Origin of the sequence: Mesorhizobium sp. B3-2-1 (assembly GCF_006439515.1) — a bacterium.
GTDB lineage: Bacteria > Pseudomonadota > Alphaproteobacteria > Rhizobiales > Rhizobiaceae > Mesorhizobium.
In genome coordinates, this window is the sequence record NZ_VFTI01000005.1 from 108,032 (window position 1) to 164,186 (window position 56,155).

Here is a 56,155-nt window from a genome sequence, read left to right on the forward strand (position 1 = left end):
GCGCAAGCAGCGTCCTTCGCCGCTCACGCCCGCTACCTGAAGGTGCGCGAACGCACCTCCTATGCCTTCGCCGTCGTCTCGGCGGCCGCGGCACTTGTCGTCGATCGCGGCAAGATCCGCGATGCGAGGCTGGCGCTGGGCGGCGTGGCTGCCAAGCCGTGGCGCGCGCGGTCGGCGGAAGCGGTGCTACTCGGCGCCGATGCCGACGAAGCGAGCTTCGTTCGCGCAGCGGACGCCGCGTTGGCCGACGCCAGCCCCTCCGGCGACAACGCGTTCAAGATCGAGCTTGCCCGCCGCATTGTCGTCAGGGCGCTGATGTCCGCCCTTGCCGGAACGCCCGCTGTTATGCCGGCCCTTCCTGCCTCCCCCTTTTCCTCCCTTCCCGGAGTGCGTCATGACGCTTGAACTCGGCCTCAACCAGCAACCCGCCCATACGCGGCAGGGCTCCAGCATCGGCCAGCCGCTGACCCGCCGCGACGGATTCTTGAAAGTCACCGGGACGGCGCGTTACGCCGCCGACAACCACCCGCCCGGCATGCTCTATGCGGTGCTCGCCGTCTCGAGCATCGCGCGCGGCCGGGTCGTTTTGCTGGATATCGAGGCGGCCAAGGCGCATTCGGGCGTCGTCGAGGTGATGACGCCGCTGAACCGGCCGGCGCTCGCCACCGATCCGGATGCCAAGGACCATCCCTTCATGTTCCGGCTCGACCTGCTGCAGAACGACGGGGTTCGCTACCCAAACCAGAGCATTGCCGTGGTGATCGCGGAGACGCTGGAAGCGGCGACCGAAGGCGCGGCGCTGCTGTCGCCGCGCTATGAGGAGTTGCCGGCGCGCGTCGGTCTGGACGGCGCCGAAACCTTCGTGCCGCGCGGTGTCGGCGTCGGCAATCCGGCGGTGCAGCGGAAGGGCGACGTCGAGGCCGGCCTCGGATCGGCAAGGACGCGGATCGAGGCGACCTACGAGACGCCGGCCCAGTACCACAACGCCATGGAGCCTCACGCTATCGTCGCCGCGTGGGATGGCGACCGTCTGTCGATCGACACGCCGAGCCAAGGCCTTGCCATGGCGCAGGGTCGCATCGCCGGCCTGTTCGGCATCGCGCCGCAAAACGTCCATATCCGCAGCCCGTTCCTGGGTGGCGGTTTCGGCTCCAAGGGCATGATTTCCGGTCCGCAAGTGCTGGGCATACTGGCGGCGAAGCTCGTCGGCCGCCCGGTCAAGCTGGTGCTGCGACGAGAGCAGATGTACGGCCCGGTCGGCCATCGCGCCCCGACTCGCCAGACATTGCGCATGGGCATGGATGGCGAAGGGCGACTGACCGCGATCTCCCATCACGCCAGGACCACATCGAGCACGTTCGACGATTTCTTCGAACCGGCGGCCGACGCCTCGCACACGCTCTATGCCAGTCCGGCCATTGCCACCTCGCACGATGCCGTGCGGCTCGACACCGGCACGCCGCTGTTCATGCGCGCGCCGGGCGAGGCCACCGGCTCGATCGCGCTGGAAAGCGCCATCGACGAGGCGGCGCATGCCTGCGGCATGGACCCGCTGGACTTCCGGCTCAGGAATTATGCCGAAGTCGAGCCTATGACGGGCAAGCCGTTCTCCTCCAAGGCGCTGCGCGAATGTTACGACCATGCGGCCGAGGCGTTTGGCTGGGCGAGCCGCCCGCTGCAGCCGCGGCGGATGCGCGACGCGGACGGTTTCCTCACCGGCTGGGGCATGGGCACGGCGACGTTTCCGGCGCTCATGTTCCAGGCCGAGGCACGCGCGGTGCTGAGGGCCGACGGCAGCGGCTTGATGGAGACCGGCGCTCAGGACATGGGGCAAGGCGCCTGGACCGCCTTTGCCCAGATTGCAGCCGACGGGCTCGGGCTCGACATCGACCAGGTCGATTTCAGGGCCGGCAGTTCCGACCTGCCCAATGCGGGCATCGCCGGCGGGTCGGGTCACACGGCGACGGCCGGCATGGCCATTCACAATGCGGGTGCGGCCGTTATCGCCAGGCTTGCCGACCTCGCCACCGGCAATGAAGCGTCGCCGCTGTTCGGCGCCGGCAATGAAGGTGTCCTGGCGCGCGGCGGACGCCTCTACCGGCGCGATGACGAAAGCCGCAGCGAAAGCTATGCCGAGATCCTCGCCCGCGCGGGCCTTGCCGAGATCGAAGGCCATGGCAAGGGTGCACCGGATCCGGCGTCGCAGGAGGCCTACGCCAAGCACGCGCATGGTGCCGTCTTTGCCGAGGTCAAGGTCGACCCGGATTTAGGCCAGATCCGCGTCACCCGGCTGGTCGGCGCATTCGCTGCCGGACAGGTCATCAATCCGCGGCTGGTGCGCAGCCAGTATTATGGCGGGATGATCTGGGGCGTTTCCTTTGCGCTGCATGAGGAAGCCGTCACCGACCGGCGCTCCGGCCGGATCCAAAATGCCAACCTCGCCGAATACCATGTCCCGGTGAATGCCGACGTGCCGTCGGTCGAGGCGCTGCTGGTTCACGAGGACGACCCTCACGTAAACGCCCTCGGCATCAAGGGCGTCGGTGAAATCGGCATCACCGGTACCGCCGGCGCCGTCGCCAATGCGGTTTGGCATGCGACCGGCGTGCGCCCGCGGCGCTTTCCGATCCGGATCGAGGACCTGCTGGGGTGAGGAGCGGTCCGCCCGAAGCAACGGTTGGACCCTCCCTACCCCCTAACTCCAATTCATCCCCCAAGCGTCAAGCAACTGGAGCCAGACGCCCATGACCAGCAAGACCACTATTCCCGTCCATCTCGATATCAACGGCCAGCATCACACGCTGGAACTCGAACCGCGTGTCACACTGCTCGACGCCCTGCGTGACCGGCTCGGCCTGACCGGCACAAAGAAGGGTTGCGACCATGGCCAATGCGGTGCCTGCACCGTCCATGTCGACGGCGAGCGCGTGCTGGCCTGCCTGACACTGGCCGCGCAAGCCGAGGGCCGCACCATCACCACCATAGAGGGGCTTGCACGGGAGGGCGAACTGCATCCCGTGCAGGCTGCCTTCCTCGAACAGGACGCCTTCCAGTGCGGCTATTGCACGCCAGGCCAGATCATGTCGGCGGTCGCCTGCATCCGCGAGGGCCATGCCGGATCGGACGAAGAGATCCGCGAATACATGGCCGGCAATCTCTGCCGCTGCGGCGCCTACCCGCACATTGTCGCCGCCGTGCGCCAGGCAGCGCTGGAGGCCGCGTCATGAGGGACTTTTCCTATCTTCGCGCCACCTCGGCCGACGCCGCCCGCCAGGCGGCCGCTCTCCCCGGCGCCATGCTGCTTGCCGGCGGCACCACGTTGATCGACCTCGCCAAATGCGGCGTCGCCGAGCCCGACACGCTGGTCGACATCACCCATATCGAGGGGCTGGACCGGATCGAGATCAACGAGCGTGGCGCCATCATCGGTGCGCTTGCCAGGATGGGCCATGTCGCCGACCACGCGGACATCAAGAACCGCTTTCCCGCCATCTCGGAGGCGCTTTGGCAAGCAGCCTCGGCGCAGATCCGCAACATGGCAACCATTGGCGGCAATCTCATGCAGCGCACGCGTTGCCCCTATTTCCGCGATCCCTCGAATTTCTCCGCCTGCAACAAGCGTGTATCAGGCAGCGGCTGTTCGGCGATCGGCGGCGTCACCAGGGGCCATGCCGTGCTTGGCACCAGCGAAGCCTGCATCGCCATGTATCCCGGCGACCTCGCCACAGCGCTCGTCGCCTTCGACGCGACGGTATATCTCGGCGATCGGCGCATCCTCGTCGATGACTTTTTCCTGTCGCCCAGCACGACGCCGGACAAGGAACACGCGATCGAGCCCGGCGAGATGATCACCGCCATCGAAATCCCATCCTCCGCGGCCGCGCGGCGTTCGACCTACCTCAAGATCCGCGACCGGCAATCCTACGAGTTCGCCGCGGCCAGCGCCGCCGTCGGGCTCGAACTGGAATCCGACGGACGCACCATCCGCGACCTGCGCGTGGCGCTCGGTGGCGTCGCCACCAAACCGTGGCGGGCGCGCGCCGTCGAAGACGCGCTGAAAGGCAAGGCGCTGGAGCCGGGAGCTGTTCGCGCCGCCAGCCTGCTCGCCGTCGAAGGCGCTGTCGACCATGGCGCCAACCACTACAAGATCGAGCTCGCGCCGCGCGTCGTCGCACGGGCTATTCTCAAGATGGGAGAAACGGCATGACCGTTCACAACATCAGAGTTGGTGAATTGAAACGGGGCGATGCTTCCGACGGCGGCGCGGAAGCCGTCGGAGGCCGGCTGTCGCGCGTCGACGGCCCGGCCAAGATCACGGGTGCGGCCAAATACGCCGTCGAGCAGCAGCTCGAAGGGCTCGCCTACGCCGTGCTGGTCGAAAGCACGATTGCATCCGGCAAGGTGCGCGCCATCGACAGCAAGGCGGCCGAGGCAGCACCGGGCGTACTCAAGGTGCTGACACCGGACACGATCATCAGCCTGAAAACCGCCTCGGACTGGTTCGGCACCCCGCCGCCCGACAAACCCTACTGCCCGCTGGCGCGCGACATCACCTTCTCGGGCCAGCATGTGGCCGCCGTCGTTGCCGAGACCTTCGAGCAGGCGGTCGCCGCGGCGGCCCTCGTCGAGGTCAGCTATGACGAGACGCCGGCAATCGTCGACCTCAGCGATGGCAAGGCCGGTGACGGCATTCCGGTCGACGCCATGACCAAGGAATGGGGCGACGCGTCCGCCGCCTTCGCCTCCGCCCCGGTGCGCATCTGCGCCGCCTACAACACGCCGCGCGAATACCAGGCGCCGATGGAACCGCATGGCCTTATCGCCCGCTGGGAAGGCGACTACCTCACCGTGTGGGAGCCGAGCCAGTGGCTGGACGGCATGGCGCGCACCTATGCCGAATGGTTCGGCGTCCCGTTCGAGAATGTGCGGCTGGTGTCGCCCTATATCGGCGGCGGCTTCGGTTCCAAGGCGCTGGCGCTCAGCCATGGCGCGATTGCCGCGAGTGCCGCGAAAATGCTCGGTCGGCCGGTCCGGCTGGTGATGACGCGGCCGCAGACCTTCACCGGTTATGGCGGCCGCGCCGCGACCCGCCAGACGGTGACGATCGGCGCCGACCATGACGGAAAGATCCAGTCGATCGTGCATCGCGGCGTCAACGAAACATCCATCGACGGCATGTGGGTCGAGCCGCTGGGCTCGGTCACCTCGATCATGTACGCGACGCCGAATTTCTCCTCGAAGCAGAATGTCGTGCGGGTGAATTCGGTGGTGCCGGGCGCCATGCGCGCGCCGGGCGAAAACCCATCAGCCTTCGGCATTGAAAGCGCGATCGACGAACTCGCCTACGAGGTCGGCATCGATCCACTGGAGATCCGGCTGCGCAACTACGCCGAGCAGGATCCGCATGCGAAAAAAGCCTGGTCGACCAGGCAGTTGCGCGAGGCTTTTGCAGCTGGCGCCGAACGCTTCGGCTGGGCCCGGCGCACGCCTGAGCCACGCTCGATGCGCGATGGCAACCATCTGATCGGCTGGGGCGTGGCCGCCGGCACCTATCCGGTACGGCGCGCCTATGGCGAAGCGATCGTGCGCATCCTGGCCGACGGTTCGATCGAGGTCGAAAGCTCCTCGATCGACATGGGCCAGGGCACCTACACCATCCTGGCGCAGACCGCCGCCGAGACGGTCGGCGTGAGCGCCGACGACGTCGTGGTGAAGCTCGGCGACTCCCGCTTTCCCCGTGCCGGCGTCGCCGGCGGCTCACGGCTGGCCGGCGTGATGACAGGCGCCGTCCACAAGGCGGCAACCTCGGCGCTCGACCAGCTGATCGGTCTGGCGATCAGCGATCTGCGCTCGCCCTTCAACGCGCTGCAGGCCAACACTTTGGTCGTCGCCAATGGCCGCATCACCGCACCACGCGGCGAAGGCCCCGATGTCTCGATCGCCGAACTGCTCAAAAGCGTCGGCTGCGACCGCGTCGAGGCGACCGGCGACACAATGCCGGCCAATTCGACCGCCGAGGATCGCTACAAGAACTACACCACCATCGCCGTGGCGCTGCCACACACCGAGGGCGATTATTCCCGTCACTCCTGGTGCGCGCATTTCGTCGAGGTGCGCGTCGACGAGGATTTCGGCACGGTGCGCGTGTCGCGCGTGGTGTCGGCGCTGGATTCGGGCCGGCTCTACAATCCGAAGCTGGCCGAAAGCCAGTGGAAGGGCGGCATCATCATGGGTATCGGCCAGGCGCTGCTCGAAGAAGGCATTGTCGACCGCCGCCACGGCCGCATCGTCAACAACAACCTCGCCGACTATCTCGTCCCCACCAATGCCGACATCCCCGACATCGAGGTGATCTCGGTCGGCATCCCCGACCTGCACTCCTCGGTGCTTGGCGGCAAGGGCGTCGGTGAGCTGGCGATCGTCGGCATGGCGCCGGCCATTGCGAATGCTGTGTTCCACGCGACGGGCAAGCGGATTAGGGATCTGCCTATCACCTTGGAGAAGCTGATCTGAGGGTGGAACTGCCAATCTCCCCCCAAGTGGGGGAGATGGCCGGCAGGCCAGAGGGGGGCGCTGTCCCGCCGGCATGTCAGCAGTTTGCGATCGCAAGTTTATGCAGCTCCTCAGCGCTCTCAGATTGACCGAAAGGCCGCGATCCTTCGCGCCCCCTCTGCCCTGCTGGGCATCTCCCCACGAGGGGAGCGGCTACTTCACCACTCCAGCCCGAACACCAGCTTGCCGAAATGCAGGCCGCCGGCGGCCATGTGGGTGTAGGCTTCGGTCGCTTGATCGGGTGAAAACATCTTGTCGACCACCGGCTCGATCCGGGCCGCGCCGATGGCACGGGCGGCGTCGAAGAGATCGGACACGGATCCGGTGTTGTTGCCGACCACCTTCAGCGCCTTGATGATGATCGGCAGCAGATTGACCGTGGCCTCGGCGCCGGTGACGAAGCCGATGGTGAACAGCGTGCCGCCGGGCGCGGTGGCGTTGACGGCGCGGGCGAAGGTTGCGGTTCCGCCGGTCTCGACGATGAGGTCGGCGCCGAGACCGCCGGTCAGCTCCAGCACCTTGCCGTCCCAGTCGGGCGTCGCGCGGTAGTTGATGAGATGATCGGCGCCGAGTGCCTTCGCCCGCTCCAGCTTCTCGTCCGACGACGAGGTGATGATGACCGTGGCGCCGGCGGCCTTCGCGAGTTGCAGGGTGAAGATCGAGACGCCGCCCGTGCCAAGCAGCACGACGACCGAGCCCGGCCCGACATTGGCGGCGCGGATGGCGTTCCAGGCGGTGGTGCCGGCGATCGGCAGCGTCGAGGCCGCCTCGAAGGAGAGATGCGCCGGGACCGGCACCAGCGAATTGGCCGGCAGCGCCACATATTCGGCCAGCGATCCCGGCAGCGAGATGCCGCGCATCTGCGTCATCTCGTAAGGCCGCGGCGGCCCACCGATCCAGCGCGGCTTGGCATGCGCGACGACGCGGTCGCCGATGGCGAATCTGGCAACGCCCTCGCCCAGCGCTACGATCTCGCCGGCGGCGTCGGCGATGGGGATGAGCGGAAAGCTCGGTCCGGGATAATTGCCGCTCGCCACCGCGACATCGACGAAATTGAGGCTCGCCGCGCGCTGACGGATCAGCACCTCGCCACGCTGCGGTTCGGGGGTTGCAACGGTGACGGCGCGGAAGGCGTCCAGCCTGGGCTGGCTGAGTTCGATGGCTTTCATGGTCTCACTCCGGTGGGACGATTGATGGATTGAGTGAACCTATTTGCTGCGCTATCTCTGGATAATCCTTGTTTTCTGCAATTGAGAACTGTGAATGATGCAGCAATCTCACGAACCCGCGGCCCTTGCCGAGATGGCCGCCTTCGCCGCTATCGCGGAGGCGCGCTCCTTTACCCGCGCGGCGGCGCGTGTCGGGCGCGATGCGACCATCCTGTCGCGGCGCCTGCAATCGCTGGAAGCACGGCTGGGGGTGAGATTGCTCTCGCGCACGACGCGCAGCGTGTCGCTGACCGAAGCAGGCGCCGAATTCCTGGTACGCGTGCGCGCCATCCTCGCTGCCGTCGACGAGGCCGAGGCCGTCGCGTCCGCGCATGCCGGGGGCGGCCCGCGCGGCGTGCTCAGGCTGGCCCTGCCCGGCACGTTCGGGCGCATGTGGATCGGGCCGCTGCTGCCTCAATTCCTTGCCGAATTTCCCGATGTGCGCATCGAGGCCGAATTCTCCAACCGCTTCACCGATCTGGTCGCCGAGAATTTCGATGTCGCCGTGCGGCTGGGCAGCCTGGAGGATTCGCGCCTCGTGGCACGCAAGGTGGCTTCGCGACGCCGGCTGCTCTGCGCCGCTCCCTCCTATCTCGCCCGTAGGGGCACGCCGGAGACACCGCAAGCGCTGCTCGACCATTCCTGCTTGGGCTTCTCGGGCTTCCAGACCTTTCCGGCCTGGGAGATGACCGACCGCGAGGGCCGGCGCGCGCGCGTCGAGGTTTCCGGGCCATTGGTCAGCGACGACGCCGAGGTGCTGGTCGAGGCCGCCGTGCAAGGCGTCGGCCTGATGATGAGCACCGACTGGCTGGTCGGCCGCGAGCTTGCCGATGGACGGCTGGTGCCCGTGCTGGAGGAGTGGACGCTGGCCGATGAAGGCGCGGTCTATGTCGTCACGCCCTCGGCCAAGGGAAAGGCCGCCAAGACCCGCGCCTTCGCCGACTGGATCGGCAAGCGCTTCGCGCCGGAGCCGCCCTGGCGGCGGTAAAGCCTCTGACCCGCTGGCGGTAGAGACTACGCGCTCCGCCCTCAGGGTCCATGAGCCGCCAGCGGCGTGCCGATGTCCGACACGAGTTTGACGAGGTCGGCTTGGCGTCTCGTGCCGGTTTTGGCGAAAATTCGATTGAGGTGGGTCTTCAAGGTGTTTTCACCGATGCCGAGCGACGACGCGCTCTGGAGGCTGACAATCCGCCGCCGATCCGCAGCAGCACCCGGGCCTCCGCGGGTGTAAGGTCGAACAGCGTGATCAGAACGGCTTCCGGGAGGGGAGAAGCCGATGTCGTCGTCGATATGAACACAGCCGCGCATGCCGGCCGGAAAACCGCGCGCGCCGTTCCTTCAGTCAGCGGCAACACATAGGCAACGGCGGGCGGCTGGCCCTGGGCCGAAACCGGCAGCCCTATGCCGCGCGCGCCAAGCGAAGCATCCGCGCTCGCCGCACTGGCGATCGCGTCCAGAAGGGCGCGGGCCGCCACCGGATTCTGTGCCTGGAGCAGGCCGTTCCTGGAGAGAATGGGACCCTGCGCCGAAAACATCTGTTCGGCGGCCGCATTCGCATGGAGGATTGCTCCGTTGGCGTGGGTAAGCACGACAGGCACAGCCAGATGATCGAGCGCCTGGCGATAAAGATGGGTGATGACGCGGCCCTGGTCGAGCAGATCGCCGATCAGCGAAGCACGGCGCAGATGCGGCGAGAGCAATTATCGATCCCGGCATTTCCGCCCAAAGTGTCGCGCAACAACTCGGCCTGTCGGTGCGCTATGTCCACGACCTCCTTCAAGAGACGGGAATGAGCTTCTCTGAACGCGTTCTCGAACTGCGTTTGCAGAGCGCCCACAGGCTCTCGCACAAACACAGCGACATGCGGGTCAGTGACATCGCCCTGACAAGCGGATTCAGCGACGTATCGTACTTCAACCGCTGCTTTCGTCGCCGCTTCGGCTATACGCCGACAAGCGCCAGATAAGTTTTGCAGCTTTCGGCAGCGGTCCGATACCAGCCCGTGCGAGGCCGAGACCGATGACGCCGAACTGCCACAGTGCGCGCAAAAGACGCTGCTTTTCGCTCCAGTCCAATTCCAGTGCCGGCCTGCCCAAGACAAGGCCGGGCTCCAATGACATGTCAGCCTCAGGGTGAAACAGCGCGGTGATCGAGACCGGCTTCGACCTGCCGATGTCGGCCAATGCGACACTCGGCCTGTCCTATGTCGGCCAGTTCGGCGGCCACAACATCGACAACGGCGCCAAGGCAGATCTCAGCGTCAGGTTCTGACAGTGAGAAAAGATCAGGCGGACCCAGCAAGGACGCAAATATCTGGCGGGACAGCGCCGTTCCTGCCGGGCGACCGCGCAGAAATGGACAAAAAAGACCTCGCGGCCCTGCAGACCGCGAGGTTCAGCGATGCTAAAAGGCTTTGTAGCCGCTCTAACCTATCTATCCTTGCCAAGGCACGGATCGAACACCGGGATCAATGCCAACAACACCGCGGCTTCCTGGATCAATCCGGCCAATGCATGGTCGGCGAGCACGCAATCAGGACACAGCTGTCGCACCCTTTTCATCACATAATTGGTGGAAATTACTGAGCGGCGACGATAGCCCCGCAATGTAAGGAGAATGGCTGTCTGAAGCTCCATTGCCCCATGATGTACCGATTTTGACTGCTCGGACAGGCTATCCTGTTTATTCCGGTATTCTGAACTCAAATGAAGGGTCGACATCCGCCATCCTCTCCAAAATATCGCAGCGGACGCCCTGTTACCCGAAGAAACCACTCTCGACTTTGATCTAGGACAAAGACTTATGGTTTATTTCTCACTTATTTTGAGTGTGCCTTGCAGTGCGTAAGAACGCCTTCTTGACGGAAACTGTTCCACATTTTTCCTGGACTTGTTGTTGTAGCGTTGAGCCAGACCAGGCCGAGCCGAGGGTGGACGATATCGAGAGCCCGGAAGCGAGCGTATCTGACGTCCGTGGGACCGGAAGCGCAGGAACCTGCAGGCTGGCTGAACTCACCCAGTTGGGAGGCGGAAAGGGGGTTGCTTACTTCCCCTGCCCCTTCAGGAATTGACCGAGCAGGTCCACCGGCAGCGGGAACACCACGGTGGAGGAGCGCTCGCCGGCGATGTCGTGCAAGGCCTCGAAATAGCGCAGTTGCATGGCCTGCGGCTCGGCCGCCAGCATGCGGCCTGCCTCGACCAGTTTCGCCGCCGCCTGCTGCTCGCCTTCGGCATTGATCACCTTAGCGCGCCGCAGCCGCTCGGCCTCGGCCTGCTTGGCGATGGCGCGGACCATGTTCTCGTTGAGGTCGACATGCTTGATCTCGACATTGGACACCTTGATGCCCCACGCATCGGTGCGCTGGTCGAGGATTTCCTGGATGTCGCTGTTGAGCCTGTCGCGCTCGGCCAGCATCTCGTCGAGTTCGTGCTTGCCGAGCACCGATCGCAGCGTGGTCTGCGCCAGCTGGTTGGTGGCGGCCATGTAGTCCTCGACCTGGATGACCGCCCGTTCGGCGTCGACGATGCGGAAATATAGCACGGCATTGACCTTCACCGAGACGTTGTCGCGCGAAATCACGTCCTGCGGCGGCACGTCCTGCACCACCACGCGCAGGTCGACCTTCACCATCTGCTGGACGAAGGGAACGAGGATGATGAGTCCGGGCCCCTTGACCCCGGTGAAGCGGCCGAGCGTGAAGACCACGCCGCGCTGATATTCCCGGAGGATGCGGATGGCCGCGGACAGGAATATGACCACAATTAGCGCTAGTACCAGATAGGCCACATAGCCGATGTTCATTGCCTTGCTCCATTCCTTCCCGCGTCGCGCCGCCGCACGGTCAGCACGAGGTCGCTGATGTCCGTCACCTCGACGCTGTCGCCGGCCGCGACGGGTTCATCGGCCTTCGCTCGCCAGCGCTCGCCCAGGGCCAGCACATGGCCCTCGCCGCCCTGCCAGTCGAGGATCTCGGCCAGCTGGCCGCGCATCGCTTCGCCGCCGACGCGCGGCGGGTTCCGGCGCGCCGCCCAGAGATAGGTACCGCTCAGCAGCGCCAATCCAAGCGTCAGCGCGGCGGCCGGACCGATGACGGCCCATGACATGGCAAAGCCCGGCCCCTCGACCCGCAGCAGCATGGCGGCACCGAACAGAAACGCGGCCACGCCGCCGAGCCCGAGCACGACGGTGGGATTGAAGGCCTCGATGATAAGGAAAACGATGCCGAGCAGCATTAGGGCAAGGCCGGTATAGTTGATCGGCAGGAGATCGAGCGCATAAAGGCCGAGCACGAGACAGGTGGTGCCGATGACGCCGGGCGCGACCGCGCCCGGGCTGGTGAACTCGAAGACGATGCCATAGACGCCGACCAGCATCAGGATGACGGCGGTGTTCGGATCGGTGATGACGGAAAGCAGCTGGATGAACCAGCCCGGCTCCAGCGTCTCGACCGGCAGCCCCTTCGTCGCCAGCACCACTTTCTTGCCGGCCACATCGACGGTGCGCCCATCGGCCAGTTGCAGGAGTTCGGTGGTGTCGCGGGCGACGAAATCGATCACATGTTCCTGCAATGCCGCATTGGCCGACAGGCTCGCCGCTTCGCGCACGGCCTTCTCGCCCCAGTCGCCATTGCGATTGCGCAGTTCGGCGAGCGAGCGGATCAGGGCGACCGCGTCATTGGTCACCTTGGTCATCATCGCGTCGCCCGCCGGCCGTCCGGTGGCATCCTTCTGGTTGTCCTTCTGGTCGCCCGGAAGCGCCGGCAGCCCGCCCATCTCCACCGGTGTCGCGGCACCCAGATTGGTGCCGGGCGCCATGGCCGCGACATGGGTGGCATAGAGGATGTAGGTGCCGGCACTCGCCGCATGGCCACCGGCCGGCGCGACATAGCCGATGACGGGCACCGGCGAAGCCAGGATATCAGAGATCATCTGGCGCATCGAGGTGACCAGCCCGCCGGGCGTGTCGAGTTTAAGGATGAGGACCGCGGCGTCCCGCTTGGCGGCGACGCCAAGCGCTTCCTCGAGCTGCCTTGCGCTTGCCGGCCCGATGGCGCCATCGATCGCCACGCTCAGCGCAACCTTCTCCCTCCCGGCCGAAGGGAAGAGAGAAACGACAGCCGCGGCGACGAAGGCCGCGGCGAAAAGGGCCACCCGCGCGAAGGTCACGCTCAAACTCCTACCCAAGATATGGGTTCGATCTCATCGAAATCCATGAGCAGGCCTCCCGTTCGCAAGCGGGTGGCCAGATCGGCACGGGCGGACCGGCAAAAGGATGCCGGCACCGGAGCGCCAGCCCAAATTTCGCGTACCTTGGGCGCGCATTCCAGATCTGCGGGAGGAGCCCGTCACTCGCGCGCCGAGCCCCCACCCTTGGTCCGTCCCGAATCACGCGTGCGCGTGCGGGTGACGGAAGTCCCAGACGGCCCAGCCGGATACGGCAACCACCAGCACGCCGAGAACGACGTCGGTGGCCATCGCATGTGTGTTCGCCATGAAACCGAGTAGCCAGGGCGAAACGATCAGCCAGAGCCCGAGAACGACACTCACCCATTCTTCCCACTCGGCGAATGCGGTAAGCGCTGCCAGAGCCATGACACCCAGCACGACGCCAACAACCCAGGCGTTCCATGCAGGTGCGGTCTCAGCAGCGAAGCCGATTACCCAAGGTGAGATGAACAGGCAGATGGCAAGGACCAGATTGAGCCAGTCCTGGCCCTTCTTTCCTTCCATGAGCATATTAGCCATGACAACCTCCATAGATGAAGCTTGACCAAAGCAATTCGCGTGCGACGCACGCTTACCCATTGATGTAATTATGCTTCACGTGGCCTTCAAGACCTGCTCGGCGGCAGGCTCGGCCGGTCGTAGCTAGGGTTCCCTGCACCCTTTGCGGTCGCCTCGCTCCCGAACGGGATCAGTGCGCGGCATTCCCAGTGCAGGGATTGCAGCCGAGGTTTTGCCCCGGGGCGCAAATCCCAGGGTTGTCGTTGCCGACAATCGTGAGAAATTCGAAGCGCGGCACCTTCTCCGCCGGCGCTTGACAGTGCCGGGCAACGGCGTAGCGTATGCCTACTGGTCTGGCGCGCCGATCGTTCGCGGGGTTGGACTGTCTGCCGCTCGAAAATGCAAGGAAAAGCGGCGCCACCTGGCCAAGAAAGCGGCGATATTTCGGCCCGCCTCGCACTCGGGAGGAGCCAATGGCAACCAGTTGGCAGTTGTCCGGAAATTATTTCGAAAATTGTAACTGCGACGTCGTCTGTCCCTGCCTGATGTCACCCAAAGCGCAACTGACGTCAAAGCCGACGCAAGGCGTCTGCGACGTTGCCCTGGCCTTTCACATCGACACCGGCAATTTCGGTGATGCGCGGTTGGACGGCCTCAACGTCGCGATGGTCGCGCGCACGCCCGGTCCGATGGCGGAGGGCAACTGGACGGCCGCTGCCTATATCGACGAACGGGCCGATGACACGCAAATGGAGGCGCTGGGCGCGATCTTCACCGGCGCCGCAGGCGGCCCGATGGCTATGCTCGCGCCGATGATCGGCACGAACCTGGGAGCCAAAAAGGCGCCGATCAGGTACCAGATCGATGGCAAGAAGCGGTCGGTGGAGATCCCGGGGGTCATGCATGTTGCGGTCGAACCGCTGCCGACGATGCGCGAGGACGGAGAGATGTGGGCGGCCACCGGCCATCCCATCAACCCCGACAAGCTGTTCATGGCGATGGGCGTGCAGGACAGCACGTTCAGCGACCACGGCATGCGCTGGGACAATTCCCGCCGCAACGGGCACTACGCTTCGATCAACTGGTCGGGCCAACAATAGGTCCGGCCGCCAGAGCGGGACGCTCCATTCGGTCAATGGGTCCCGCTCCGTCTCTTTGTTTCAGGGGTGTTTCTGCAATGCCGGCGGACTGAGTTCGGCTGCGAAATGCTCGATCGGAACGGACTTGGGCCATGCTCGATGCTGGGACCCCGTCACTGGCGCTGCAGCGAAACATCATCGCTGCGCTGCTGATCGCCGTTGCCGCCGCGGCCTGGGCCATGCTCATCCGGTGGCAGATCGGCATGGACATGCCGATGGCCATGAACACGCCCACGATGGGCATGAATGCGCTACTGTTCCTCGTCGTCTGGATCATCATGATGGTCGCCATGATGTTCCCGACGGCCGCCCCCATGATCCTGACGTTTCACCAGGTCCAGGCCGGGCGGCGGGGGCCCGGCGCAACCTTTGTCTCGACCTGGGTATTCGTGGGCGGGTATATGCTGGTCTGGGGCCTGTCGGGCGTACTCGCTTTTGCCGGCGCGGCGGGCGCGGAGAATATTGCCGGGCGAGAGGGAATGTCCACGGCGACGGCCGCTCGCATCGGCGGCGCGCTGCTGATGGTTGCGGGTGCCTACCAGCTCTCGCCGCTGAAGGATTTGTGCCTGGCCAAATGCCGTACTCCAATGAGCTTCATCCTGACCTCATGGCGCGACGGGCACTGGGGCGCGGTGCGCATGGGCTTGGAGCATGGGCTCCTTTGCCTGGGCTGCTGCTGGCTCCTGTTTCTCACTCTCTTCCCGCTCGGGATCATGAACATCGCGGTCATGGCCGTGGTCACGCTGCTGGTCTTTGCGGAAAAGACCTTCCCGATGGGAGAGAGGGTAGCAAGGCTGGCGGGCGCCGCCTTGCTGCTCTACGGGGCGACGGTGCTGGTCGTTCCACGGTTGCTGCCGACTTTTCCGGCAGCCGAAGCCATGGCTGGAATGTAATGGCTTGATCGCATTCGACGGCGCCCTCTACAGTCAGTCTGGTATCGTGCCACGGTCACCGGTGACCACCTCGCCGTCTTCCTTGGTGAAATGGTTCACCGGATGGTCAAGCAGGTCGAGTACAAGCTCGGACGGCCGGCACAGCCGCGTCCCCTTGGCTGTTTCGACGATCGGCCGGTTGATCAGGATCGGATGCGCCAGCATGGCATCGAGCAGCTGCTCGTCGGTCCATTTGGCATCAGCCAGGTCAAGCTCGGCATGGGGCGTGCCCTTTTCGCGCAGCAAGGCGCGCACCGGAATTCCCATGGCGGCAATAAGCTGGCGCAGGCGGTCCCGGCTGGGTGGGTATTTCAGATATTCGATGACCACCGGCTCCTCGCCGCTCGCCCTGATCATGGCAAGCGTGTTGCGCGAGGTGCCGCAGTCGGGATTGTGGTAGATCGTTACGGTCATGGCCTGGTCTCGACGGCAAGAGGTTGGATTTCGGCTTGCGGCTGCAGCAGCCATGTCATCAGCGCCAAGGCGAGGCCGGCGCCCGCGAACTCGGCGGCGATGAAGCCGGGAAGGCTTGCCCAGCTGATTCCGGAATACGTGTCGGTGAATGCCCTTGCCACCGCGACCGCGGGATTGGCGAAGGACGTCGAGGCGGTGAACCAGTAGGCAGCGGTTATATAGAGGCCGACCAGCCAGGGCACGGCCGCGCGTTCGAAGCGCAGGCCGGCCAGTATGACGGCGAGCAGGCCGAAGGTCGCAACACCTTCCGAAAGCCATTGCGCGGCGCCGGTGCGGCCATGCGTCGACAGCGCCAGCGGCGCCAGGCCGAACATCAGATGAGCGATCATCGTTCCGGCAATGCCTCCGGCAAGTTGGGCCAACATGTACAAGGCGCAATCGCTGGCCGGCAGGCGGCGCGAAAGTGTTAGGGCGAGCGACACGGCCGGATTGAAATGGGCACCGGATATCGGGCCGAGGATTGTGATCAGCACGACCAGGCTCGCACCGGTTGGCAGCGTGTTGCAGAGAAGTGCCAGTGCGCCGTCGCTCGTCAGCGACTGCGCCATGATGCCTGAACCGACGACCGTAACCACCAGCAGTGCCGTGCCAAGGCTCTCGGCGACCAGGCGTCGTAGCAGGTCGAATTGGCGCTCGACTTTCATCGAACCGTTTCCTGCGCATCGGCTGCGCAGCAGCTCGGCGCCAGCGCCGGAGCGCAGATTTCGGGCCTTCCGGAGCAGCAATCCTCCATCAGGAAGCGGATGAGCCCGCTCAGCGCATCATACTCGGCGCTGTAGACCATGGAACGGGAATCGCGGCGCACGCTCACCAGCCCTGCCCGTTCGAGCTCCTTCAGGTGGAAGCTCACATTCGAAGCCGAGACCTTTACCTTCTCTGCGATAGCGCCTGCGGCAACACCATCCGGACCCGCAATCACCAGATGCCGCAGGATGCGCAGACGCGTCTCCTGCGAAAGGGCCGCGAAGGCAGACAGGGCTTGACGTTCATCCATATTTCAACAATCCTAGAAATGTTGAAACAAGGATTACCGCACATGCTCGTCTCTGACAATCGGGAATTTGAACCCACCATCATCAGTGATCCCGAGGACATCGCCATCGCTGGCCTCCTGGGCTTTCTGGCCGGTCACAAGGACAGGCCGTTGGTGTTTTTCCATGATGGCCGACCGGTAAAGCCCGGCTACCACGTCACCGAGGTGAAGGCGGGCACGTTCGCCGCGCTGGATTGCGGCGCCAATCCGGAAGCCTGGGCCGAGATCTTCATCCAGCTCTGGGACGTCGACGAGGGCGACCGCACGCATATGCCGGCCGGGAAATTCTCCGCGATCATCCGCAAGGTGACGGAGCATGTCGACCTTGACCCGTCCGCCCGGCTCACTTTCGAGGTCAGCGACGGTGTACGCCCGATCGCGCTTTATCGGGCCGCCCTTCCCCGGCTGGCCGACGGCGCGGTACATGTCGAGCTTTCGCCCCGGCCTGCAAGCTGCAAGCCGCGCGACCGTTGGCTGGAGGAAGAGCGGAAAGCCAAGGCCTGTTGCGAGCCTTCCGCCGGCTCGCAACCTTGCTGCGGATAAGTCGCTCGCCTCAAAGCAGGAAAGGCCCTCGCCTCACTCAGAGATAGGGTGCTCGCGCTCCCAGGTTCAGCCGGAGAAGGACACGCCCCTGTGGCGCATCCCCGCCTGGACGCCGCGCACGATCAGCCGGGACAGGACTTCCATGTCCAGCGGCATTCCTGGACGCCAGACGTCGAGCAGCAGCGCAATGCGGGGCTCGTCGGCGTTGTTCATCACCTCGTGCGGGAAAGTGTCGTCCCAGAGCAGGCCTTCGCCATCCGTGATCCGCTTCTCCTGATGATTGATCATCATGATGGTCGCCGGGCGGCCATCGGCCTGCCGCGGTATGACCAGGCCGAGGTGAAAGCGCATGATGGCGCGAAACGGTCCGCGATGGCTGGGAATGTGCTTGCGCGGCGCCAGGAACGAGATGGCCGCCGATTTGACTTCGGGGCACTCGGCCAGCAACTGGCTCAGAACCGGCATCCGCGCCAGGTTTTCGGGTATGCCGATGTCGTAGGCCTTGAGCACGAACATGCGCCAGTCGAGACCGTCATTGGCCGAGATGTCGGCCTGTTCCGGCATGATGTCGTGGAAGCGCGGCGCCCCGCCCAGCCGCACGGCAAGCGCTTCGTCGCGTATGCCGCGCCAGGCGGCGGTGAATTTCGCCGCGTTCGGAAAATCGCTGGCGGCATCGAGGATAGCCGGCGCGTCTATGCGCTTTTCATAGACACGCCGGACCCCATTGGATGCAAGATCGTAGATGCGCGACATCTCATTGCCTCGAGGACACCATAAACGGGCCGCCGATGGTTCGGGTTGCACATTTTGTTCATTGTGTCGTGAGCGTCGATACTATCCGTGGCCCGGTCCCGACATCGACGATCTCAGGCCTGGTGCTATCGACCGCGCCGTTCCAGCCGCCGCCGAGCGCCTTGTTGAGGGCGATGTAGTTGGTCGCCAGCAAGACGCGGCTCTGCAACAATGAATCCTCGGCCGAGTAGAGCGAGCGCTGGGCGTCGAGCACGTCGAGAAGACTGGTCTCGCCGGCCTTGTAGAGCGTGCCTTCGAGACGTGCCGCATCGCCATAGGATTTCGCCGACGCGGCAAGCTTGCCGATGCGGATACGCTCCTGCGCCAGCGCAACGAGTGCGTTCTCGACATCCTCGAGCGCAGTCAGCACCGAAGACCGGTAGGCGATGAAATACTGGTCGCGCTGTGCCTGGGCGACCTCGACGGCCGCTTTCAGCTGCCCGGCATTGAACAGCGGCACGCTGAGCGTCGGCCCGAAGGACCAGCCGATGGACGAATTCTTGCCGAGGTCGCCGAGATTGAGGGCCGCCGTACTGATGTTTCCCGTCAGGCTGACCGTGGGATAGCGCGCGGCCTCCGCCTGGCCGACCTTGGCGTTGTATTGCGCGTATTGCCGCTCGGCCATGCGCACGTCGGGACGCGACAGCAGGATATCGGCGGGAATCCCGGTCGGCATCGGCAGGCGTGGCGCCGGGATCGGCTTGCTGCGCTTCAGGCGCTCGTTGAGTGCCGCCGGCGGCCGGCCGGTGAGCACCGACAAGCGATGCAGCGCTTCGGCATAGCTTGCCTCCAGCGTCGGCACCGCGGCCTCGGTGCTGGCCGCTTGGCCCATCGCCTTGGCAACATCGGCGGCGGTCGCAGTGCCCGCCTGCGCCATGGTGCGGGTGAGTTCGGCGGTCTGCCGCTGCGACGCGGCCGAACGCCGGGCGAGCGCGATGCGCGCCTGATAGCCGCGTGCCTGGGTGTAGTCGGACGCGACATCGCCGACCAGGGTCAAAAGGGTCGAGCGCAATTCCTGCTCGGACGCGTCCACCCCATAGCGTGCCGCCTCGACACCTCTGCGGTTGGCGCCGAACAGGTCGAGTTCCCAGCTGGCGTCGAAGCCGGCCTGGTATTCCGCGTAGACGGAATTGGTGCCAGATGTCGTCTCGGCTGACTTGTTGCGCGTGACCGAGCCGGATCCATCCACCGACGGCAGCAATGTGCCGGCGGACTGGCGATAGCTGGCGCGCGCCTCGCGGATCTTGGCTTTCGCCGTGGCGACATCGAGATTGCCGGCGACCGCTTCCTCGACGAGCGTGTCGAGCTGCGGGTCGCGCAGGCGCTGCCACCATTGCGAAAGCTGCGCCGGCTGGACGGACTTCGTCGGCTTCTGGCCGCTCCAGTTTGCCGGCATCGGCAGGATGGCCGTCCGGTAGTCCGGCCCGACGACGCATCCCGCGAGCAAGGCCGCGCCGAGAATAGGCGCAAAGAGCCGCCCCGCGGCCACCGAGCCACGTTCAAGACCTGTCATGTGAAGAACTCTTATTGCTGGTTGGCCGTCACCGGCGTTTCGCCCGTATCCTGCCCAGGATCTGGTTTGGCCACCCTGCCCTTGAAGATGCGCCGCACCGTGACGAACAGCAGCGGTACTAGGAACACGCCGATCACAGTCGCCGCGATCATGCCGCCCATCACGCCGATGCCGACCGAGTTCTGCGCGCCCGAGCCGGCGCCGCTGGCGATCGCGAGCGGCGTGACGCCGAGAATGAAGGCCAGCGACGTCATCAGGATCGGCCGCAATCGTTGTCGCGCCGCCTCCAGCGTCGCCTCCACCAGCCCCATGCCGGCAGTCTGCCGCTCGATGGCGAACTCGACGATCAGGATGGCGTTCTTGGCGGCGAGACCGATCGTTGTCAGCAGACCGACCTTGAAATAGACGTCGTTGGTCTGGCCGAACAGGCTTGCCGCCGCCAGCGCGCCGAAGATGCCGATCGGCACCGACAGCATGACCGCGAACGGGATCGACCAGCTCTCATAGAGCGCCGCCAAGCACAGGAACACGACCAGGGCCGAGATCGCGTACAGCGACATCGCCTGGTTGCCCGAAAGCCGCTCCTGATGCGATAGCCCGGTCCATTCATGCGAATAGCCGGCCGGCAGCTGCGCGACGAGTTTGTCGATCTCGTCCATCGCCGCGCCCGAACTCACGCCCGCTGCCGCCGCGCCTTGGATTTCGACCGCCGCCGAACCATTGTAGCGTTCGAGCCGGGGCGAGCCGAATGTCCAATGACTGGAGGCAAAGGCCGAGAACGGCACCATGGCGCCGCTGGCATTGCGGACCTGCCATTTGTCGAGATCCTCCGGCTGCATGCGGAAATTCGCGTCCGACTGCATGTAGACCGGCTTCACCCGCCCGCGATCAATGAAGTCGTTGACATAGTCGCTGCCCCAGGCGCTGGACAGCGTGTTGTTGATGTCGGCGAGGCTGACGCCCAGCGCGCTCGCCTTCTCCTGGTCGATGTCGACCGAGAATTGCGGCTGGTCCTCCTGGCCGTTGGGGCGCGTGTTGGCGAGCAGCTTGCTTTGCGCCGCAAGACCCAGAAGCTGGTTGCGCGTCTGTATCAGCGCGTCGTGGCCGGCGCCATTGACGTCCTGCAGGTAGAAATCGAAGCCGTTGGTGTTGCCGAAACCCTGGATGGCGGGGGGCGCCAGCGCGAAGACCTGCGCATCCGTGATCTTGCGGAAGGCGCCCATCGCGCGCCCGGCAATCGCCTGTGCTGCTGACGCCGGCGACTTGCGCTGGGCGAAATCCTTCAGCCGCACGAAGCCGATGCCGACATTCTGCCCGGCGCCGCCGAAACCGAAGCCGGAGGCGGTGAAGACCCCGTCGACCACATCCTTTTCGTCCTTGAGATAATGATCGGTCACCTCAGCCAGAACGCGCTCGGTTCGGTCCTGCGTCGCACCGACCGGCAGCTGCACGCTGGTGATCAGGATGCCCTGGTCTTCTTCCGGCAGGAACGAACTCGGCAGGCGAGCGAACATCCAGCCCACGGCGATGACGATGGCGAGGAAGACGGCAAGAAATCGCCACGACCGGTTGATGATGCCGTGCGAGCCGTCGCGATAGGCCGTCGTGCCGCGATCGAACATCCGGTTGAACCAGCCGAACGGACCCGTCTGCGTCGCATGGTCCTTCGGCCGCCGCAGGATCGTGGCGCACAGGGCCGGCGTCAGCACCAGCGCCACCAGCACGGACAGCACCATGGCCGAGACGATGGTCACCGAGAACTGCCGGTAGATGATGCCGGTCGAGCCGCCGAAGAAGGCCATCGGCACGAACACGGCCGACAGCACGGTGGCGATGCCGACCAGCGCGCCGGTGATCTCGTTCATCGATTTTCGCGTCGCCTCTTTCGGCGACAAATCTTCCTCCGCCATGACGCGCTCGACATTCTCGACCACGACGATGGCGTCGTCGACGAGCAGGCCGATGGCCAACACCATGGCGAACATGGTCAGCGTGTTGACCGAATAACCGAACAGCGACAGCACGCCGAACGTGCCGAGCAGCACCACCGGCACCGCGATGGTCGGGATGATCGTCGCCCGCAGGTTCTGCAGGAAGATGAACATCACCAGGAACACCAGCACGATCGCCTCGGCCAGCGTCTTGACCACTTCCTCGATCGACAGCCGCACGAAGGGCGAGGTGTCGTAGGGGTAGACGACCTCGACCCCTTGCGGGAAGGTCGAGCTCAGCCGGTTGATCGTCGAGCGCACCGCTTCGGCGGTGCTGATGGCGTTGGCGCCGGTCGCCAGGTTGACGGCGACGCCGGCCGCCGGCTTGCCGTTGTAGTGGGCTTGCGTCGTATAGCTTTCGGCGCCGAGTTCGACGGTGGCGACGTCGTTGAGGCGGACCAGCGAACCGTCCGTCTGGCTCTTCAGGATGATGTTGCGGAACTGTTCGGCGGTTTGCAACCGGCTCTTGGCGGTCACAGTGGCGTTGAGCTGCTGGCCTTTGCGCGCCGGCAGGCCGCCGAGCTGGCCGGCCGAAACCTGCGTGTTCTGCGCCTCGATGGCGCTCGCCACGTCGTTCGGCATCAGCGCGTATTTGGCGAGCTTGTCCGGGTCTAGCCAGATGCGCATGGCATAGCCCGAGCCGAACAGCTGCGTCGAGCCGACGCCTTCGACGCGTTTCAGTGTGTCGTTGACCGTGGCGTCGACATAGTCCGCGAGATCGGTCGAGTTCATCTTGCCGTCGCTGGAGACGAAGCCGATGACCATCAGGAAGCCGGTCGACGATTTTGAAACCGTGATGCCGTTGCTCTGCACCACCTGCGGCAATTGCGACTGCACCAATTGCAGCTTGTTCTGCGTCTGCACCTGGGCCGTGTCGGGATCGGCCGAACTGGTGAAGGTCAGCGTGATCGAGGCCGAACCGGTCGAGGTCGACGTCGCCGTCATGTAGTCGAGATTGTCGATGCCGGTCATGCCTTGCTCGATGATCTTGGTCACCGAACTCTCGACCGTCTGCGCGTCGGCGCCGGGATAGGTGGCGCTGATGTTGACCGTGGTCGGCGCGATCTGCGGATATTGCGAGATCGGCAGCGTGGTGAGCGCGAGCAGGCCGCCCAGCATGATCACGATGGCGATCACCCAGGCGAAGATCGGCCGGTTGATGAAAAATGCTGACATCGTCTCAGTTCCCGGTCGAGGCGGCGGGTTGCTGGCTCGTGCTGGCCATCTTGGATGGGGCCGGCAAAGCCGATGTCTGACCGCGGTCCTTGATCTCCCCGGTCGCCTCGTCGATCGTCACTTCGACGCCGGTCGCGTCGCCGCCGGGGCGCACGAGCTGCAGCCCCTCGACGATGACGCGGTCGCCATCGCCGACACCGCTGTCGACCAACCAGTTGTTGCCGACGGTGTTGCGCACGGCGAGCACGCGCGTCTCGACCTTGCCCTGCGCATTGATGACCATGGCCGTCGCCTCGCCCTTCGTGTTGCGGGTGACGCCGCGCTGCGGCACCAGAAAACTGTTCTGGGCGACGCCCTCCTCGACCAGCGCCCGCACATACATGCCGGGCAGAAGCAGGCGGTCGGGATTGGGAAACTCGGCTCTCAACGCGAATGTGCCGGTGGTCGGGTCGACATTGGCGCCGGCGAATTCCAGCTTGCCGGTCTGCGCGTAGATGGTGCCGTTCTCGAGTTTCAGCTTGACGCTGACATTGGGTCCGCTGAACTTCAGCCGCCCTTCCGAGATCGCCTGGCGCAGGTTGAGCAAATTGGTGCTCGACTGCGTGACGTCGACATTGATCGGATCGAGCGAACGGATCGTGGTCAGCACCGTCTCCTGGTTGGCGGTGACCAGCGCGCCCGGCGTCAGCGTGGACTTGTCGATGCGACCGGCGATCGGCGCGGTGATCGAGGTGCGGTCGAGGCTGATGCGTGCGGTTTCGGCGCTGGCCTTGGCGGAAGCCACATCCGCCTGCGCCTGCGCCAACGTGGCGGCGGCGTCGTCATAATCCTGTTTGGAAACAACGTTCTGCTTCAAGAGGCCGGCATAACGGTCGAACTTGGCCTGCGCGGTAGGCACCGCCGCCGCCGCCTTCTGCTGCGCCGCGACCGCACTGTCATAGGCCGCCTTGTAGCTCGCCGGATCGATGAGGTAGAGCGGCTGTCCCGCCGCCACCTCGCTGCCTTCCTTGAACAGGCGCTGCTGGATGATGCCGTCGACCTGCGGGCGTACCTCGGCGATCAACGACGCCGCCGTGCGCCCCGGCAGTTCGGCCGTGATCGCCACCGATTGTGGATGCAGCGTGACGACGCCGACTTCCGGCTTGCCGACGCCGCCCATGCCCGCGGGAGCCTTGGCTTGCTCCTGTGAGCAGGCCGCCACGAGAAGGGCTGCGGCAAGCGCCGTCCAGGGCGCGAGCCGGCGAACCGGCGGGGAGGACTGGCTGGACTGGATAGACATGGGCTGAATGATCTTTCGCTTGAGGTGCGGTGGCTGCCTGGGCATGGGATCGTGCAAGGAGGGGCGAGGCCGAACGCTGGCGGTGTCGAGCAGTGCTTCGAAGCGGCTCATGTCGCGCTCCTGCTTCGCGGGTGGAGCGCACTCGAGGATCGAGCGGCTGGCTGCGATGCCCCTGCGTCATTATGCCGATCAGCGCCGACATGCCAAGCGCCTTGCCAAGTCTCACGCGATCTTGCGGTCATGATTTTCGTCGGGCCGGTGCGCAAGCGGGAGCGACAGGCGCCAGGCGGCGAATTCCAGCCGGATCGCGCCCTTCAGCGTGTCGGCGGGCAGCGCCGCGTCGTTGGCGCGCCCGGGCAGCGCCGCATGACTGGCGCGCCCGGCATGGCCGAGCGATGCGATCAGCCGCAAGAGCATCAGGGCTTCCCACATTGTCGTGCCTTGTTGCATGAGGGTGAATCCGGGATGGCGCGATCCACCACCCCGGAAGGGAAACCGGCCGGCCCGGGAACGGGTTGAGTACCGGAGCCGGCCGGCGCAGCCGGTCTGTTGTCAGCCGTTCCCGGGCCGGGGAGGCGACATCGAGCCTTCATTGGGCGGGCCTGCAGGACCGACTGCATCATTCGGCGGGCCGCCCCAGGGACCGGGGGGTGGTCCGTGGGGGCGTTCCGCCGAAGCGAGGATTTCGAGTTGTTCTGGCGTGAGCTTGGCGCGCAGCTCGGCGATCGCGTCCTTCAGCTTCGCGGCCGAGGCGGCGCGCGCCGTGACGTCGTCGGCCAGCCTTTCCTGGAAGGCGAAGGGATCGGGCCTGCCGCCAGCACCCGCATCGGGGCCTTTCGCCTGCGGCGCGCCATCTGGCCTGGCAGGCCAGCCTGGACCACGATCAGGCCGCGGCGGCGACAGCACCGCCTGCAGCGCGCTGGTGTAGTCGCGCCAGGCGTCGAGCTGTTCGCTGCGGATGCCGACGCGGGTTTCGAGCGCGGCCAGCCGGGCGGCCAGCATGAATTCCGGCGGCGGCCCCAGGCGGCGGGGGCCAAAACCTTCCGGGCCGTGCGACATCGGCCCGTGCGGGCCAAAACCCTGCTGCCAAGGCATCGGCCCACGGTCTGGGCCATCCTGCATTGCCATGACCGGCGGCCCGCCGGGTGCGGCACCCGGATCGGGTTGCGCCGCCAGCGCGGGGTGAATGGCGGCGGCGGAAAACAGGCCGAGCGCAAGAAGTCTGCTTCGCATGACGGTTCCTTTCATCCATGCCTTGGACGCCGGGAGGATAGGAAGCGTGTTTGTCTGCTTCGCGTCGGCGTGTTGCCGAAGGTTTCCGCAAAAGGGCAATTTGTTTCCGAACGTTTCCATGAGCCGGCCAGAAACATTGCGTTGCAATTTTCCATGCCGCTTGCACGCGCTCTCCCTATAATCGGCGCCAAGCAAAGGGCACGGCAATGCAGTCACAACCCCATATCCTCGTCGTCGACGACGACCGCGAAATCCGGACGCTGCTCGGGCGCTATCTCGACGGCCAGGGTTTTCGCGTCTCGGTGGCGGCCGACCGGCGCGAATGCGAGCAGAAGCTGGCCTCGGGCCAGTTCGACCTCACCGTGCTCGACGTCATGCTGCCGGATGGTTCTGGGCTCGACATCTGCCGCGCCTTGCGCGACCGCAAGCCGCATATCCCCGTGATCCTGCTGACGGCGCTGAAGGAGGATGTGGACCGTATCATCGGGCTGGAGCTCGGCGCCGACGACTATCTCGGCAAGCCGTTCAACCCGCGCGAGCTCACCGCCCGCATCCGCGCCGTGCTCAGGCGCTCGACGCCGGAAGAGGCGGCGCCGGCGCCCCCGCCCCGCGCCTACCGCTTCGCCAGCTACAGGCTGGAGCCGGACACCCGCAAGGTGACGGATGCGCAAGGCGCGGCCGTCGATCTCACCGGCGCCGAGTTCGACCTGTTGCAAGTCTTCCTCGACCGCCCCGGCCGGCTGCTTTCGCGCGACCAGCTGCTTGATCTCACGCAAGGCCGCGAGCGTGACCCGCTCGAACGCTCGGTCGACGTGCTGATGAGCCGGCTGCGCCGCAAGTTCACCGACACCGGCGACGGGCCGCTGTTCAAGACCGTGCGCAATGGCGGTTACCAGCTCACCGCGCGCGTCGAGACGGTGGAGGCGCAGGCGTGAACTCGCTGCGCCGCCGCCTCATCCTGTTGCTGGTTGCTTCGATCGTCGGCGTCGTCGGCTTGGCGACGGTGGCCGTGCTCAGCGTGCGCGGCGGCGGGCCGCCGCCGGAACTCGTCGTGCCCTGGGTTGCCCAGCAGATGGAGCTCGTGGTGCGGCTGCTGCCGGGGCCCATACCCGATGTGCTGCGGGTGCAATTCAGCGACCGGCCGGCCGATGGCAAGGTGGACCGGCAGGAGACGGCGATGCTCAATGATCTGCTGCGCCGGCGAGGTTTCGACGTCCTGGCCGTCGTCAGTGACAAACCGGGAGATCCCGCCCAGCTTGCTTCCATGCGCCTGCCCGACAGCCGTTGGGCGATCCTGGAAATTGCCCATATCGATCCGCCTAGGCGCGAATGGCTGGTGCTCGCCGGCTGGATCTCGCTGATCGTGGCCGGCGCCACCGCCGTCTCGGTCTATTTCACCGCGGTGCTGATCCGGCCGCTCGAAATGCTGGAGGCCACCGTCTCCAAGATCGGCTCGGACGGCGTGCTGGCGCCGGTGCCGGAGGTGGGATCGGCCGAGGTCAAGGCGACGGCGCATGCGCTGAACCAGCTTTCGTCCAGGCTGAAAACCGCCATGGAGAGCCGCATGCGGCTGGTGGCCGCCGCCGGCCATGACCTGCGCACGCCGATGACGCGCATGCGGCTGCGCGCCGAATTCCTCGACGAGGAGCGCGACAAGTGGTTGCACGACCTCGACGAGCTCGACCGCATCGCCGACAGCGCCATCCGCCTGGTGCGCGAGGAGGTCAACCAGGATGCCGTCGAGCCGCTGGACCTGGAAAAGATGGTCCGCGACATATCAGCCGAGATGGCCACGCTCGGCCATTCCGTCTCGATCGGGCATCTCGACAAGGTTTCGGTGCGTGCCGGCGCGCTCGGCCTGCGCCGCGCGCTGCGCAACCTGATCGTCAACGCCGCCACCCACGGCAAGGCCTGCACGATCGCGCTCGACCTCGCCGGCAGGCGCGCCGTGCTCTCGATTTCGGATGTCGGCCCTGGCATTCCGCCCGACCTCATCAACAAGGCCTTCGAGCCCTTCTTCCGCGTCGACCCCGGCCGCCAGCAATCCATTCCCGGCGCCGGCCTCGGCCTCGCCATCGCCAAGGAAATTATCGAGCGCTACGGCGGCACCGTGACGCTGGAGAACCGCCAGGGCGGCGGACTGGCGCAGACCGTGGTGTTCGCGGCTGTGTGATTGCGTGAGGGCAGCGGCCGTCCGCGTCGTCAAGGGCAACCCAACGCTGGGACACTGCCAGGCAATGGGGCCCGCGACCCTCGCTAGCGGAGCGAGCTACGACGTGGCGCGCAGATTTCTGCGCATGGTCCGCCTGCCCGTCGCACGGGCTTTCTCGGCCACCACGGCGGCGATCTCGACCACCTCGCCTTCGCGCGATCTGCCGTTGGTGGCTTTGTGGAGCCGCTCGTAGGGCAGCAATTCCTTGATCCGGGCGTTGAGCGACGCGATTTCGGCCCGCAGGTCCTCGCATTCCTGCCGCTGGACATCCCGCTGTATGTCCTCCGATGCCTGTTGCAGCGCAATCTGCGAAAGATTGGCGTTCGCTTTGGAAAGGCTCATCTTGTCGGTTTCGTTCTCGTCCGTGAGCGCCGACAATCTTTCATCGGCGATCTTCTTTTCGGCCACTGCGTCGTCCAGTTCGGTCTTGAGCCTGGCGATCTCGGCGGCGGCCGCGCTGTTCTCGTTCGAGGCCCGCTCCAGCCGCGATTCCAGGTCCTGTATCTCGGAACGCAATCCGCGCATTTCCGTCTGGCCGCGAGCCCGTTCGGCTTCCCAGTCGCCTTCCATCATGCTGGCCGACTCGGTCTTTTCCGCCAGCTTCGCCTGCGTGGCCTCGAGCGCCTTCTGCAGCCGGATCTCCTCTTTCTCGCTCTTGCCGAGCGCCGCCATCAGTTCGGCAAGCCGCGCCGCTTCACTGGCGTGGATTGCCGAAAGCTCATCCAGCCTGTGGCGCGTCTGGGTCTCCCGCTTCAGCACCTTGTCGAGCTCGGCCGACAGGCTGACATGTTTCTCCCGCAGCATCTTGCTCTCGCGCAGGCGCCTGTTGGCCTCGACCGTCCTGGCCGTCAGCCGGTTGGCGATGTCGCCGAACTCCGCGTCGCGTTTGGCGTTGGCATTGGCCGCCTCCGCGAGTTCGAGCCTTACCGCTGCGAGCGTTGCGCGAAGCGTCTCCCGGTCCTGGACCAGGGTCGACTCGCGCTGCTGCAGCAATTCGCACGCGCCGTCACGCTCGCGCAGCTTTGCCGCCGTGTCGTGCAGCTTTTCCGACAGCGTTCTCTGCTCCGCGATCAGGCCGGCATTTGCGAGCTCCAGCTCATTGGCGCGAAGAATGTCGGTGTGAAGGATGTTGAGGAATTCCCGCGTCAGATGGTGCGAGGTCGAGATCTCCGACAGTTTGCCGTTGATCTCGTCCAGATAATCCCTGGCGTCGTGGAACATCCCTTCGAAGGCATTCAGTGCCGCCAGCCGGGTCTGGGCATGAGGCGTCAGTCGTGGTGCGGTTTCGGCGGTCTCGGCGTTGCCCGCCGCATCGGGAGCGTCCGCGGCATCCGCTTGTGGCGCATCGGCTTGGACTGGCGAGGCGTCGGCGCCTGACGCAGGATCCGGGACATCGTCGCCCTTTGGCGGGTCCTCGAATTCGCTATCGAGGCTGGCATCCAGGGCGTCGGCCAGATCGTCCTGCAACTCCTGGAGTGCGTTGTCTACGTCTTCAGCACGCTTGATCAGGCTCTTGAAGTTCATACGGAACTCCCTCTTACGCAACCAAACCCAGATATTTAATAAACTGCTAATATGTATCCTTACATCCGCTTATTCCGCAAGGGAAGGCCCCGGTGGGAAATGTAAATTTGCAACATTGGCGATTTGGATGCCGCGAGCAGCCGGCGTTCGCGACGGTGTGAACGTCGTGTGCAGCCTGATATGCAGCCGGCAAACGGCCTGCAGGTCGAACGGGAGGGCGTGGAGATGTCGATCAAGGTGATCGGTACCGGCTTCGGCCGGACGGGCACGGATTCGATGCGCGAGGCGCTGGCCATTCTCGGCTTCGGCCCCTGTCATCACATGCATGAAGTGATCGGCAACGAGGAGCAGAAACGGATGTGGCGTGCGCTGGTGCAAGGTGCCGCGCCGGACTGGAACCAGCTGCTCTCGGGCTATGTCTCCTGTCTGGACTGGCCCTCGGCGTATTACTGGCGCGAACTGATCGAGTTCTATCCGGATGCCAGGGTGATCCTGACCTACCGCTCGGCCGAAAGCTGGTGGGAGAGTTTTGAAAAGACGATCGCGGCGGGACTTGAGCAAAGCGTGGACCGGGAATCGCTGGGCCTTGCCCTGATCGCCAGGCAGGTGTTCGGCGGCCGGCCCGGCGATCGAGCGCATGCCATTGCGTGCTACGAGGCCAATGTCCGTGCGGTGTACGCCGGGGTGCCGCCGGAGCGGCTGCTGGTCCACGCTCTTGGCGATGGCTGGGAACCGCTGTGCACCCATCTCGGCGTTGCGATACCGGATCAGGACTATCCCAATCGCAACAGCGCCGCGGGCTTCAGGTCGAGATTTTCGCTGAACTGACCTGGACGAATGCCGGCGGTTCCGGGCCGGCAGATCCGGGTACCTCGCCCCCTCTGCAGAGGGGCGAGGAAAAGGCGCGGCGTTTTTACCCCGCCATGGCCAGCGGCACGGCGCTCTTGTTGGGGATCTGGATGTCGATTTCCAGCGTCGACATGGTCTCGCCGCGATCCATCGAGACCTGAAGGTAGTCCTGGTCGATCTGCACATGCTTGGCGATCACAGCCATGATCTCCTCGCGCAGGATGGAGACGAGGTCGGGCTGGCCACGGCTGCGGCGCTCATAGGCGAGCAGCACCTGCAGCCGCTCGCGCGCCACCGGCGCGCTGGTGCGCCGCTTGAAGAGGTCGAGGATGCTCATGCGGCCCTCCTTCCGAGCAGACGGTCGAGAAAGCCCTTGCGTTCGAAGGGCACCACCACCGGCAGATCTTCGCCTTCCAGCCGCCGTGCCGCTTCGAGATAGGCCTTGGCGGCGTTGTTGAGCGGCTCCGACAGCGTCACCGGCGAACCGAGATTGGACGCGCGCAGCACATCCTGGCTTTCCGGGATGATGCCGAGCAGCGGCACCGACAGGATTTCCAGCACGTCGTCGATCGAGAGCATTTCGCCCCGCGCCGCGCGTGCCGCGTCATAGCGGGTGACCAGCACGTGCTTGGCGATCTGCTCGCCCTGTTCGGCGCGCATGGTGCGGGCGTCGAGCAGGCCGATGATGCGGTCGGAATCGCGCACCGACGACACTTCCGGATTGGTGACGATGACCGCCTCGTCGGCAAAGCGCATGGCGAGCTGCGCGCCGCGCTCGATACCGGCCGGGCTGTCGCAGAAGACATAGTCGAACACCGAGCGCAGCTTGTCGATCACTTCGCCGACGCCCTGCTCCGTCAGCGCATCCTTGTCGCGCGTCTGCGAGGCCGGCAGCAGGAAGAGCGTGTCGACGCGCTTGTCGCGGATCAGCGCCTGCGACAGCTTGGCTTGACCCTGGATGACGTTGACGAGGTCGAACACCACGCGCCGCTCGGCGCCCATGATCAGGTCGAGGTTTCTGAGGCCGACGTCGAAATCGACCAGGGCCACCTTCTTGCCGGTCTTGGCGACCGCGGCCCCGAGTGCGGCCGTCGAGGTGGTCTTGCCGACGCCCCCCTTGCCCGATGTGACGACCACTACCTTGCCCATGGAAAAAGCCTCCGTTGCCTGTTGTTGTTGCCGTGCGCCGCACGGTCAGAGCCTGCCATCATGCCATCCCAAACCGGTCCGAGGCTTGCGCGCGGTGCCTCGGCGCTTGTCCGGACCGGAACCGTGAAGCTGGGCGTCAGCATCGCGCCGCCCTAGTTCAGCGGCACGACGGCGAGCATGTCGCCTTCGAGGAAGGCCTGCACCGCCTTGCCACGCGAGACGCCCTCCATCTCTTCGGCCGTCGTGTACCAGCCGTCGACCGAGATCAGCTCCGCCTCGTTCTTGCGGCAGAAGATGCGCGCCGACCGATTGCCCTGCGACCCGGCGATGGCGCGGCCGCGCAGCGTTCCGTAGACATGGATCGAGCCCGCCGCGATGATTTCCGACCCGGACGCGACCGAGCCGAGCACGATGACATCGCCATGCGGATGAAAGATCGACTGGCCCGAGCGGATCGGCGACTTGACCATCAGCGTGCCGGCCTGGACCGCATCCACCACGCCGGCTTCAGCTGCCTTGGCAGCCTTGCCCTTGCCGGGCTCGGCCTTGATTTCGATCGGCTTGCCCTCTGCGGGCTTGCCGGCATCCTTGCCGCGCTCCGAAAATACCGTCTCCAGCTTGCCGGCTTCATCAGCCGCGTCCACCTTGCCCTTGCGGCCGGAAAGCAGGCCGTCCGACGTCGCCTCCTTGGCGCCGGTCAAAAGCGGCGGCAGGTCGAGCCCGAGCGAAGCCCCTTCGAGCTCGATGGCATAGACCCGGATACCGCGCGCACCGAGCGAAGCGACCAGCAGCGCGATGTCGGCGACCTCGGGCTTCAGCACGTTCAAATCGAGCACCACCGGCCGCCCGGCAAAATACCCCGGCGAATTGCCGATCCAATGATCCAGCCCCTCCAGCCAGGCCGAAATCGGCGCCTCCGGCGTGAGCGTGAAGGCCACGAACGAACGGGCGCGGAAGCGAATGGATTTTGTTTCGACGGGGGCGGCAAAGGTCACGGCCAGCGAATCCTTACTGAGAGGTAAACGCTAGGGGGTTAATGGTTAACGAATGGTTAATGGGGAGACATCCTTGGCCTCCAACACGGCGAGTCCAGCCAGCCAACGGTCAGCCTCAGAGGGTGCGGCAAGAGATGGGAAGGGCACGCCTTCCGTAAGTATCCTTGCGCCTCGGACCATCTTGCCGACGCGCGCTGCAATATCCTGCCCCCGATAGGCGCGCAGGCAGCGTGAACCACCCGCCAAATACCCTCGTCACCAGCGCCTCAGAGCGAGGCAGCAAAAACTACCAGAGACGCTAGTTAATCTAGCAACTCCTTTGCCAGTTTATCTATGGACCAAATTTCGAACGAAGCGCCGGTTAAAGCTCTCATTTCAGCAATTAAGATGGGATGAGGAGTGCCTTCCCGGCTCCAGTCAATCTTACGATCGTGCGAAATGAGCACTACTCGTTTGAATTGCGATCCCCCAACTGCGGCACGCTGCAAGCCCACGAGAAGATCCACCCACACAAAGAAGTCACCATCTCTTTCATCCTTAAAGCCGGGAGGAGTGCCCGTCACTTTGCGTAGTGCAGCCGAACGCGAGAATACCGCCCGTGGCGCATAGGGAACCAACGCCTTCGCCTTCATCACATCCAAAAGCGTATGCACCCTTCGGAAAGTCGCCTCATCATAGATATATCCAAAGCTTCCACTAAAATCATCCAGAAGGGCGGCAAATCGATCAGAAAAGCTACCAAAGCTCTCGTCAACTTTTGAAATTTCGGATTTTAGCGCTTCAAATTTCTTCCTTATTGACGAGGATAAGGAATCCACCGCTTGAAACTGATTATTCCAAAACTCTTGAATGACCTGGCCAGGAAGAATCAAAGGTCCATCGTGAGAGGTGCGAAGGAAATCAACAATATCCGCGCCGCGAGCATGATTGCTTAATCTAAGCAATACGTTGGTATCGAAAGCTATCGCCGTCTCCTCCAACGGAACCGTGGATTGTTCTGGACGCAACGAAAATATTAGCGCGCCGAGCGCATCGAACTCAACCTCTCGATTTACAAGAGCAAGGACTCGTGAGACGATCGCATCGGAAGACATCTCGCAGCTACGATTGAAACCAGATGTCGCCTGCCGCTTCCGCCAGTTCAGCACCCAATTCCTCCACGACACCTCCATTCCATCCACCTATTTGTTGTAGGCGTTGACGCCATTCGCCATCCACCGCAGTAGGCAGCATGTCCTGCTTGAAGCTTTCCCAATCGGTCACGCTTTTGGGACGCCTATCAAGAGAGGAAAGGACGGTATTACCTATTGTCGAGGCCCAGAATGAGCCTTCGTCTTCGCCCATCTCTCCGAGTTGAGATTGTCGCATCCAAATAAAGTGCAGTACACCCTTTGCATCCGGAGTGATGGTTTTCTGGACAACAGACCGACGCATGAATTGCAAAACCTGTTTGTTGAATGATCTCTTTCTTAGCTGGTCAACAAATTCGCCACGACTTGGATTCAGGTCTCGCAAGCCCTCTATAATTGACTGCCAATTGCCGGCGTCATGGACCGTCTTCGCAGCCTCGCCAAGCCGCCGCTCCACATTGCCCGTCCCCAGATTGCCCACTATTATCCGTCGCACCACCAGCTGAAGAATAAACTTCATGCCGTCTAACGAGCCAGGAACGTTTGCGGCAGCCAAGAGGATCGGTCGAACGGCTATGACTCCCAGGCTATTGAGCGCCGAGAATACACGCAATGCGCCAGGCTCAGCAGGCCCAGCAAGCGTTTGATCAACCATCTGTAGATATAGAGGCAAATTCTCATCCAGCAGAGACATTAGCTGCTCGGGAACAGGAGGCTCACGACCTGAGAGGCGCACGCGGCCGGCCAGAAATCCAAACAGATCCTTCGGCAAGACGTGACCGCTGCGGACGGTGACGACGTGCCGAATATACTGTACAAAATTGTTCGTACCCTCGCTGGCAAATTGTTTAGATATCGTCTTCCACTGCAAATACCGCTTTCCTCGATTCTGCAGCGGAGTTTGACTTAAAACGTAATTCTTCAGCAAATCTGCGGTAGTTAGATCCTTGCCCCTGGTATTGATTACCTCGAAAACTTGATAGGCAGAAGCCGCGTCCGGATGCACGAACACAGCGAAATAGAGCCGGTTGGTGAGAAAATCGGTCCAGCGTCCAAGGCGCTTAAAAGGGTCTATTTTGAGATCGTCCCTGAGTCTCTTTGTCAAGTATTCGTAGGATACCGCCATACGACTTGACACCGAATCGCCTTCCCCATCGTCCAACGGGCGGTGACCGGTGGAAAGAATTGCTTGAAATGTCCGATCATCCGTGTCGTCGGAAAGCCTTACCCTTGGGGCAGTTTCATCGGAATCGTAGTCGATTGAGCGCAGAAAATCGGCCTGTATTCTGTCAGCAAGAGCCTTCCGTTCACGTTGAACCGCCTCATGATAGATTGCGGTGGCGAGCAGGCTTAGCGTGATTATTCGTTGCTGGCCGTCAACGACGTGCTTTCGTGCTTCCTCGTCGTCCATTGGGTTTGTAAGAATAATTAGGCCAAGAAAATAAGTTTCTGAACCGATATTGGCTTGGAGGTCGTTCCAGAACTCAGAAACTTCGTCCAAACCCCATGAGTACTCCCTCTGAAATTGAGGAACTTCGAAAGTTGTGCTGGAAAACAGCGCCCCAGCACTGCTCGCAGATGCATTCAGAGGTGTCTGCACTAAAACATCTTTCTAGCATGTTCAATTGCGGTCGTAGAGCGATCGACGCTGCCACATACTGCCCTAGCTGGCAATCGCGTTTTACTATCTCGCACGCCCGAGCGCAGCGTTCTACATCGACAACGACGACCGACGATCTCAACTCTGTTCACTTGAAATATGCAGTTCCAGCGGTCGCGCTGGGTAGATGCAGCTGAGGCTCGCACTCGCCTGCTTGGAGATAGCTGAAGCCGCACAGCGCCCCCGATCCATTATTAGGACCGCTCCGCTGACTCTCCGAGGATACGCTATGACATAAGGTTGTCATCGCATAGGCGATGTTCTATATTTGTTCACGTTTCCACGACTCGTCGCTTAAGCCATAAAATGGTTGAGGGAGGCACCAGTTCAATGTCCAGTGTTGCGCACCATGCTACGCCACAACTCAGAGTGGTTGCCGACTCAACTTTGCCCAACACGCTACACGTTACAGTGCCTGAACGAGCGATGCGGTATCCCGAACTACGCTATATGGGATCAAAGAAACGGCTTCTACCTTGGATTTTCGAAGCGCTTAACACCCTTGATTTTGAGAGCGCTATGGATCCGTTTTCTGGAACGGGCAGCGTATCCTATCTTTTGAAGGCAATGGGCAGGCGCGTCGTTTCGTCGGACTTTTTGCGGTTCCCGTCGATCGTTGCGCGCGCCACGGTTGAAAATAGCACACATCATCTTGATGGTAGGGCGATAAAACGTCTCCTCGTGCGCCCCAAAGACGCTGACGACTTCGTTATTAGAACGTTCAAGGGAATTTTCTACACTCCAGAGGACTTGCGGTTTCTGGACCGGCTTTCACACAATATTCGGAGCCTCGACACTCCGCATCAGCAGGCACTAGCTTATGCTGCGCTATTTCGCTCATGCCTCAAGCGGCAACCGCGTGGAGTATTCACTATCTCTGGTGATTTATCGCGATATGATGATGGTCGTCGCGATCTGAAATTGTCGATCGAGGAGCATTTCCTTGAGCAGATCGAGGTCTACAACGCGACTGTCTTCGACAATGGCCGTCGCAATCAAGCATTGCAAACGGACCTATTCGACCTTCCGAATAGGGCGATTGACCTCGTCTATCTGGACCCGCCCTATGTACCACGATCCGACGACAATTGCTATGTTAAGCGCTATCATTTCCTCGAAGGTCTTTCTAGCTACTGGCAGGATCAGCCGATCGATATGACTACCAAGGTCCGCAAGATCGCAAAGAAACACACGCCGTTCAGTTATCGCCGGACCGCGATAGACGCGTTTGATCGGATGTTTGCGCGCTTCTCAAAGAGTATCATTGCACTTTCCTATAGCTCGAACGGCTACCCCGACCTTGTCGAACTCGAGCGGCTAATGCGGCGGCACAAGCGTGACGTACGGGTCTTCGAAAAGCCCCACACCTATCATTTCGGAACTCATGGTAGTGTCTCGCGCGCCAAGACCACTGAATACCTGATTGTTGGGCGTTGATGCAGGATCGTGACCAATCACTTGAGGAAGTGATCGACGGCCTGAGCCCACTCAACGTGGATTGGATGGACGATATCGCGGCGAGCGCAATTGCTCGCCTAACAGCATTGCCTAAGAAAGCTGAATACACCCGCAACGATATCGCTGCCCTGCTCGATGACAATTTTGCCGAGGGCCTCCTGTGCGCGCGGCTGTTCTTGATGCTATCGAAGGACAGTATGGAGTCCTTGCTGCGAAAGGAACTGCCAGGAAGCAGCATCGGCATCAATGGTTACAAGGCCGACCGAGAGGGCTTTTTTGATGCGCTCGAGCGTTTGGGCCTTCTCGTGAATATGGGGACGGTCATCAACCATAAGCCTGTGTGGAGCGACATTCTCGTTGAACGTCTTCGAGCCGGTCGCGGTTCAGCTATCTCCGGCCAAAAACGCGGTCGCGGGCTGGAGGATTTTGTCGAGGCATTGGTACGGGAAGTGTTCGGTGACGCCTATGAAACTCGTTGCACCTTCACCGGAGCCGATGGAAAACCGGCCAAATGCGATGTCGCAATCCCTAGTCGAACACGCCCTTCCATCGTGATCGAGGTGAAGGGCTACGGCGCAACCGGTTCGAAGATGACAGACATTATCGGAGATCTTGACGCGATCATCGACGCTAAGCGTCACGGCACAAAGTTATTATTCGTGACCGACGGAATGACTTGGAAGCAACGGACCTCAGACCTTAAGAAAATTGTTGATCGGCAGAACCAAGGTAAGATCGATCGCATTTATACCACGCTGATGAGAGAACAGTTCCTGAAAGACCTCCAATCGATGAAGACAATCCTCTCGCTTTGAGAGCCGTAGGCCTAGGAGGCGGTCCCGGATGATCAGTAGTAACGCGTCGCGAGCCTCGCTCTGAAAGGCCGGACCTGCCAATTTGCTTCAACTCACCCCCTCTTAAAATACTGCACCTCCCTTTCATGCTTCTCCGCCGCCTCCCTCGTATCAAACGTCCCCAAATTCCGTCGCTTCCCCGTCTTCTCGTCCTTCTTCCTTGAATAAAGCCGGTATTTTCCGTCTTTCAGCTTCCTGATCATCGGTCTCTCCCTTGGAAAAGACGAAAGGCCCGGCGATCGCCGAGCCCTTCTTTTTGTCAGTCGCGGTGTTCGGGCATGGCTTTCAGCTGGTCCTTAGTCCAGTTGGTCACGGCGTGGACGTCGCCGTCCTCGTCACGCATGAAATCGAGTTCGTTGGCGACGACGGCCACCGGTTTGGCGCCGATGCCGAGGAAGCCGCCGACATCGATGACGACCAGGCCGCTGCCATGCATATGATCGACGGAGCCGATCCTCTCGTCGTTGGGGCCGTAGATGGCCGCGCCTTCAAGCGTGTCCGGTGTCAGTTCGGCGGGGCGGAGCCTTACGTGATTTGCGTGGTCCATCAGTGCATCTCCTCTCGGGTTGGGACAGGGTGAACCTCCCAGGCGGCCAAGGGTTCCGACCGATTTCATGTCGCCAATGCCTTTGGGGTAACGCCGGTCAGACCGCACCAGGCCACCGGCGCCGGGTACCGGCGGCGCCGCGTTTTCGTGCGCTGATCAGGGCAATTCCAGGAAAATCCTGAAACGGTTTTCCCTTGGAAATTGCGTGGCCTAGCTGCGCTTCTTCGCCTTGAGGCTGCGCGCGGCCTGCTCGATCGCAGCGCGGTCGTTGCCCAGGCGGTCGAGCAGCTCCTGCGCCTCGTCGCCCGATATGCCCGTGCGGACGGCCAGTTCCTCCACCGTCAGCACGTCGGAGCTGGCGATCTCGCCGGTCTGCGGCAGCGCGTCGCCGGCCGTGAGCGGCAGGGCGGCCTCCCGGTCGATCTCCATCTCGGCCTGGCGCCAGTGCCGGTCATGGTCGCCATGCGCGCCGCCTTCGCGTTGCCAGATCTCGTACGCGCGGTTCCTGATCTTGTCGTCGCGGTCGTCGCTCATATCGTTCCTCCACTCATGTGAGGCATGAACGCCGCGCCGATCCGAATGATCCAAAAAATCTGCGTGATCGCCGCGCATCGCAAGGCGCCGCCTTTCAGCCGCGCCCGGTCCCATTCGGCGCCTACTCGCACTGGCGCCTGGGTCCGCCGGAATAGGGCTGATAGCTGTTGTCGTCGGGCCGGTAGGAGCGGTAGCGGCTGAAGCAGGAATCGACATGGTCGGCGGAAAGCGCCGTCGTGGAAGCGGCGTCGCCCGTCTCGGCATAGCTGACTTCGGCCGAAGCGCCCCGGTCGGCGCCGGCGTCGAGATATGGCGAGACGCAGGGGCGCAGCCGCCCGCTATAGGACATGTAGCTGTTGTCGTCGGGATGGTAGGAGCGGTAGTGGCTGGCGCACCACTGGAGATGCGACGCCGGCAGTTCGGCCGCTGCGGGCGCGGTCGAGCCGGTCGCGGCCGGGTCGGGTGCCGGCTCCTTGGCCGCGATATCAGGCGGCGCGGGCTGGTCGGCCGGCAAGCGTTCGAGGTTCTGCGCCGCCTTGTTCACCGGCCGCGCGTTCCTGGTCCACAGTTCCGCCACGCTGACGGTCGGCCTTGCCTCATGCGGGGACTTGGCGGCAAGCAGCCAGGCGGCAAAGCCTAGCCCGCTGCCGAAGACCGCAAGCGTCAAGACGAAGCCGCCGACCAGTGCCAAAATCGCTTTCACGTCACGCTCCTTCAGTCCCTGCTTATAGAATGCGGAGCATCAAGGCTGGTTCCAGCACAGCGCGCGCAAGCGTGCGTGGGCGCGCGGGCTCAGCTGGTCCTCAAACCGGCAGCCTCAGGGAAAACTGGTTCTCGACCGCCAGCAGCGCCGCCACCATGTCCTTGTCGCGCCGCCGCTGCTGCAAATAGCCGGCCAACAACCAGTCCAGCGAGAACCGGCCCGCGCCGGCAACGGCCAGCACGAACATGCCGCCTGATATGGCCAGATCCTTCTCGAAATGCAGCAGTTCGTTCTGGCTGGCGAAGTTGGTGTGGAACAGCATGGCCGTGGCCAGGCAGAACAGGCCGAGCCCGACTGCGCCCGGCCGCGTCAGCAGGCCCGTTGCCACCGAGAGCCCTGCCCCCAGTTGCAGTGCGATGGTGGCGACAAGCAACGGCAGGCCGACGCCGAGGGCTGCCATGGCCTTGGCGGCGCCCTCGAAATGCGTGGCCAGCGTGACGCCCTCATGCAGGAAGATGAAGGACAAAAGCAGGCGCCCGACAAGCAGGGTCACATCCCTCAGGTACAGTCTGGTGGCGAGGCGGTGCAGCTGCGCGGCGCGTTCGTTCAGGGTCATGGTCGGGCTCCAATATTTCTACACCATGCGGGCACGCGCGCGGACGGCGCTTGCCGAATGTGATGCTTGAAAGGGCCGGAGCCGGCTCGAGGGAGAGGCGCCGGCTCCGGCAATGGGCGCCAGCCACGAGCGCCCGAACTTTGGTTCATTTCGCGTTGAGGTTCGCGCCAAGGCCCCCTCATCCGGCCGCTTCGCGGCCACCTTCTCCCCGCTGGGGAGAAGAGGCAGATGCCGGCGCCAGCGCCCTCCTCTCCCCTCGGGGAGAGGTCGGATTGCCCCGAATTGCTCTTTGCAATTCGGTTGGCAATCCGGGTGAGGGGGAACTTGCGCCGCCGCCCTACTTCGTCACCTTGGTGTCGATGGCCTTTTGCAGGTCGGAAAGCTCCTCGCAGCCGGCGGGGCAGAGTTTCTGCAGCGAAGCCAGCTGCTCATTAGCCTTGGCCATGTCGCCGGTCTCGACATAGAGCTCGCCCAGATATTCGCGGGCCGCCTTGTGGTCGGGCTTCAGCTCCAGCGCCTTGTTGTAGTAGGTCAGCGCGGTGTCGAAGTCGCCGGTCTTGCGCAGCGTGAAGCCAAGCAGATTGTAGACGTCGGCCTGCTGGTTGTCCTGCGCGAGGTCCCGCAGGTCCGCCAGCGCGCCCTTGTAGTCCTTGGCGTCGAGCTTGGCCTCGACGGCGGTGAGGTCGGGCGCGTCGGCCCCCTCGATGTTGTCGACCGCATAGGCCGGCATGACCGTGGCGACGGGAACGACGGTCAACACGGCAATGGCGCCGAGCAGGCCGAACAGGGCGTGCTTGCCCAGGTAGGATTGTTTCATTGTCTGTCTCGCTTGATTGGGAGCTCGCGCTCAAATCTGGACGGGAGTGAAGCCGTAGGCATTGCCGTCCTTGACGAAGACGCCGGTGCCTGGGAACGGGAAGTGCGAGCCGGAAATGCGAATGTTGTCCGCGATCACCCGGTCGATGAGCTTGTGGCGCGTGGCGATCGCCGTCGGCCCGTCCTGGTCGTAAGCGCCCTGCCATTCCGGGTGCGGCGCCAGCAGCGCCGGCACATACATGGTGTCGGCTGAGATCATCAGCTGCTCCTTGCCGGAGTTGGCGAGATACACCGAATGACCCGGCGTGTGGCCGGGTGCGGCGATGATCTGGATACCGGGCACGACCTCGGCGCCATCCTCGACCAGCTTCCAGTTCTTCCATTTCGGGAAGTTTTCGGCGATGCGCTTGCCCGCCGGCTTGCGCCCCTCGGGCAGCTTGGCCAGGCGGCTGGGATCGGTCCACCAGGTATATTCGGTGGCGTTGACGATCAGCTCGGCATTGGGGAACGCTGGCGTGTTGGTGCCCTTCTCCATCAGGCCCCAGACATGGTCGGGGTGGAAATGCGAGATCATGATGGTGTCGATCGCCTTGTAGTCGATGCCGGCAGCGGCCATGTTGGCCGGCAGATGCGTGGCGTTGGCCTGCCACTGGCCGACGCCCGAGCCCGCGTCCATCATGATTAGCCTGCCACCCATCTTGAGCACGGCGACGGTGAGCGGAATGGGCATGAAGTCGGTGGTCAGCCCGGCCTTGGCGAGAGCAGCCTTGGTGTCGTCGACCGAAACATCCTTGATGAAGGCCGGGTCGTGCGGCTTCTTCCAGATGCCGTCATAGATGGCGGTGACCTCGATATCGCCGACCGAGTACTTGTAGAAGCCGACTGTGGGTTCCACCGGCATCTGCGCGAAGGCGGGCCGGGTGAATTCGAGCTTGCCGGCAAGGCCGAAGGCGGCAGCGGCGGCGGCGGATTGAAGCACTGTGCGGCGTGACATGCTGAACATGGCGTATTCTCCTGTGGGTTTCGGTGGCGGTGGCGGTGCAGGTGACGGAGGAGCCACGCCACATGGCCCTCCGTCCTGATTGCGGACGGGGTCAGGACCTGGAGGATGGTCCGAACCCCTGAACTCAGTTGCCCCAGATGCCGTGGCCTGGTTCATCCGCATCAGATTTCATCGTCGCCCGCATGCCGTGGCGGACAATCTCCGGCTTGGCGGTCGAGGCGGTGTAGGTGTTGTCGACGGTGGTGAGCGTCTGGTCGGCGGCGCTCGTGCCAAAATGGTCGCTACCGGCAAAGGCGAAACTCGAGGCGAGCAACATCGCAGCCACGCTGAGAGCGAGCTTGGTCATTTCGGTAAATCCTTATTTCGTTTCTTCGCGTCGCGGGCCGATTAGCCCCGCTGATGACAAGACCCGGAAGCGCCGCGCTTTATTCCCCGGCACCGAAATTTTTTTCAAAAGGCCGGAAAACCGGCGGCAGCGGCCATGCGGAAGCGCGCCCAGACACAATCCAGAAACAAGTTTCAACAGTTCAGAAAAACTGGCGAAAAGATCGGGTGGCATAAGCATCCCTCAACGGCCGGAAATCTGGCCGCCGCACAGGGCGCACGGACACAAGCGCACGGGGTTGGGTACGGGCGATGCTACGAGGTTCGAACGGATGGGGGCCCTGCCCTGCATGTCGCCCGCCGCAGGCAGCCTCCAGGCGGTGCGCACGCCTGCGCCCCGCGCTCATGCTCCCGAATATGTGAAGACAGGGCGGCCGATTCCGTGATAACCGCCCGGCCAAAGAGGATCCAGCGGTCTGCGATCGCCGGTCGGGATTCCGGAATCTTCCGTTTTGGAAGCTTCGGTCATTCCACCTCCATCAACCACGATCAAATTGCAGCGGCGGCACAGCCGATAATGCCTGCTCGAGCGGCGGCATGATCGAGATGTGCCTGTGACGGCTTCGCCAGGACGAGAAAGTTTGGAAATGGACCACGGTATCGATATCGCCGAACTGGACAGGGAAGCGGCAAGATCGGGCGGAGAGCCCGAGACCAGACCCGACAGCGCCGATGCACTTGCAGAACTTGCCTCGGTAGCGCGCAGCCAGATCCTGGTGGGTGCCGACTTTGCCCGGGCAGGTCAGCCGGACGAGCGGCTCGACAAGGTCTTCGAGCAACTCGCCGAAACATTTGCCACGCTGCCGGCGGTGATCTCCGAGGGCCGCACCTGGACGTATCAGGAGCTGGACAAGCGCGCCAACCAGTTCGCCCGCCTGCTGGTCAAGCGCGGCGTGCGGCCGGGTCACCGGGTCGGCCTCATCCTCGACCGGTCCGCGGAAACCTATGTGGCCCTGCTTGCCGTGGCGAAAGCGGGCGCCGCCTTCGTGCCGCTGGCCACCGCCTTTCCTGAAGAGCGCATGGCGCTCATCATCGAAGACGCCGGCGTCAGCCTGATCGTCACCATTGCCACCTACGCATCGCGGGCCGGCCAGTTGCCGGTTCCGCATCTGTTGATCGACAGCGCCGCCGCCGAGATCTCAGCCCAGTCCGACGCGCCGCTGAAGCCGCACAAGGCGCCGGCCGCAATCGAAGACATCTGCTATATCCTCTATACGTCGGGCACCACCGGCAGGCCCAAGGGCGTGGCCATCCGCCACCAGAGCTTCGTCAACTTCATCCGCGTCGCCGCCGCATCCTACGGCTACAAGCCGGGCGACCGCGTCTACCAGGGCATGACCATTGCCTTCGACTTTTCCTCCGAGGAGATCTGGGTGCCGTTCGTCGCCGGCGCGACCGTCGTGCCGGCACCCGGCCAGATGCCTCTCGTGGGCGAAGAGCTCGCCGATTTCCTGCGCCATCACGACATCACCTGCATGGCCTGCAGCCCGACGCTTCTGTCGTCCATGACATCTGATGTGCCCAGCCTGCGCACACTGCTGGTGGGCGGCGAGGCCTGCCCCCACAATCTGGTGGTGCGCTGGTCGAAACCGGGCCGGCAGATCCTCAACACCTATGGCCCGACAGAGGCGACCGTCACCGCAACCATGGGTACGCTGACGCCGGACCGGCCGGTGACGATCGGCGCGCCGCTGCCCACCTATTCGATCGTCATTCTCGACCCTTCGCTGCCGCAACTTGCCGAGCCCGGCGAACTGGGCGAGATCGGCATTGCCGGCATCGGGCTGGCGGTCGGCTATCTCAACAGGCCGGACCTGACCGAACAGAAGTTCATCGCCGATTTCCTCGGCCTGCCGAACAATCCGTCGAAGCGCATCTACCGCACCGGCGACCTTGGCCGGATCAACGACGCCGGCGAGATCGAGTATGCCGGGCGCATCGACACGCAGGTTAAGATCCGCGGCTATCGCATTGAACTCGGCGAGATCGAGGCCGTGTTGCTGGACCAGCCTGAGATCGCGCAGGCCGCCGTCACCACCTGGGAAATCGAGCCCGGCCGCGTCGAGCTCGTTGCCTATTACGCACCCAAGGCCGGCCAGCCGGCGCTCTCGCGCGCCGACATCGCGCAGACGATGAAGCGACGCCTGCCGGATTACATGGTGCCCGCCTACCTGGAGGAACTGCCGGCGATCCCGATGACGGTCTCCAACAAGGTCGACCTTCGCCAGCTTCCCAAACCGACCAGCGTCCGGCTTTCGGCCGACCGCGCCATGGTGGCGCCCGGCAATGACGACGAGCGCTTCCTGGCCGACGCGCTGTGCGCCGTGCTGAAATTCGACGACGTGTCCGTCGAGGACAATTTCTTCGACGATCTCGGCGCCAACTCGCTGCTCATGGCGCATTTCTGCGCCCGCGTCCGCACCCGCAAGGAATGGGCGACGACGTCGATGCGCGACATCTATCTCTATCCGACCGTTGCGCGCCTGGCCAAGCACCTGAGCGTGGCGGAAGAGATGATGACGGCCACCAACGAGCCCGTTCTCACCCGCCAGGCGTCCAATATCGTCTACTGGACCTGCGGCGCGGCGCAGCTGCTGTTTTACGCGCTTTACAGCTACGTGGCCTTGTGGGCGATCAACGGCGGCCTCAACTGGGTCTATGACACGCTCGACGATCCGCTTCAGCTTTATGTCAGGTGCGTGGTGCTCTCGGCCGGTGTGTTCTTCGGCATGTCGGGCTTTGCCGTTCTCGCCAAATGGGTGCTGGTCGGCCGCTGGAAGGCGGAAGCCTTCCCGATCTGGGGCCTGCGCTACTATCGCTTCTGGGTCGTCAAGACCCTGATCCGCTCCGCACCCGTCGTCCTGTTCCGCGGAAGCCCGCTCTACAGCCTGTACCTGCAGCTCCTTGGAACCAGGATCGGGAAGAACGTCGTCATCGAATCCCGCGCAGTGCCCGTGTGCACGGACCTGATTTCGATCGGCGACCGAACGATCCTGCGCAAGGAATCGCTGATCCTCGGCTACCGCGCCCAGGCCGGCTATATCCACACCGGGCCGCTGACCATCGGCCGCGACGCATTCGTCGGCGTCGGCTGCACGCTCGACATCGACACCGCGATCGGCGACGGCGGCCAACTCGGCCATTCCTCCTCGCTGCAGCGCGGGCAAAGCATCCCCGACGGCGAACACTGGCATGGATCGCCGGCGGTGCCGACCACGGCGGACTATTGCAAGGTGCGCAACGTCAACCCTCCCCGCATCCGACGCTTCCTCTACGAGGCCGTGCAACTGATAGGGCTGTTTGCGATCGTCACCCCGCTGCCGCTTTTGTTCCACAGCTATTGGGAGAATGTCGGCGACGACTATCAGGAGACGATCGGCCTTGTGGCGATCGGCACCACGGTCACGTTTTTCGGCTACATCGCCGTGGCCTTTTTCGCCGCCACGGTGGTACCGCGCCTGTTCAGCCTGATCCTGAAACCCGGCCGCACCTACACGCTTTACGGCTTCCGCTACTGGCTGCAGACGGTTGCCGAGTTCACGAGCAACTCGCGCGTGCTCGGGCTGCTGTTCGGCGACAGCTCGGCCATCGTCCATTACATGAGCGCCATCGGCTGGAACCTCAACAAGGTGGTGCAGACCGGCTCGAATTTCGGCTCCAACCAGCAGCACGAAAACCCGCTGCTGTGCGAGATCGGCACCCAGACCATGGTGTCGGACGGGCTTTTCATGATCAACATGCACAAGTCCGCTTCCGCGTTCCGGCTCGAGCCGACGCGGATCGGCGAGCGCAACTATCTCGGCAACAACATCTACTATCCGCCGGATGGACGCACGGGCGACAACGTTCTGCTCGGCACCAAGGTTATGGTCCCGATCGACGGGCCATTGCGCGAGAATGTTGGCCTTCTGGGCTCGCCCCCCTTTGAAATCCCGCGCATGGTGAACCGCGACAAGGAACTCATCGCCGGCATCGACGAGGAAGACCGGCGCCAGCGTATCCCGCTCAAGAACCGTCACAATCTGGTAACGATCCTCCTGTTCATGGCGACGCAATGGATCATGCTGTTCGCCACACTGGCGATCTGGGACCGGGCGCTGAACTATTATACAGAATGGGCGGAAATCGCCCTCTTCGCGGCGGTGCTTTTGACCTCGGCGATCACCATTCCGTTCTACATCTTCGTCGAGCGGGCAAGCCTCGGTTTCCGCAAGCTGAAGCCGCAGATAACGACGATCTACGACGTCACCTTCTGGCGCCATGAGCGCCACTGGAAGCTCGCAGATTCGCCCATCGTGCGCCTGTTCGCCGGCACGCCGTTCCGACCGATGATCCTGCGCATGCTGGGTGTCAAGGTGGGCAAGCGTGTGTATGACGGCGGCGCCAACCTGACCGAGCGTTCGCTGGTGGTGATCGGCGACGACGCCACGCTCAACGAAGGCTGCGTCATCCAGGCCCATTCGCTGGAGGAAGGTGCGTTCAAATCCGATTTCATCCGCATCGGCGATGGCTGCACGCTGGGGCCGTCCGCCTTTGTCCACTACGGCGTGGTGATGGGCAAGGGATCGATGGTCGATGCCGATTCCTTCGTGATGAAGGGCGAGGAACTCGAGCCCAACTCCATCTGGCGCGGCAACCCGGCCAAGCTGCATCGGTTCGTCGAGCCGATCATGGAAGACTGCTCCAGGGCGTCGTCCTGACGCTTGAGCCCGATATCATCGGAGGCCACGTGGCACAGCGATCCGGAAGCACCGTGGGCATCCATATCGCCCCCGTGACCAAGGCCAATCGCGCCTTGGTCACGGCGCTGCAGCTGGCGCCGGAGCAGATGGACTTCGTCGCCAGCAATGCGGACTCCCTGCGCGAAGCCAGATCCGATCGGGACGCGCGGCCACGCGCCGTCATAGTCGGGGACCAGCCTGTCGGATTCCTGATGTACGAGGTGCCACGGGACGACGACGAGGCGCGCATCTACCGCTTCATGATCGACCGTGCCTGGCAGGGCCGAGGCTATGGCAAGGCCGCGCTGCGGGCGGTGCTGGAGGAAATCGGCGGGCTCGGCCACATCAGGCACGTGTCGATCTGCTACGAACCGGAGAATGAGGCGGCGCGACGGCTCTATCGCAGCGCCGGTTTCGTCGAAGAGGGGCTCGACGAGGACGGCGAAATGATCGCCCATCTCGTCCTCCCGGCCGGCGATCGATGACGCCATCAGCCGATCCGTCGGAGGAAATCGCCCTGGCGCGCGCCATGGCGGCCATGGCCCCGGCCGGGGTCCGCACCGGTTGCCGGATCATCCGCGACGGCGACGAGGCCTATCTGTTGCCGGCGGAGGCAAGTTCCATCCCCGCCCGCTGGCCGGCCATGCGGCGGGCCAGCGGCACGGCGCGCTGGATCGCGCACCGGCTGCTCGCGGATACCGGCTTCGACGGCTTCGCCCTCTTGCGCACGCCGTCCGGTGCACCCGCCTGGCCCGAGGGGATAACGGGCTCGCTCGCGCATGACGACGACATGGCCGTGGCGGCGGTCGCGACTGTTGCCGGGATCGGCTCGCTCGGCATCGATGTCGAGCCAGCGCTGCCCCTGCCCGATGACATTTTCTCCCTCGTAGCCATTCCCGCCGACCGCATGGGTGCCGCCGACCGGCATCTCGCCGGCCGCATCCTCTTCGCCGCCAAGGAAGCGGTCTACAAGGCTGCCTATCCGCTGGATCGCAAGGTGCTGGGCTATGAGGACATCGCCGTGGACCTCGAAACCGGCCATGCGACGACGAGCACCGGCCGCAAGGTCAGCCTCGCATACTGCGTCGCCCCGCGTGTGGTCGTGCTAGGGTTTGTGGGGGAATAACCCCTATTCGCCAACCACTTCGCGATAGGTCCTCACCTGCCCGTCCAGCCCGCGTATCCGCCAGCTCTGCCCGTCCTGCCCCTCGATGTGGCAAGGTCCGAGCGGCACCTTGCCGCCGCCATCCGGCAGGTCCAGCACATAGACCGGATTGCAGATGCCCGACAGTCGCGTGCGCAGCGCTTCCACCAGCGCCTGGCCGTCAGCGATCGTGGTGCGGCGGTGCGCCATGCCGCGCGCCAGGTCGCCATGGTGGAGGTAGTAGGGTTTTATCCCAAGCCGGTACATCAGCTCGCGGCAGAGCTCTTCCAGCACCTCGACGCTATCGTTGACGCCCTTCAGCAGAACGCTCTGGTTGAGCAGCACGAAGCCCGCCTGCCGCAAGGCGCGGCAAGCTGCTTCGGTGGCATCGGTGATCTCGCGCGCGTGGTTGAAGTGGGTGACCACCGTCACCATCAGCCGGCCCTGTAGCGCCGCGACCAGCCCTTGCGTGATGCGCGACGGCAGCGCCACCGGCACACGCGTGTGGATGCGCAAGAGCCGCACATGGGGGATAGTCTCGATGCGGGCGCGGATTTCGGCGAGCGCTGCGTCGGGCAGCGACAGCGGATCGCCGCCGGTCAGGATCACCTCGCGGATTTCGGGATGATCCGCGATATAGGCTAGCGCCGGCTCCAGCGCCTCGCGCGTATAGCCCCGGCCGATCGATGTCAGCGATTCCTTGCGGAAGCAGAACCGGCAATAGATCGCGCATTGATAGGTCGGGAACAGAAGCACCCGGTCGGCATGGCGATGCGTCAATCGCGGCACCGGGCTGAATTCGTGGTCGGCGATCGGATCGCCAAGCTCGCCCTCCGCCTCCTCCAGTTCCCCAGGCGACGGGATCACCTGCGCCCGGATCGGATCGGCCGGATCGTTCCAGTCGATCAGGTCGAGATAGCTTTTTGGTGCGCGCACCTTGTGCAGCGTGGCGGCGGCTTGCGCGGCTTCGCGCTCGGCCGGCGAGAGTGGCAAGGAGGCGAGGTCGCGCACATGGCGCACGCCTGCGCGGACATCGTCCTGCCAGGCGGTGTCGGCGGCGCGGGTTGCATCTTTGAGGTTTGGCATTGGCAGGTCTCGGGCTGTTCGCCCGGACCTATCGGCCGGATGGGCTGTCGGGTCAACCATCACAGGAGGCCAACGACATCCGCCGCGCCCTATGGCGCCCCCCTCTGTCCTGCCGGACATCTCCCCCTCAAGGGGGGAGATTGGATGTTGCGACGGCCTTCGAAAATCTTCAAGGTTACAAGGGGAACGCCGGCGCCCGAGCTGCCAATATCCTCACTTGAGGGGGAGATGTCCGGCAGGACAGAGGGCGGCATCGTAGAGTGCCAGCCTCTGCCAAGAACCCTAATCACAACCTCCGCCCACCCGCGCCCGCCATCGCCACAAAAGCGCTCTCAATGCTTTCAAACCTCAGCTCCGGATAAAGCGTCCCCGCTTCCGCGGTGGCCGTCTCAAGCGCGGTCTCGCCGCGGATCCAGAATGCCCGCAGCAACCCCAGGCCGGGAACCGCCGCGATCAGCCCCTCCAACTCATCGGCGCTCATCTGCTTGGCGCGCGGCGAGCGGCCGCTCACCCGGCGCCACAGGTCGATCATCGCGCTCTGCGTTATCTTGTTCTGCGCGATGCGAATTTCGCTGCGAACGGCGTTGGGATCCTCCAGCGCGCGCAAGGTGACCGCCGCGATATCCTTCTCGCTGACAAACGTCGCCGGAACATTGCCGTCGCCATAGAGCGTCACCTCGTCCGGCGGCAGCGGCGACGAGCCGAAGCGCGTCAGGTCGCCCAGCGTCGCCACCCAGGTCGAGAAGAAGCCGTTGGTGTAGATCACGGTATAAGGCAGGTCGGCCTCCCGGACCGCGTCGAAGACGGCCCGCTTGATGTCGAGCGGTTCGATCGAGCCGCGTGCCGCTGCGGCAAAGTCGAGGCCAAAGCCGGCCGACGGCACATAGCGGGAGACGCCGGCATCCCTGACGGCGCGCACCAGCGTCATCTCGCTGGCCGACCCGACATGCACCGAGCTGATGACGCGATCGACGTTGCCGACGGCGCGAACGAGGCTGTCATAATCGTCGAGATCGCCGACATGCACCGTGGCGCCCAATTCCATCAGAGGGCGCATCCGCGCTTCATTGACTGATGTGGCCGGCCGGACGAGGACGTGCAGGCTGTCGCCATTGCGGGCGCTGGCCTTCGCCATCTCGCTGCCGAGAAGCCCGGTCGCGCCGATGATCAATGTGCTGGTCATATCGTCCTCCCGTTGCCCAGAATTCCTTTAGCAAGAATGGAGCCGTCCCAGTCGCGTTCGAGGCCGATGTCATGCAAACGGCGATCGGAAAGCCGGGAGATCTGGCGCAGCGTGCGGCGGCGCTCGAACGCTGCCGCGCTTCGCAGGGCAAGGCCGCTCATCGCGGCGCCGATGGGTCGAAGGGTCAAGCTCATAATCCGTCTCCTGTGTCTCACTGGGCGCAAGCCTGCCGATGTCGCCCGAGCGGGGCGAGCATGACGATTGCTCACACTTGTCTGGTCAATTCAGCGCATCGATGAACCGAAAGCCCGGTATGGATGCTTGGTACGCCTGAATATTGGGCCGTTGTGGGCTGGACGACAAACGACTCTTTGTGCAGGATTTGTGAGCAACGCTCACAGATCGAACCCATGCCGCGCAGATTGCCGCCCCTCACCGCTTTGCCCGCCTTCGACGCGGCGGCCAGGCATCTGAGTTTCTCCAAGGCCGCGGAGGAGCTCAACGTCACCCATGGCGCCGTCAGCCGGGCCATCCGCAACATCGAGGACAGGCTGGGCATCCAGCTCTTCGATCGAGGCACACGCTCCGTGCGCCTCACCGCTGTCGGCGCGGCCTATGCGGCGGAGGTCGGCAAGGCGCTCGACCAGATCGCCGCCGCCACCATCGCCGCAACGCCCGACCGCTCGACGCGCATCCTCAACGTCAGCACATCGGATGGTTTCGCAGGCCGCTGGCTGGTGCCGAGGCTGCATCGCTTTCATCGCGCCAATCCCGACATCGACGTGCGGCTGGCGACCTCGGGCGTGCTGGCCGATTTCGTCAGCGACGGCATCGACATATCCATCCGCTACGGGCGCGGCGGCTATAGCGGAGTGACGGCGGAATTCCTCGCCGACGAGGAGGTCTTCCCTGTCTGCAGCCCGGAGCTCCTGCAAGGCGAGCATCCGTTGCGCCTACCCGAGGATTTGAGGCATCACAAGCTGATCCACGATGCCTTTCGCATCGACTGGGCGACATGGCTTGAACAGGCCGGCGTCGAAGGCATCGACCCCAAACGCGGCGTGCGCTTCGATTCCGCCACCTTCGCCGTCGAGGCCGCCGTACACGGCGAAGGCGTGCTGCTCGGCCGCAGCGCGCTGGTCTCGGCCGACCTCGCGGCCGGGCGGCTGGTCAGGCCCTTCGACCTCGCGCTGAAATCAGCGGCCAGCTACTACGTCGTCTATCCCGAAGGCGCGCTACGCCAGAAGAAGGTCAGGGCGTTCCGCGACTGGCTGTTCGCCGAGATCGCGACCGACTGGGCGGGCATGCCCAGGAGCGCCCCTGAACTCAAGCCGTTGACTCCGGCGGGTATGCGCAAGGGCGCTTGAGAGCACCTGAGCGCCTACGAAGTGAGACAGGTGGCGCGACCTCTCCCGCGCCTCCCGCCCGGTGCGTCCGACATATTCGGCATGGCCGCCGCCGGACCCGACATCGAGGCACTGCAAATGCAGCTGTCCTCATCACTATGAAGGGGGACGTGAGCCGGCCGCCGTGAGATGATGCCCGGCAAGGCAAACACGCCTTGCCCCTAAGACCAGGCCGCGAAAGGCGGACTTGGTCAGGCCTGGTCGCCATGAGCAGCTCGATGCTCCGGACGCTTGAATGGCATTTCCCGTTTGGCTGCGGCATCGCGGAACGCAGCCGTCGCCGTCACGCCCTGCCGAGAATGCTCGGAAACGGAAATCGGAGGCTGCGATGAAGCGCGTTACCCTCATGCTTGGCTGTCTTCTGCTTGGCCTGTTGGAGCCCACCAGCACTCGGGCAGCCGGCGCGATCTTCTTCGGCGACGATGAGTCCTATGGTTGGTGCTCCGGCTACACAAGCAAGGAAGCCGCGCGCAAATGCGCGCTTGGGCAGTGCAAGGACGCCGGCGGCGTCAATTGCCAGCTGGCCCTGGAATGCCAGGGCGGATGGGGGGCGATCGCCACCGGCGACAATGGCGGCTATGGCATGGCCTGTGAGACCTCCAACGAGGTCAACGCGCGCATTGAGGCCGGGCTGGTGTGCATGACCACGGTGAAAGGCTTGTGTCACACGCAAACCACCTTCTCCGAGCGCAATCAATCCATCAGCCAGGAGGACAATGCGCTGTTCGACCGCACGCTCTACGCGCAGGTCCTGCTGCTCAAGCTGGGCTACTATAAAGGCGGGATCGACGCCAATGCGGGATCGGACACACGGAGCGCGCTGAGGTCGTTTCAAACCCAGGCGGGGCTGCCGGTCACCGGCGAGCCCGACGAGAAAACCCTCGACCAGCTGACGGCCAAGTTCGGCGGCGCCGGCGCACTCGTGGCGGCCATTTTGGAGGGAAATCGCAATATCGATACATCGGACTGGCACACAAAGACCGCGGCGCCGCGCGCCGAGGTCGCGCAGGCATCGACATCGCAGAATATACCGACCTCCCCGCTCGAGGCCTTCGGCGTGAACGAAGAGGCCTTGAACGGGGCCCTTTCGGAAGGCGTCGGCAACATCAACCGCCAGACGAGCGATCGTTTCAGCTTCCAGGGCACTTTCAGCTGCGGCCGCCTGGCGGGCGACAGCAAGATCAGGTGCACGACGACGGTGGCCGATCCGGCCAGCCCGGAGGCGGATGTCGTCGATCTCTACCATGTCGATGGATCGGACGTATTCGCCCAGATGGAGGCGATGGCCGACAAGAAGGCGAGCGAGGAAGGCGGTGCCGATTACCTCGACAGGAGGTCACAGGTAACGTTCACGACCAACGGGGAAAAACGGCTGGTCGAATTCGGTTGCGTGCAGCACATCGGGGATCGGGTCTCGCACGGATTCTGCTATATCGAAGTCACGAAAAGCATCGGCGTGATGACGACCGTCGCACCGCCGTCGTCAAATCCCGGTCCGGGCGGCGTGACGACAACGGATGAAGGAACTGCCGAGATGCGCAGGGCATACGACCTGTTGGCAGGGATGTCGCTCGGCCTGCTCAGCGTTCCGCTGAAGAAGTAAGGGACGAGAGATCCGCTGCTACAAGGCTGCCCTAGCGGCAAGCAGCCGTTCCTGCCCTCAGCCTCCGCGCTTTCTGCCCGGCGCTCCCGACAAAGAGACAGGGGATGGGCATCGATCGTTGCCCATCGGCGCCATCTGATGCCATTGTCGCCGCGACGGCGCGCCATGGGGAGATGGCGCACCGCCAGGGAGGATTTTCATGACCACGACACAGACCGGCCTGCCGCGCTATGACGATGCCGTTGCGGGCTTTCGTATCGAGGATGAGGTTGCCAGACTGCAGGGCGACCCTGCGACCGGCATCAACGCCTATGTCGAATGCTGCGGCCGGCACACTGGCGCGAACCGCCTGGCGCTGCGCGCCATCTCGGCCGGCGGCCAACTCAGCGAATTCACCTTCGACGATCTCGACGACATGTCCGGCCGTGTCGGCAATCTGCTGAAGGAGCTAGGTGTCGGCCCAGGCGATGTCGTGGCCGGCATGCTGCCACGCATCCCCGAACTGGTGGCGCTGATCCTCGGCGCCTGGCGCATCGGCGCCGTCTACCAGCCGCTGTTCACCGCCTTCGGCCCGAAAGCCATTGAGCATCGGCTCGGCTACAGCGGCGCCAGGCTGGTGGTTACCAATCCGGCCAATCGCGGCAAGCTCGACGAGGTCGAAAACCCTCCGCGAATCGCCACCATCCTCAGTGCGGGCGAGGCCCTGCCCCCGGGCGACATCGATTTCCGCGCCGCCCTTGCCGCCGCCTCCCCCGACTGCGATGCGGTGATGCGCAAGGGCGAAGACCTGTTCATGATGATGTCGACCTCGGGCACCACCGGCCTGCCCAAGGGCGTGCCGGTGCCGCTCAGCGCGCTCATGGCCTTCGGCGCCTATATGCGCGACGCGATCGGCCTGCGCGCCGACGACGTCTTCTGGAACATCGCCGATCCGGGCTGGGCCTACGGCCTCTATTACGCCATCACGGGGCCCCTGCTGCTCGGTATCGCCACCACCTTCAACGAGGGCGCCTTCACCGCCAGGAGCACCTATGACGTCATCGAGCGGCTCGGCGTCACCAGCCTAGCCGGCTCGCCCACAGCCTTCCGCCTGCTGCTCGCCGAAGGTCCCGATGCCGCCGCGCGTGTAAAAGGCCGGCTGCGCGTGGTGAGCAGCGCCGGCGAGCCGCTCAACCCGGAAGTGATCCGCTGGTTCGAGGCCCATCTCGCCGCCCCCATCCATGACCACTACGGCCAGACCGAGAACGGCATGATGGTCAACAACCACCATGGCCTCGCGCATCCCGTGCGCGCGGGCTCCGCCGGCTTTGCCATGCCGGGCTACCGCATGGTGGTGCTGGACGAGGCCGGCAACGAGCTCGGCCCCAACCAGCCCGGTATCCTCGCCGTCGACATCGCCAATTCGCCGCTGCGCTGGTTCGCCGGCTACCACCGGGCCGAGACGCCGGCCATATCGGGCGGCTACTACCGCACCGGCGACACGGTGGAATACGAGCCCGACGGCTCGGTCTCCTTCATCGGCCGCGCCGACGACGTCATCACCTCATCCGGTTACCGCATCGGCCCCTTCGACGTCGAAAGCGCGCTGATCGAACACCCTGCGGTCACCGAGGCGGCGGTGGTCGGCGTACCTGACCCGCAGCGCACCGAGATCGTCAAGGCCTTCGTCATCTTGGCCCCCGCCTACCAAGGCAGCCCGGAGCTCGCCGAGGAACTGGCGCAACATGTCAAAAAACGCCTCTCAGCCCACGCCTATCCGCGCGAGATCGACTTCGTGACGGAGCTGCCGAAGACACCGAGCGGCAAGATCCAGCGGTTTCTGCTGCGCAAGGCCGAGGTGGAGAAGAGGAAGGGGTGAAGGGCTGGCGCGCGGGCGGGAAACGGTCAGAATAGCACATTTCCAAAGCGGGTCATTTTAAGCAGCGCTTCCGACACCTCGTATCCTGCGGCAAAGCAGAAGGCGAAATCGATGTCACAGTCGCAGCGGCCTCTATCGAGAGCACCATCCTCAGCTTGATTGCGCATTCAGAATGAACGCGCGCATCAGCGCCACGCACTCCTGGTGGTGAGTCTCGAGCAGCAGATGCGCCGCGTCGTAGATATGCATGTCTAGCCGGTCGAGCTCGCGGGCATAGGCGAGCACCTCGTCAATCTCAAAGTACGGGTCGTGCCGGCCCCAGAGCAGCAGGGCGGGCGGTTGGTGGTCGCGGTGATAGGCCGAGATCTCGGGAAAGCGGGCGACGTAGCGGCCATAGTCGGCGAAGATGCGAAACTGTATCTCGACGAGCCCCGGCCGGCTCATCCGCTCCCAGTCGAGATGCCAGCCTTCAGGCGCGAACTGCGGCTTGAGCCGATCCGGAATGTCGCCGACATAGGTGCGCCGCACGCCCTCGAAGTTCAGCCACTCGGGGAGTTTTGCGCGGTTCCCAGGGGTCGGATCGGCCCAGTAGGCCTTGTTCGGCTCCCAGTCCGGGCCAAGGCCCTCCTGATGAGCATTGCCGTTCTGGATGATAAGCCCCAGCACACGCTCGGGACGCGCCAGAGCCAGATAATAGGCGACCGGTGCTCCGAAATCGTGGCTATAGAGGAAGAACCGCTCCAGCCCGACCTGCCGCGTCAACGCGTCGATCGTCCGCGCGATAGCTTCGAACGTGTAGGGATAGTCGTCGGGCGCCTCCGTGAAACCGAACCCGGGCAGGTCAGGCGCAACAACCTGCGCCACTTGTGCCAACGGGCTGATGACGTAGCGGAAGTAGTACGACGAGCAGGGCTGGCCATGGAGAAGCAGCACGCCGGGCGCGTCACGCCGCCCAGCTTCGCGATAGAACAGCTTCACCCCATCCACCTCGACCGTGTGATGCTTGGCTTTCTCAACGTCCAGCATGCCGTATTCCTCCTGCTGTTTCCAATCGGCGATGAACCTGATAATTCAACTTATCCGGTTACGCATGTAACCGACCAACGCGCTTTTAAAGGTTACGTTCCCTGTC

55 protein-coding genes (1 of these 55 only partly in view) are annotated in these 56,155 nt (G+C 64.0%); 22 read left to right on the forward strand and 33 right to left on the reverse strand.

The window, feature by feature from the left end; all coding sequences use genetic code 11:
• The 5 genes from FJW08_RS07140 to FJW08_RS07160 form a co-directional block, all read left to right on the forward strand.
• A protein-coding gene (locus FJW08_RS07140; RefSeq protein ID WP_140809920.1) for a xanthine dehydrogenase family protein subunit M crosses the window boundary here: on the forward strand, positions 1–405 show its 3' end. 654 nt of this gene lie to the left of the window's left edge; only the last 405 of its 1,059 coding nucleotides appear in the window; its start codon lies off the left edge, out of view; it ends in the stop codon at positions 403–405.
• Positions 395–2,653, forward strand: coding sequence for a xanthine dehydrogenase family protein molybdopterin-binding subunit (locus FJW08_RS07145; RefSeq protein WP_140809921.1), 2,259 nt, complete (start codon positions 395–397; stop codon positions 2,651–2,653). Before FJW08_RS07140 ends, FJW08_RS07145 begins: the two co-directional genes overlap by 11 nt.
• A gap of 91 nt (positions 2,654–2,744) precedes the next feature.
• Positions 2,745–3,227 (forward strand): (2Fe-2S)-binding protein, encoded by a 483-nt coding sequence (locus FJW08_RS07150; protein ID WP_140762159.1) that lies wholly within the window; start codon positions 2,745–2,747, stop codon positions 3,225–3,227.
• Positions 3,224–4,207, forward strand: a complete 984-nt coding sequence (locus FJW08_RS07155; RefSeq protein ID WP_140809922.1) for a xanthine dehydrogenase family protein subunit M — start codon at positions 3,224–3,226, stop codon at positions 4,205–4,207. Before FJW08_RS07150 ends, FJW08_RS07155 begins: the two co-directional genes overlap by 4 nt.
• Positions 4,204–6,513: a xanthine dehydrogenase family protein molybdopterin-binding subunit gene (locus FJW08_RS07160; protein WP_140809923.1), complete on the forward strand. Its 2,310-nt coding sequence runs from the start codon at positions 4,204–4,206 to the stop codon at positions 6,511–6,513. The genes FJW08_RS07155 and FJW08_RS07160 overlap by 4 nt, the downstream gene beginning before the upstream one ends.
• A 197-nt stretch (positions 6,514–6,710) precedes the next feature.
• Here the strand turns inward: FJW08_RS07160 and FJW08_RS07165 are convergent, their stop codons facing one another.
• Positions 6,711–7,721, reverse strand: coding sequence for an NAD(P)-dependent alcohol dehydrogenase (locus tag FJW08_RS07165; protein ID WP_140809924.1), 1,011 nt, complete (start codon positions 7,719–7,721; stop codon positions 6,711–6,713).
• Positions 7,722–7,818: 97 nt separating this feature from the next.
• Here FJW08_RS07165 and FJW08_RS07170 point away from each other — a divergent pair, with 97 nt between their 5' ends.
• A complete protein-coding gene (locus FJW08_RS07170) occupies positions 7,819–8,748 on the forward strand; it encodes a LysR family transcriptional regulator (RefSeq protein WP_140810059.1) in 930 nt (309 codons plus the stop codon).
• Positions 8,749–8,896: 148 nt separating this feature from the next.
• Here FJW08_RS07170 and FJW08_RS07175 read toward each other — a convergent pair whose 3' ends face one another.
• A complete protein-coding gene (locus FJW08_RS07175) occupies positions 8,897–9,460 on the reverse strand; it encodes a PAS domain-containing protein (protein WP_246682253.1) in 564 nt (187 codons plus the stop codon).
• A 14-nt stretch (positions 9,461–9,474) separates the two neighbouring features.
• Between FJW08_RS07175 and FJW08_RS07180 the strand changes: the two genes are divergently transcribed.
• A complete protein-coding gene (locus FJW08_RS07180; RefSeq protein ID WP_281408428.1) occupies positions 9,475–9,726 on the forward strand; it encodes a helix-turn-helix transcriptional regulator in 252 nt (83 codons plus the stop codon).
• A gap of 179 nt (positions 9,727–9,905) precedes the next feature.
• A complete protein-coding gene (locus FJW08_RS33235; RefSeq protein WP_281408426.1) occupies positions 9,906–10,031 on the forward strand; it encodes a hypothetical protein in 126 nt (41 codons plus the stop codon).
• Between the two features lie 158 nt (positions 10,032–10,189).
• On the opposite strand, the gene FJW08_RS07185 is transcribed toward FJW08_RS33235, so the two are convergent.
• The 4 genes from FJW08_RS07185 to FJW08_RS07200 form a co-directional block, all read right to left on the reverse strand.
• On the reverse strand, positions 10,190–10,480 hold the full coding sequence (locus tag FJW08_RS07185) for a hypothetical protein (protein WP_140762149.1): 291 nt from the start codon (positions 10,478–10,480) through the stop codon (positions 10,190–10,192).
• A gap of 322 nt (positions 10,481–10,802) precedes the next feature.
• Entirely contained in the window at positions 10,803–11,561 is a 759-nt protein-coding gene (locus tag FJW08_RS07190) for a slipin family protein (protein ID WP_140762146.1), read from the reverse strand.
• Complete coding sequence (locus tag FJW08_RS07195; RefSeq protein ID WP_140809925.1) at positions 11,558–12,925, reverse strand: nodulation protein NfeD; 1,368 nt, start codon at positions 12,923–12,925, stop codon at positions 11,558–11,560. The genes FJW08_RS07190 and FJW08_RS07195 overlap by 4 nt, the downstream gene beginning before the upstream one ends.
• A 219-nt stretch (positions 12,926–13,144) precedes the next feature.
• Positions 13,145–13,504, reverse strand: a complete 360-nt coding sequence (locus tag FJW08_RS07200; protein ID WP_140762141.1) for an SPW repeat protein — start codon at positions 13,502–13,504, stop codon at positions 13,145–13,147.
• A gap of 452 nt (positions 13,505–13,956) precedes the next feature.
• Here FJW08_RS07200 and FJW08_RS07205 point away from each other — a divergent pair, with 452 nt between their 5' ends.
• Together FJW08_RS07205 and FJW08_RS07210 are read left to right on the forward strand one after the other, a co-directional pair.
• Complete coding sequence (locus FJW08_RS07205; protein WP_140762138.1) at positions 13,957–14,583, forward strand: DUF1326 domain-containing protein; 627 nt, start codon at positions 13,957–13,959, stop codon at positions 14,581–14,583.
• Positions 14,584–14,714: 131 nt separating this feature from the next.
• Positions 14,715–15,515, forward strand: a complete 801-nt coding sequence (locus FJW08_RS07210) for a DUF2182 domain-containing protein (RefSeq protein ID WP_140809927.1) — start codon at positions 14,715–14,717, stop codon at positions 15,513–15,515.
• A 33-nt stretch (positions 15,516–15,548) separates the two neighbouring features.
• Here the strand turns inward: FJW08_RS07210 and arsC are convergent, their stop codons facing one another.
• The 3 genes from arsC to FJW08_RS07225 are packed head-to-tail and all read right to left on the reverse strand — an operon-like array spanning position 15,549 to position 17,022.
• Positions 15,549–15,968, reverse strand: coding sequence for an arsenate reductase (glutaredoxin) (gene arsC / locus FJW08_RS07215; protein ID WP_140809928.1), 420 nt, complete (start codon positions 15,966–15,968; stop codon positions 15,549–15,551).
• Positions 15,965–16,672: an MIP/aquaporin family protein gene (locus tag FJW08_RS07220; RefSeq protein ID WP_140809929.1), complete on the reverse strand. Its 708-nt coding sequence runs from the start codon at positions 16,670–16,672 to the stop codon at positions 15,965–15,967. The genes arsC and FJW08_RS07220 overlap by 4 nt, the downstream gene beginning before the upstream one ends.
• Positions 16,669–17,022 (reverse strand): metalloregulator ArsR/SmtB family transcription factor, encoded by a 354-nt coding sequence (locus FJW08_RS07225; RefSeq protein ID WP_140809930.1) that lies wholly within the window; start codon positions 17,020–17,022, stop codon positions 16,669–16,671. The genes FJW08_RS07220 and FJW08_RS07225 overlap by 4 nt, the downstream gene beginning before the upstream one ends.
• A 42-nt stretch (positions 17,023–17,064) precedes the next feature.
• On the opposite strand from FJW08_RS07225, the gene FJW08_RS07230 reads away from it, so the two are divergent.
• Entirely contained in the window at positions 17,065–17,604 is a 540-nt protein-coding gene (locus FJW08_RS07230) for a DUF6428 family protein (RefSeq protein ID WP_140809931.1), read from the forward strand.
• A gap of 66 nt (positions 17,605–17,670) precedes the next feature.
• Here the strand turns inward: FJW08_RS07230 and FJW08_RS07235 are convergent, their stop codons facing one another.
• The 6 genes from FJW08_RS07235 to FJW08_RS07260 all read right to left on the reverse strand — a co-directional run bounded on the left by FJW08_RS07235 (position 17,671) and on the right by FJW08_RS07260 (position 25,588).
• Complete coding sequence (locus FJW08_RS07235; protein ID WP_140809932.1) at positions 17,671–18,357, reverse strand: aspartyl/asparaginyl beta-hydroxylase domain-containing protein; 687 nt, start codon at positions 18,355–18,357, stop codon at positions 17,671–17,673.
• A 58-nt stretch (positions 18,358–18,415) separates the two neighbouring features.
• Positions 18,416–19,909, reverse strand: coding sequence for an efflux transporter outer membrane subunit (locus FJW08_RS07240; RefSeq protein WP_140809933.1), 1,494 nt, complete (start codon positions 19,907–19,909; stop codon positions 18,416–18,418).
• Positions 19,910–19,920: 11 nt separating this feature from the next.
• Entirely contained in the window at positions 19,921–23,076 is a 3,156-nt protein-coding gene (locus FJW08_RS07245) for an efflux RND transporter permease subunit (RefSeq protein ID WP_140809935.1), read from the reverse strand.
• A 4-nt stretch (positions 23,077–23,080) separates the two neighbouring features.
• The gene (locus tag FJW08_RS07250; RefSeq protein ID WP_140810060.1) at positions 23,081–24,355 is read right to left on the reverse strand and encodes an efflux RND transporter periplasmic adaptor subunit; all 1,275 of its coding nucleotides are present in this window, start codon (positions 24,353–24,355) and stop codon (positions 23,081–23,083) included.
• Between the two features lie 222 nt (positions 24,356–24,577).
• Entirely contained in the window at positions 24,578–24,805 is a 228-nt protein-coding gene (locus FJW08_RS07255; RefSeq protein WP_224593363.1) for a hypothetical protein, read from the reverse strand.
• Positions 24,806–24,907: 102 nt separating this feature from the next.
• Complete coding sequence (locus FJW08_RS07260) at positions 24,908–25,588, reverse strand: hypothetical protein (protein ID WP_140809936.1); 681 nt, start codon at positions 25,586–25,588, stop codon at positions 24,908–24,910.
• 206 nt (positions 25,589–25,794) lie between these two features.
• On the opposite strand from FJW08_RS07260, the gene FJW08_RS07265 reads away from it, so the two are divergent.
• Both FJW08_RS07265 and FJW08_RS07270 read left to right on the forward strand, forming a co-directional pair.
• On the forward strand, positions 25,795–26,523 hold the full coding sequence (locus tag FJW08_RS07265) for a response regulator transcription factor (RefSeq protein ID WP_140762106.1): 729 nt from the start codon (positions 25,795–25,797) through the stop codon (positions 26,521–26,523).
• Positions 26,520–27,761, forward strand: coding sequence for an ATP-binding protein (locus FJW08_RS07270; RefSeq protein WP_140809937.1), 1,242 nt, complete (start codon positions 26,520–26,522; stop codon positions 27,759–27,761). Before FJW08_RS07265 ends, FJW08_RS07270 begins: the two co-directional genes overlap by 4 nt.
• A 96-nt stretch (positions 27,762–27,857) precedes the next feature.
• On the opposite strand, the gene FJW08_RS07275 is transcribed toward FJW08_RS07270, so the two are convergent.
• Positions 27,858–29,324 carry a hypothetical protein gene (locus FJW08_RS07275; protein WP_140809938.1) on the reverse strand — a complete coding sequence of 489 codons (1,467 nt, stop codon included), beginning with the start codon at positions 29,322–29,324 and terminating at the stop codon, positions 27,858–27,860.
• A gap of 180 nt (positions 29,325–29,504) precedes the next feature.
• Between FJW08_RS07275 and FJW08_RS07280 the strand changes: the two genes are divergently transcribed.
• Entirely contained in the window at positions 29,505–30,152 is a 648-nt protein-coding gene (locus tag FJW08_RS07280) for a sulfotransferase family protein (RefSeq protein WP_246682257.1), read from the forward strand.
• Between the two features lie 85 nt (positions 30,153–30,237).
• Here FJW08_RS07280 and minE read toward each other — a convergent pair whose 3' ends face one another.
• The 5 genes from minE to FJW08_RS07305 form a co-directional block, all read right to left on the reverse strand.
• Positions 30,238–30,510: a cell division topological specificity factor MinE gene (gene minE / locus FJW08_RS07285; protein WP_023774842.1), complete on the reverse strand. Its 273-nt coding sequence runs from the start codon at positions 30,508–30,510 to the stop codon at positions 30,238–30,240.
• Positions 30,507–31,322: a septum site-determining protein MinD gene (gene minD, locus FJW08_RS07290; RefSeq protein ID WP_027144292.1), complete on the reverse strand. Its 816-nt coding sequence runs from the start codon at positions 31,320–31,322 to the stop codon at positions 30,507–30,509. The genes minE and minD overlap by 4 nt, the downstream gene beginning before the upstream one ends.
• Before the next feature lie 152 nt (positions 31,323–31,474).
• Complete coding sequence (gene minC, locus FJW08_RS07295; protein ID WP_140809939.1) at positions 31,475–32,317, reverse strand: septum site-determining protein MinC; 843 nt, start codon at positions 32,315–32,317, stop codon at positions 31,475–31,477.
• Between the two features lie 302 nt (positions 32,318–32,619).
• Positions 32,620–33,465 carry a PIN-like domain-containing protein gene (locus tag FJW08_RS07300; RefSeq protein ID WP_140809940.1) on the reverse strand — a complete coding sequence of 282 codons (846 nt, stop codon included), beginning with the start codon at positions 33,463–33,465 and terminating at the stop codon, positions 32,620–32,622.
• Positions 33,419–35,047, reverse strand: coding sequence for a DUF262 domain-containing protein (locus FJW08_RS07305; protein WP_140809941.1), 1,629 nt, complete (start codon positions 35,045–35,047; stop codon positions 33,419–33,421). Before FJW08_RS07305 ends, FJW08_RS07300 begins: the two co-directional genes overlap by 47 nt.
• A gap of 390 nt (positions 35,048–35,437) precedes the next feature.
• On the opposite strand from FJW08_RS07305, the gene FJW08_RS07310 reads away from it, so the two are divergent.
• Both FJW08_RS07310 and FJW08_RS07315 read left to right on the forward strand, forming a co-directional pair.
• Positions 35,438–36,544 carry a DNA adenine methylase gene (locus FJW08_RS07310; RefSeq protein ID WP_246682261.1) on the forward strand — a complete coding sequence of 369 codons (1,107 nt, stop codon included), beginning with the start codon at positions 35,438–35,440 and terminating at the stop codon, positions 36,542–36,544.
• A complete protein-coding gene (locus tag FJW08_RS07315) occupies positions 36,544–37,380 on the forward strand; it encodes a DpnII family type II restriction endonuclease (RefSeq protein ID WP_140809943.1) in 837 nt (278 codons plus the stop codon). The genes FJW08_RS07310 and FJW08_RS07315 overlap by 1 nt, the downstream gene beginning before the upstream one ends.
• Positions 37,381–37,472: 92 nt before the next feature.
• On the opposite strand, the gene FJW08_RS07320 is transcribed toward FJW08_RS07315, so the two are convergent.
• The 8 genes from FJW08_RS07320 to FJW08_RS07355 all read right to left on the reverse strand — a co-directional run bounded on the left by FJW08_RS07320 (position 37,473) and on the right by FJW08_RS07355 (position 41,984).
• Positions 37,473–37,622: a hypothetical protein gene (locus FJW08_RS07320; RefSeq protein ID WP_140509404.1), complete on the reverse strand. Its 150-nt coding sequence runs from the start codon at positions 37,620–37,622 to the stop codon at positions 37,473–37,475.
• 56 nt (positions 37,623–37,678) lie between these two features.
• Positions 37,679–37,966, reverse strand: coding sequence for a PRC-barrel domain containing protein (locus FJW08_RS07325; RefSeq protein WP_140809944.1), 288 nt, complete (start codon positions 37,964–37,966; stop codon positions 37,679–37,681).
• A gap of 210 nt (positions 37,967–38,176) precedes the next feature.
• The gene (locus FJW08_RS07330) at positions 38,177–38,500 is read right to left on the reverse strand and encodes a DUF2934 domain-containing protein (RefSeq protein ID WP_140809945.1); all 324 of its coding nucleotides are present in this window, start codon (positions 38,498–38,500) and stop codon (positions 38,177–38,179) included.
• A 121-nt stretch (positions 38,501–38,621) separates the two neighbouring features.
• Positions 38,622–39,203 (reverse strand): BA14K family protein, encoded by a 582-nt coding sequence (locus FJW08_RS07335; RefSeq protein WP_140809946.1) that lies wholly within the window; start codon positions 39,201–39,203, stop codon positions 38,622–38,624.
• Between the two features lie 100 nt (positions 39,204–39,303).
• On the reverse strand, positions 39,304–39,819 hold the full coding sequence (locus tag FJW08_RS07340) for a DoxX family protein (RefSeq protein WP_140809947.1): 516 nt from the start codon (positions 39,817–39,819) through the stop codon (positions 39,304–39,306).
• A 337-nt stretch (positions 39,820–40,156) separates the two neighbouring features.
• A complete protein-coding gene (locus tag FJW08_RS07345; RefSeq protein WP_140809948.1) occupies positions 40,157–40,636 on the reverse strand; it encodes a tetratricopeptide repeat protein in 480 nt (159 codons plus the stop codon).
• Positions 40,637–40,666: 30 nt separating this feature from the next.
• Positions 40,667–41,638, reverse strand: a complete 972-nt coding sequence (locus FJW08_RS07350) for an MBL fold metallo-hydrolase (protein WP_140809949.1) — start codon at positions 41,636–41,638, stop codon at positions 40,667–40,669.
• Between the two features lie 124 nt (positions 41,639–41,762).
• Positions 41,763–41,984 (reverse strand): DUF680 domain-containing protein, encoded by a 222-nt coding sequence (locus tag FJW08_RS07355; protein WP_140809950.1) that lies wholly within the window; start codon positions 41,982–41,984, stop codon positions 41,763–41,765.
• Between the two features lie 625 nt (positions 41,985–42,609).
• Here FJW08_RS07355 and FJW08_RS07360 point away from each other — a divergent pair.
• From FJW08_RS07360 to FJW08_RS07370, 3 genes are read left to right on the forward strand one after another with little or no spacing between them, the layout of a single operon-like run.
• Positions 42,610–46,722, forward strand: a complete 4,113-nt coding sequence (locus FJW08_RS07360) for a Pls/PosA family non-ribosomal peptide synthetase (RefSeq protein ID WP_181182857.1) — start codon at positions 42,610–42,612, stop codon at positions 46,720–46,722.
• 29 nt (positions 46,723–46,751) lie between these two features.
• Positions 46,752–47,228, forward strand: a complete 477-nt coding sequence (locus FJW08_RS07365; RefSeq protein ID WP_246682263.1) for a GNAT family N-acetyltransferase — start codon at positions 46,752–46,754, stop codon at positions 47,226–47,228.
• Positions 47,225–47,869 (forward strand): 4'-phosphopantetheinyl transferase superfamily protein, encoded by a 645-nt coding sequence (locus FJW08_RS07370; protein ID WP_140809952.1) that lies wholly within the window; start codon positions 47,225–47,227, stop codon positions 47,867–47,869. Before FJW08_RS07365 ends, FJW08_RS07370 begins: the two co-directional genes overlap by 4 nt.
• 3 nt (positions 47,870–47,872) lie before the next feature.
• On the opposite strand, the gene FJW08_RS07375 is transcribed toward FJW08_RS07370, so the two are convergent.
• From FJW08_RS07375 to FJW08_RS07390, 3 genes are all read right to left on the reverse strand, one after another.
• Positions 47,873–48,973 (reverse strand): KamA family radical SAM protein, encoded by a 1,101-nt coding sequence (locus FJW08_RS07375; RefSeq protein WP_140809953.1) that lies wholly within the window; start codon positions 48,971–48,973, stop codon positions 47,873–47,875.
• 286 nt (positions 48,974–49,259) lie between these two features.
• Positions 49,260–50,156: an NmrA family NAD(P)-binding protein gene (locus tag FJW08_RS07385; protein ID WP_140809954.1), complete on the reverse strand. Its 897-nt coding sequence runs from the start codon at positions 50,154–50,156 to the stop codon at positions 49,260–49,262.
• Positions 50,153–50,350, reverse strand: coding sequence for a DUF1127 domain-containing protein (locus tag FJW08_RS07390; protein WP_140759654.1), 198 nt, complete (start codon positions 50,348–50,350; stop codon positions 50,153–50,155). Before FJW08_RS07390 ends, FJW08_RS07385 begins: the two co-directional genes overlap by 4 nt.
• A 216-nt stretch (positions 50,351–50,566) precedes the next feature.
• Between FJW08_RS07390 and FJW08_RS07395 the strand changes: the two genes are divergently transcribed.
• From FJW08_RS07395 to FJW08_RS07405, 3 genes are all read left to right on the forward strand, one after another.
• Positions 50,567–51,523 carry a transcriptional regulator GcvA gene (locus FJW08_RS07395; protein ID WP_140809955.1) on the forward strand — a complete coding sequence of 319 codons (957 nt, stop codon included), beginning with the start codon at positions 50,567–50,569 and terminating at the stop codon, positions 51,521–51,523.
• Between the two features lie 412 nt (positions 51,524–51,935).
• The gene (locus tag FJW08_RS07400) at positions 51,936–53,165 is read left to right on the forward strand and encodes a peptidoglycan-binding protein (RefSeq protein WP_181182858.1); all 1,230 of its coding nucleotides are present in this window, start codon (positions 51,936–51,938) and stop codon (positions 53,163–53,165) included.
• A 199-nt stretch (positions 53,166–53,364) separates the two neighbouring features.
• Entirely contained in the window at positions 53,365–55,023 is a 1,659-nt protein-coding gene (locus FJW08_RS07405) for an acyl-CoA synthetase (protein ID WP_140809957.1), read from the forward strand.
• A 150-nt stretch (positions 55,024–55,173) separates the two neighbouring features.
• Here FJW08_RS07405 and FJW08_RS07410 read toward each other — a convergent pair whose 3' ends face one another.
• Positions 55,174–56,049, reverse strand: coding sequence for an alpha/beta hydrolase (locus FJW08_RS07410; protein WP_140809958.1), 876 nt, complete (start codon positions 56,047–56,049; stop codon positions 55,174–55,176).
• Positions 56,050–56,155 lie beyond the last annotated feature (106 nt).

Bases quoted from the DNA above. Each gene is read 5' to 3' on its own strand.
- FJW08_RS07340 (WP_140809947.1), bottom strand. From the start codon at position 39,819: ATGACCCTGAACGAACGCGCCGCGCAGCTGCACCGCCTCGCCACCAGA.
- FJW08_RS07220 (WP_140809929.1), bottom strand. From the start codon at position 16,672: ATGAAAGTCGAGCGCCAATTCGACCTGCTACGACGCCTGGTCGCCGAG.
- FJW08_RS07200 (WP_140762141.1), bottom strand. From the start codon at position 13,504: ATGGCTAATATGCTCATGGAAGGAAAGAAGGGCCAGGACTGGCTCAAT.
- FJW08_RS07240 (WP_140809933.1), bottom strand. From the start codon at position 19,909: ATGACAGGTCTTGAACGTGGCTCGGTGGCCGCGGGGCGGCTCTTTGCG.
- FJW08_RS07310 (WP_246682261.1), top strand. From the start codon at position 35,438: ATGTCCAGTGTTGCGCACCATGCTACGCCACAACTCAGAGTGGTTGCC.
- FJW08_RS07225 (WP_140809930.1), bottom strand. From the start codon at position 17,022: ATGGATGAACGTCAAGCCCTGTCTGCCTTCGCGGCCCTTTCGCAGGAG.
- FJW08_RS07315 (WP_140809943.1), top strand. From the start codon at position 36,544: ATGCAGGATCGTGACCAATCACTTGAGGAAGTGATCGACGGCCTGAGC.
- FJW08_RS07345 (WP_140809948.1), bottom strand. From the start codon at position 40,636: ATGAAACAATCCTACCTGGGCAAGCACGCCCTGTTCGGCCTGCTCGGC.
- FJW08_RS07145 (WP_140809921.1), top strand. From the start codon at position 395: ATGACGCTTGAACTCGGCCTCAACCAGCAACCCGCCCATACGCGGCAG.
- FJW08_RS07245 (WP_140809935.1), bottom strand. From the start codon at position 23,076: ATGTCAGCATTTTTCATCAACCGGCCGATCTTCGCCTGGGTGATCGCC.
- FJW08_RS07230 (WP_140809931.1), top strand. From the start codon at position 17,065: ATGCTCGTCTCTGACAATCGGGAATTTGAACCCACCATCATCAGTGAT.
- FJW08_RS07280 (WP_246682257.1), top strand. From the start codon at position 29,505: ATGCAGCCGGCAAACGGCCTGCAGGTCGAACGGGAGGGCGTGGAGATG.
- FJW08_RS07405 (WP_140809957.1), top strand. From the start codon at position 53,365: ATGACCACGACACAGACCGGCCTGCCGCGCTATGACGATGCCGTTGCG.
- FJW08_RS07210 (WP_140809927.1), top strand. From the start codon at position 14,715: ATGCTCGATGCTGGGACCCCGTCACTGGCGCTGCAGCGAAACATCATC.
- FJW08_RS07190 (WP_140762146.1), bottom strand. From the start codon at position 11,561: ATGAACATCGGCTATGTGGCCTATCTGGTACTAGCGCTAATTGTGGTC.
- FJW08_RS07395 (WP_140809955.1), top strand. From the start codon at position 50,567: ATGCCGCGCAGATTGCCGCCCCTCACCGCTTTGCCCGCCTTCGACGCG.
- FJW08_RS07370 (WP_140809952.1), top strand. From the start codon at position 47,225: ATGACGCCATCAGCCGATCCGTCGGAGGAAATCGCCCTGGCGCGCGCC.
- FJW08_RS07375 (WP_140809953.1), bottom strand. From the start codon at position 48,973: ATGCCAAACCTCAAAGATGCAACCCGCGCCGCCGACACCGCCTGGCAG.
- FJW08_RS07390 (WP_140759654.1), bottom strand. From the start codon at position 50,350: ATGAGCTTGACCCTTCGACCCATCGGCGCCGCGATGAGCGGCCTTGCC.
- FJW08_RS07325 (WP_140809944.1), bottom strand. From the start codon at position 37,966: ATGGACCACGCAAATCACGTAAGGCTCCGCCCCGCCGAACTGACACCG.
- minE (WP_023774842.1), bottom strand. From the start codon at position 30,510: ATGAGCATCCTCGACCTCTTCAAGCGGCGCACCAGCGCGCCGGTGGCG.
- FJW08_RS07165 (WP_140809924.1), bottom strand. From the start codon at position 7,721: ATGAAAGCCATCGAACTCAGCCAGCCCAGGCTGGACGCCTTCCGCGCC.
- FJW08_RS07235 (WP_140809932.1), bottom strand. From the start codon at position 18,357: ATGTCGCGCATCTACGATCTTGCATCCAATGGGGTCCGGCGTGTCTAT.
- FJW08_RS07360 (WP_181182857.1), top strand. From the start codon at position 42,610: ATGGACCACGGTATCGATATCGCCGAACTGGACAGGGAAGCGGCAAGA.
- FJW08_RS07255 (WP_224593363.1), bottom strand. From the start codon at position 24,805: ATGCAACAAGGCACGACAATGTGGGAAGCCCTGATGCTCTTGCGGCTG.
- FJW08_RS07385 (WP_140809954.1), bottom strand. From the start codon at position 50,156: ATGACCAGCACATTGATCATCGGCGCGACCGGGCTTCTCGGCAGCGAG.
- FJW08_RS07330 (WP_140809945.1), bottom strand. From the start codon at position 38,500: ATGAGCGACGACCGCGACGACAAGATCAGGAACCGCGCGTACGAGATC.
- minD (WP_027144292.1), bottom strand. From the start codon at position 31,322: ATGGGCAAGGTAGTGGTCGTCACATCGGGCAAGGGGGGCGTCGGCAAG.
- FJW08_RS07355 (WP_140809950.1), bottom strand. From the start codon at position 41,984: ATGACCAAGCTCGCTCTCAGCGTGGCTGCGATGTTGCTCGCCTCGAGT.
- FJW08_RS07265 (WP_140762106.1), top strand. From the start codon at position 25,795: ATGCAGTCACAACCCCATATCCTCGTCGTCGACGACGACCGCGAAATC.
- FJW08_RS07320 (WP_140509404.1), bottom strand. From the start codon at position 37,622: ATGATCAGGAAGCTGAAAGACGGAAAATACCGGCTTTATTCAAGGAAG.
- FJW08_RS07185 (WP_140762149.1), bottom strand. From the start codon at position 10,480: ATGTCGACCCTTCATTTGAGTTCAGAATACCGGAATAAACAGGATAGC.
- FJW08_RS07250 (WP_140810060.1), bottom strand. From the start codon at position 24,355: ATGTCTATCCAGTCCAGCCAGTCCTCCCCGCCGGTTCGCCGGCTCGCG.
- FJW08_RS07410 (WP_140809958.1), bottom strand. From the start codon at position 56,049: ATGCTGGACGTTGAGAAAGCCAAGCATCACACGGTCGAGGTGGATGGG.
- FJW08_RS07170 (WP_140810059.1), top strand. From the start codon at position 7,819: ATGCAGCAATCTCACGAACCCGCGGCCCTTGCCGAGATGGCCGCCTTC.
- FJW08_RS07155 (WP_140809922.1), top strand. From the start codon at position 3,224: ATGAGGGACTTTTCCTATCTTCGCGCCACCTCGGCCGACGCCGCCCGC.
- FJW08_RS07275 (WP_140809938.1), bottom strand. From the start codon at position 29,324: ATGAACTTCAAGAGCCTGATCAAGCGTGCTGAAGACGTAGACAACGCA.
- FJW08_RS07160 (WP_140809923.1), top strand. From the start codon at position 4,204: ATGACCGTTCACAACATCAGAGTTGGTGAATTGAAACGGGGCGATGCT.
- FJW08_RS07260 (WP_140809936.1), bottom strand. From the start codon at position 25,588: ATGCGAAGCAGACTTCTTGCGCTCGGCCTGTTTTCCGCCGCCGCCATT.
- FJW08_RS07350 (WP_140809949.1), bottom strand. From the start codon at position 41,638: ATGTTCAGCATGTCACGCCGCACAGTGCTTCAATCCGCCGCCGCCGCT.
- FJW08_RS07205 (WP_140762138.1), top strand. From the start codon at position 13,957: ATGGCAACCAGTTGGCAGTTGTCCGGAAATTATTTCGAAAATTGTAAC.
- FJW08_RS07150 (WP_140762159.1), top strand. From the start codon at position 2,745: ATGACCAGCAAGACCACTATTCCCGTCCATCTCGATATCAACGGCCAG.
- arsC (WP_140809928.1), bottom strand. From the start codon at position 15,968: ATGACCGTAACGATCTACCACAATCCCGACTGCGGCACCTCGCGCAAC.